This is a genomic window from Nocardioides sp. Soil796 (assembly GCF_001429525.1).
Lineage (GTDB): Bacteria > Actinomycetota > Actinomycetes > Propionibacteriales > Nocardioidaceae > Nocardioides.
The window spans coordinates 401,549-459,219 of record NZ_LMSQ01000019.1; the positions used below are offsets into that span (position 1 = coordinate 401,549).

Consider the following 57,671-nt stretch of genomic DNA (forward strand, 5'->3'; position numbering starts at 1 on the left):
CCTGTTGCAGAAGCTCGTCGACCGCGCGCACGAGTTGATGGGCACCGACGTCACCTATCTCTCCGAGTACGACGCCGAGACCGACGAGCTCTTCGTGCGGGCGAACCGCGGCGCCGTGTCGGCCAACATGCGCGGCCTCCGTGTTCCCGCGGGAGTCGGCCTGGCCAGCAAGGTCGTGCAGACCCGCAGCCCCCAGTGGACCGACGAGTACGACGAGGGCGCGTTCCCCCGCGACTCGGAGGTGACCGCCGCGGTCCAGGCCGAGCACATGCGCTCGATCCTCGGCGTGCCCCTGATCTCCTCCGACCGGGTGTTGGGCGTCCTGTTCGCCGCCGACCGCTCCACCCACGGCTTCAGCACCGACCAGATCGCACTGTTGACCGCGTTCGCCAACCACGGTGCGGTGATCCTGCAGACGGCGCGGCTGCTCGAGGCCGAACGCACGGCCGCAGCGAAGGCCGCCACGGCCAGCGCCGAGGCCGAGCGTCGTGCGGCAGCCATGGAGGCGTCCGCCGCCTTCCACGAAGAGCTGACCCGGCTCGTGCTGGCGGGCGAAGGCTCGTCGGCGATCGTCGAGTCGCTGGCCCGCGCGCTGGGCCGGGAGGTCTCTGCCGCAGACCGCGACCTGGTGCGCGTCGCCGGCACCGGCCTCGACGCCTGGTGGGTCGACGACCAGCTGCGTCCCGAGATCGTCGCCGCGGTCGAGGAGAGCCGCAACACCGCGCACTGGGTCGGGCTCGACTCCCCCGACCTTCCCGACGGCGTGGTCGCCGCGATGGCCGGGTCCACGCTCCTCGGCGCACTCCTCGTGGGTGGCGGCGACGAGCTCGACGACGTGCAACGCCGCACCATCGAGCGCGCGGCCCAGATCCACGCCCTGGTCACGATGCAACGCGACGCGATGGCCGACGCCGAGGAGCGGGTCCGCGGCGAGTTCGTGGGCGACCTCGTGTCCGGGCGGGCCGACTGGACGGCGCTGCAGCAACGCGCCAAGCAGCGCGGCGTGGTGCTCGACGGCGACTGGTTGCCGGTCTACGTCGACGGCTGGGACCGGCAGCGCTGGCGCCTGACCCGCTCGCTGGCCGCGATGGACCCGCAGTGGCTGGTGGCCCAACACGGCACCGGGGTGCTGGCCCTCGTGCGCTCCGACGAGGATGCGCAGGAGCTGGCCGACCGGGTTGCCCGGCGACTGACCGGCACCGAGTCGCCGGGGCTGGTCGTGGCCGGCGACCCCGTGCCGATGCGCGAGATGCCGGCCGAGGTCGACACCGTGACCTCCCTGGCCGAGGTGCTCCCGGGCATCGGCGTCACGAAGGGCGCGGTCACCGCCAGGGCCTACGCGCCGTACCTCGTGCTCTTCGGCGGCGGCGCGCAGCGCGCCAGCGGGTTCATCACCGACCAGTTGCAGCCGCTCATCGCCTGGGACTCCACCCACGCATCGGCCCTGGTCGCCACCCTGGCGACGTACCTCGAGCAGCACGCCAGCGTGACCCGGGCGGCCGAGGCCCTCTTCGTGCACCCGAACACGGTCAAGCAGCGACTCGAGCGCATCGGCACCCTGCTCGGCGACGACTGGCGCACCCCGGAGCGCCAGTTCCGGCTCGGCATCGCACTGCGCCTCCATCAGCTCAAACGCTGATCGGCCACACGAACCGCCCCAAGTGTGTCCGATTCGGACATGTGCCTCACGATGGCGCCGGGCTTTCCTAGGAGGGTCGAAGAACTTGACCCCAACTTTCGAGGAGCAGCACGTGGCCACCAGCAGAATTTCCGGATTTCGCGACCTGACCGTCGACCAGCGCCGGGACGCGGTCGCCGAGGTCGCCGGCATCGACGTGACGGAGCTGGACGCGTTCGACGCCGCCGGGTTCTCGGTGGACGCTGCCTCCCACATGAGCGAGAACGTGATCGGCACCTTCTCGCTGCCGATCGGTGTCGCCGCGAACCTCACCGTCAACGGCCGCGACGTGCTCGTCCCGATGGTCACCGAGGAGGCCTCGGTGGTCGCCGCGGCCAGCAACGGCGCCCGGATGGCCCGCACCCTCGGCGGCTTCCACACCAGCAGCACCGGTCCGATCATGCAGGCCCAGATCCAGGTCGTCGACGTGGTCGACCCCTCGGCCGCGCGCCTTCGCATCCTCGAGGCACGCCACGAGCTGATGGAGCTGGCCGCCGAGCAGGACCCGAAGCTGGCCGAGGTCGGCGGCGGCGTGAAGGACCTGATCGTGCGCACCGTCGAGTCGGTCGACGAGACATACGTCGTCGCGCACCTCGTCGTCGACGTACGCGACGCGATGGGCGCCAACGCGGTGAACACGATGGCCGAGGCCGTCGCCGACCGCATCGCCGAGATCGCCCGCGGCCGGGTCGTGCTGCGCATCCTCACCAACAAGGCCGACCTGCGCCTGGCCCGGGCCCGCGCCGTGCTCGACGCCGAGTCGCTCGGTGGCGCGAAGGTCGTCGACGACATCGTGCACGCCTACCGGCTGGCCGCGGCCGACCCCTACCGCGCCGCCACCCACAACAAGGGCATCATGAACGGCATCTCCGCCGTCGTCCTCGCCACCGGCAACGACACCCGCGCCGTCGAGGCGGGCGCCCACTCCCACGCCGTCGGTCCCGACGGCCGCTACACCTCTCTGTCGACGTTCGAGAAGGACGCCGACGGCAACATCGTGGCCACCCTCGAGCTGCCGATGCCCGTCGGCCTGGTCGGCGGGGCCACCAAGACCCACGCCGGCGCCCGTGCCGCCGTCGCGATCACCGGTGTGCAGACCGCCGCCGACCTGGCCGAGCTGGTCACCGCCGTCGGCCTGGCCCAGAACATCGCCGCCCTCCGGGTGCTGGCCAGCGAGGGCGTCCAGCGCGGCCACATGTCGCTCCACGCGAAGAACATCGCGATCGCCGTCGGCGCCACCACGGACGAGATCGGCCCGCTCGTGGCCACGCTGATCGCCGAGAAGGCGTTCCGCCACGACCGTGCCGAGGCCGTGCTCGCCGAGATCCGGGGCGCCGGATGACCTCCACCGTCCATCTCGGACTGCCGATGGCGGTCCCGGACCCCGAGCTGCCGTCGGCGGTGCGCATCTACGAGGTGGGCCCGCGCGACGGACTGCAGGCCGAGAAGGTGCCGGTGCCCGTCGAGGTGAAGGCCGAGTTCGTACGCCGACTCGTCGGCGCCGGCCTGTCGACGGTCGAGCTGACCAGCTTCGTGTCACCCAAGCGCATCCCGCAGCTGGCCGACGCCCGCGAGCTCGCCGCCCTGACCGACTTCGACGCCGGCGTCCGCCACCCCGTGCTGGTGCCGAACGCGCGTGGGCTCGAGGACGCGCTGGCCGCCGGAGCCCGTGAGGTCGCGGTCTTCGCCAGCGTCACCGAGTCGTTCTCGAAGGCCAACCTCGGCGCTCCTCGCTCCGACGTGGCTGCCGCCCAGGCCCTCGTCACGAAGGACGCGCTGGCCGCCGGGGTCGACGTACGCGGCTATCTGTCGATGGTCTTCGGTGACCCCTGGGAGGGTCCGGTGCCCGTCGACGCCGTGGTCGAGGCCTCGGTCGCGATGATGGAGACCGGCGTCCACTCACTCTCGCTCGGTGACACCATCGGCGTCGCGACCCCCGGCCACGTGCGCGCCGTCGTACGTGCCCTGGTCGACGCCGGCATCGCCGTCGACCGGATCGCCCTGCACGCACACGACACCTACGGCCAGGCACTGGCCAACGTGTACGCCGCACTCACCGTGGGCGTCACCGAGTTCGACGCCTCGACCGGCGGAGTCGGCGGGTGCCCGTTCGCGCTCAGCGCCACCGGCAACCTGGCCACCGAAGACCTCGTGTGGATGCTGCGCGGACTCGGCATCGACACGGGCGTCGACCTCACCACACTGGTCGAGACCAGCACCTGGCTGGCCGACCACCTCGGCCGCCCCTCTCCGTCGCGAGTCGTCACCGCGCTCGCGCCCAGCATCACTGACCGATCGGAGCTCACCTGATGTCCCGTCTCATCGAGGTGTGGGGCGACACCGTCGACTCCCGCCACATGACCGGCGCTATCGCCCTCGGGATCGGCATCGCCACGCCCACGTTCCTGCTGGGTCGCCGGATCTTCGAGAGCACCGTCGACGACCAGACCCTGGCGCAGTCCTACGCCCTGTTGGTCGGCCTCGGCGCCTGCCTGGTCGCGGCCGTCATCTCGGCGCGCCTGTTCAAGCCGAAGCGGGTCGTCACCGAGGTCGAGGCGACCCTCGAGGGTCGCCGCGCGGCGCTCGACGCGATCGCGGCCGAGGGTGGCGAGTGGACCGACCCGGCCGAGCTCGCCCCCGAGGTGGTCGACGAGCTCCGCTCCCTGGGCCTGTACGACGTCCTCGTCGAGGCACACCGTGACCGCCAGGAAGAGGTGACGGCATGATCGAGGCATTCCTCTGGGCCCTCGGCATGGGCCTGATCGGCGCCATCGCGTTCGCCGCCATCGGCCTGGTCTCCGGCACCGACGAGACCGCCGTCGTGGCACCCCTGACCCTGCTGGTCGTGCTCCTCGGAGTGCCGGCGTCGGGCGTGTTCAGCTTCTTCCTCGCCGGCGTCGTGGCCAAGCACATCACCCATGCCATCCCGACCACCCTGCTGGGAATCCCGGGCGACACGATGGCGGTGCCGATGCTCGCCGACGCGCAACAGCTGCGCGACCTGGGCGTGCCGCACATCGCGCTGCGCAAGGCGATCTCGGGCGGCGTGGTCTCGGCGTTCATCGCGGTGCCGTTCGCGGTGCTCTTCGCGACGCTGCTCTCCCCCATCGCCGACGAGATCGGCGACGCCGCACCGTGGATCTTCGCCGGTGCCGCCCTGCTGATCGCGTTCACGTCGAAGGGCCGCTGGGCCGCGATGGCCGCACTGTTCCCGTTCGTGCTGCTCGTCGTCGGGCTGAACCTGTTCGTCACCCAGCAGCTCGGCCACGGGCTGAGCATCAGCTTCTTCCTCGGCATCGCCACCGGCCCGCTGATCGCGGACCTGTTCCTCGCGATGTCCCCGTCGGGCCGCAAGACCCTCGAGCGTTCCAAGCCGTCGGAGTTCGACCTCGCTCCCGACGTACGCACCTGGAAGGGCCGGATGCCCAACCCGCTGAAGGTCCTGGACCGCAAGCAGCTTGCCTACACCTCGGGTGCCGCGGTCGTCTCGAGTGCGACGTTCGTCTTCTCGCCGGTCGCGATGACCGTGATGATGGGCGAGCTCGCCGGGTCGCGGATCAAGAACGGCTACCACCGGCTCACCACGATGATGTCGGTGCGCAACGGCACCACCGAGTCGACGTACATCGCTGAGACGTTGATCCCGCTGATCGCCCTCGGCCTGCCGTTGTCGCCGATGGCGGCCGGACCCGCGGCGCCGCTGTTCAACGCGCCGCCGGTCTACTCGGTCAACGCCGAGACCGGTGACACGCACAACCTGCACGACCTGCTCTCCACGTGGGAGTTCCTGGTCTTCGGGCTGCTCGCCGTGGCGATCGCCGCGCTGGTCGCCTACCCGTTCGCGATGACCAACGCCCACCGTGCGGCGTCCTGGGTGATGCGCAACGTCTCGCACGAGGCGATCATCGGCGCCTTCGCCGGGCTGATCCTGGTCATCTGCCTCTACGAGGGCGGGCTGCTGGCCGTGCTGGTCACCGTGACCGTCGGTCTCATCGGCGGGTTGATGAACCGTCTGCTCGGGGTCCACTCCGGTGTGCAGTTCATGGGCTACTACGCCGCCGTGCTCACCGTTCCGGCGCTGATCGCGCTGTAGCTCCACGCAGCATTCACACCGGTCCGCAGTCACCTCGTGGCTGCGGACCGGTGCCGTTTGTCGGGCTCTTTGTTGTGCTGTGCAAGGTGTCGTGCCGATCGTGAGACGGGGCTGGCGATTCGCTCGCGCTTCGACCACTTCGCGATAACGTCACAAAAAGGCGACGATCGTTGCGCCCGTCATCTCGGGCGGGCGCCGACCTCGATCGTCGTACGGATTCTCCGCTTGGGAGGAGATGTCGAAATGGATTCACTCAAGGAAAGTTTCGAGGACGTCGACTGGGCAGGGCTGGCCGGAAAGGTCGCCGCAGCCATCGTCATCCTGGTGGTCACCTGGCTGATCGCGAAGCTGGTGCAGGCCGCGTTCGTGAAGGCCACCCAGAAGGTCACCGTGCTGCAGAAGGCGGGGTCCGACGGCGAGAGCATCGGCGCCTCGTTGGGCACGATCGGCTCGTTGCTGGTCTGGATGTTCGGCCTGATGGCCCTGTTGCAGCTGTTCGGACTGACCCAGACCCTGGCGCCGATCCAGAACCTGCTCAACGGCGTCACCGGCTTCATCCCGAACCTGATCGGTGCGGCACTGATCTTCGTCGTCGGCTCACTGTTGGCGAAGGTGGTGCGACAGCTCGTCGAGACCGCGCTGGGCGCGTTGCCCTTCGACAAGTGGCTCAACCGGGCGGGTGCCGACGAAGTCACCGGCAACACCTCGATCAGCAAGACGCTGGCCCTCGTGCTCTACGCACTGATCATGATCGTCGTCGCCATTGCTGCCTTGCAGGTCCTCGGCATCTCCTCGATCTCGGAGCCCGCTGAGCAGATGCTCAACACCATCTTCACCGCGATCCCGAACATCATCGCCGCGGCGCTGCTGCTCGGCATCGGTGTCGTGATCGCACGCTTCGCCGGCGACCTGCTCGAGGAGCTGCTCAACGGCTTCGGCGTCGACCGCTCGCTGCACGCGATGGAGGTGCTCCCCGCCGACAAGAGCGCGACCCCGGCGATCGCCAAGATCGCCCAGGTCGGCATCGTGCTCTTCTTCGCCGTGATGGCCGCGCAGCTGCTGGAGTTCCCGCAGGTGACCGAGTTCCTCAGCGCGATCCTCGAGCTGGGTGGGCGCGTGATCTTCGGTGCCGCCGTGATCGCGGTCGGCGTACTCATCGCCAACCAGCTCGCCAGGCTGGCCACCGGCAGTGGTGGCACCATCATCAAGGGCGCCACGATCGTGCTGTTCGCGGCCATGGGCCTGAAGTTCATGGGCATCGCCGACTCGATCATCGAGCTGGGCTTCGGTGCCGTGGTCATCGGCGGCGCCCTGGCCGCAGCCCTGGCCTTCGGGCTCGGTGGCCGTGAGGCGGCCGCCCAGCAGCTGGCCAGGCTGCAGCAGTCGGCGGCGAACTCGTCGACCGGCGGCCCGGCTGGTGGCCCGGCCGGCGGCTCGACTGGCGGGACGCATTCGGGCGACCCGCTCGGAGGTCCGACCGTCTGACCTCTCGCACGACACCACGACAGGGCCGCCGGCATCTCGCCGGCGGCCCTGCCGTGGTTTCAGGCCTGCGTCCTCATGAACGCCGTACGCCGTTTGCCCAAGCTGGCCTGGGATGCGCTGCTTCTCGAAGTCGCGGTCTATCGCTCACTCGGTCGATGGATCATGCGCCGACCCGCCGTACCGGCGGGAGCGAACTCCCCGGCATCATCAAGACGCTCCACCTGGATGGTGACCTGCTGCTCCTCGGGGTGAGCAGCCGCACCAACGTGGAGCTCGTGCTCCGCGCGCCGACCGTTCTCAGCACGTCGCAGGGCGAGATGACGGCCGCTCGGGTCGGGCTCTGGGTGGACGAACCGCGTGACGTCGCGCAGCTGTTGGGTCAGCGGCTGCCCACCTGAGCCCGACGCGCGATCAGTCCTGCGGCTTGAGGCGGTAGTTCAGGAACACGTTGCCCAGGCTCGACGTACCGGAGTCGACCAGCTCGAGACGGGTGAGCGGCGTGGAGTCGTCGAAGAGCCGGCGGCCTTCGCCGGTGACCGCGGGGTGCATGGTCAGGGTGAGTACGTCGATCGCCCCGCCGAGGAACATCGAGCGCACGGTCTCGACTCCTCCGACGACGGAGATGTCGCCGCCCTCGCCCTCCTTGAGCTTCTTGACGTAGTCGACCGGGTCGCCGGAGATGCGCGTCGAGTTCCAGTCGAGGTCATCGCCCAGCGTCGAGCTGATCACGTGCTTGGGGATCGGGTTGATGAAGTTGCCGAACTCGTCGCCGTCGCCCGGACCCTGCCAGTAGTCGCGCCACTCCTCCCAGAGCTTGCGGCCGATCACGATCTCCTTGACCGGAGCCAGGGCCGCGCCCATGCGCTCGCCCTCCTCCTGGCCGAAGGCGTCGAACTGGAACAGGTTGGGCGACTCGACCACACCGTTGACCGAGTAGAAGAGGTGAGCACTGACGTTGCGAGACATCGCTGGGGCCTTCCGTAGTTGGTGGATGCCGGAGAAGACCAGTCTGTACGCCGAAACTCATCGCCAGTGCTTGACGATCAGCGGCCAGCGATGCCCGACGGCGTCACGTCACCGCCGAGGCCCCGGCCGTCCAGCTCACCGATACCGACGGAGAGCTCATAACCAGACTTCCACAGAACACGACCGAGCCCTCTGCCCCCTGGGTTGGAGCACGTCGGCCGTGGCGCTCTCGCCTTCGGCTCCGCGTTCGTAGTTCTCGGCCGTGCGTCGGTGGCGCGCAGCCTTCTCATACTGCCGGCGTGCTTCGTCACGCGCCGGGCTCCCCAGCCATCACACCCCCACAGTGTGCTTCTCCCAGGAGGCTACAACTGCATCGTCGAACCTAGGCCCGAACGCGGAAATCAACGGGTTGACTCGGCCGGTGATCCACCCTGAACGGCTCCGCAGCGACTCGAACTGGCACAGCCATGCCCTGATGCAAGTCAGGATTTACACCAGGTCGCAAGCAGCGGGCTAGGGGTTTGAGTCCCCAAGCTCGACCCACTGAAACCGCATGCCAGCCTGCGGATTCTCACGTTCTCCGCGCTGACTCCCTGCTGCTCGATCCGCTCCCGCGCCTGACTGGTGGGGGAACGGTGTCCAGAGATCCAATCAGCAATTTCGCAAAACGAGGGTCATTCTGCCGGTCCTCTGACTAAGGTCGTTGCTTGTGACGGACTTGACATCCTGGCTTCCGGACAGCGCGCTCGTCGCCGAGGTCGATGATCAGTTCCGTCGGGCGATCGAGTCTTATCGGATTCATCCTGACCTGATCGCCGAACATGCGAACCTGGAAGAATCGATCCGTACCGGCGGGTACGCCAACCGCACTCTCCTCGAACTCGTGCAGAACGCAGCAGACGCCCTGGCTGGACCTACCGATGGCGACTCGCTCGGACGGGTCGAGATCGTCCTCGATACCGACAGCTCGACGCTGTATTGCGCAAATGGTGGCCGCCCCTTCTCGAAAAGCGGCTTGACGGCGATCACGATGGCGCATCTGAGTGGGAAGCGCGGTGACGAGATCGGCCGCTTCGGCCTCGGTTTCAAGTCGGTCCTGGCAGTAAGCGACGCGCCCCAGGTATTGAGTCGATCGGTGGCTTTCCAGTTCAACTCTGAGGCCGCGCGGGCCGAGCTGGCCGAAGTAGGCCCGGCAGTGAAGCGGTACCCGATTCTGCGGACCGCGACTGTTGTAGACGCTGCCGATGAACTGCGTTGTGACCCGATCCTGACCGAACTTGGCGCTTGGGCGACCACAATCGTGAAGCTCCCCGACGCTCGAAATCTAGATCGACTTCACGAGGAGATCGAAGCATTCGCCTCCGAGTTCCTGCTGTTCGTGAGCGCAGTCCGCGAGGTCCGGTTGCGGATCGTCGGAAATCATCCGTACGAGACGATTCACTTGTCCAGGGACCTCGGCAACGGGCACCTGAAGATCGAACGCCCGGACGGAGACGGCGACGAGTGGATCGTCCAGGACCGGATGCATCGTCCGTCGCTGGAGGCGCGACACCAGGTTGGCGAGGCAGTTTCCCGCGAACAGGTCAAGGTCACCGTGGCTGTTCCCACCAAGCAGTCGCGCCAACGAATCGGCGAGTTCTGGTCGTACTTCCCTTTGCAGGACAAGACGTCCGCGTCGGCTCTTTTCAATGCGCCGTGGAGCGTCAATGACGATCGGACGACCCTGCTCAAGAACGACTACAACAGGGAGATCCTGCGGACGGTCTCCGACATGTTCGTCGACCTTCTCCCCAGGGTGCGATCCCAGGACGATCCGGCCGCCCATCTCGACTACATGCCTGCGCGTGGACGCGAGACCTTGAGTTTCGGCGACGAGCTCCTCACCGGGCATCTGCCGCTGGTGGCATCTAAGGTCGCCTTCATTCCCGACGCCCACGGCACCTTGCGCCACGCGACCGAGCTGAAGCCGTTGGACTTCGAGGTCTCGTTCGATGCGGCTCCCGCGATCCATCGCGCTTGGATCGAGTCCCCAAACACTCGGGACGATGTCCCCTCGTGGCGCTGCTACGCCACGCCGACTCGCGTTCGTCGTCTGCGCGATCTATTCGTGGCTGGCGTGGCGGGAGATACGCTCGAGTCCACGAACAGGGACACGAGCCGCGCCCTGGAGGCGATGCCGAAACGAGGTCTCCTGAGCTGGCTCAAGGAGTGGGCCGATGGGACGGATCCCGTTTCGTCTGCGCACGCGTTCAAGGTGGTTTGTACGCATCCGAAGCTTGATGGGATTGCCCGGGCCAAGGTGATCCCCACGTCGGATGGGCTTCGCTCATTGAGCGACCACGCCGTCGTCTTCGTAAAGCGGGAGAGCGACATCGAGGTCGAAGGCGGCGTCTTCGTCGAGCCAGCGTTCCTCAGCCAGCCTGACGTCGAGCGGCTGCTCCGTCAGGCCGGATTCCGCGACCTCGACCCCGAGGCCATCCTGAACGCCCGGCTTGCCCAACTGGGCTCACCGCCGAGCTCCGCCGACCTCACTAAGCTTTGGGATGCAGTGCTCGAAGTCCCCGTCCGGACGGCTGTGAAGACCCTGGCGTCCCAGCGGTCGAAAGTACAGGTTCCGACGGTGGACGGCTTCTGGTCGGCGCCTGATGGAGTGTTCGACCTCGACGTCCAACTCGGTCCTGAGTACGCCAACCGCACGTTGGATCGCCAGCGCTGCATGCCCGCCGTCGCCCACCAACTCGGTGTGATCCAGGGACCGGTGAAACAGTTCGCGGTCGAGGATGAGCTTGCGTTTGAGGAATACCGCGACTCGGTTCTGACGACACTCAACGCCGTTCGCGGTCCTGGCGAGCGATCGACCGAGCGGATCGAATTCACGCCCGGCATCGGTCCGGGACCGATGTCTGTCCTAGGAATGCTTCGCGACGCTGGGGCGAGCGAGTCGGTCCGCGTGGAGTGGACGAACGATCTTCTGGTCCACGGGGACGCCGACTGGGTCGGCGAGGACCTGGATACAGGTCGCACGTTCTCCGTTGTTTCGCCAGCGCGCTGGGCCGTCGAAAGCGCGGGGCTCGTCAGGACCACCCGCGGCAGCCGTCAGCCTTCAGCCGCGGTGAGTGCGTCGATGGTCAAGTATGAGGCATTCCTCCCTCTCTTCCGCGGACCGGCTCAGGTTGCCGACGCGCTCCGGCTTCCAAGCGATCTGGCGAACGTGCCGGCCGCCGTCCTTCGCGAAGCAGTAGAAGGCGACATCTTCCCCACCACGCTCACAGACGCAACTCTGGTGGAGTTCCTGCTCGAGGCGTGTCCGCTTGCCTATCCCGCCGGAGCCAAGCCCCCACGGATCCCGGCACGAATACGGCGCGTCGTGGAGTCACGGGCTCCCAGCGCCGTGTACTTGGCAACAACGGATGAGCAGCAGGCTTACTTGGCGACGAGGGATCGTCCTCATATCCACGTTGACGAGGATGCGGCCGAGAAGCTCGTAGCGCTGGTCGGCTGCCGGCGTTTCGAGGAAAGTTTCACGTTCTCGATGCGAATCGAGGGTCAGCAGGACCCGCAGCCCCTGTTGGATCTCTTCACTGGTCTGCGTGGCTGGCCCAGTAGCATCGAACTCTCGAACGTGACGCTGTCGAGAGCATCCTCAATCGAAAAATGGGTGACCACGGAGGACGGCGTCGAGCCGCAATCGTTGGATCACTACAGAGACGGCGTTTTCCTGGTCATCGGCGCTGACGTCGATGATCGCGGCGCTCTTCGGCTTGCCAGCGAGGTATTTGACCTCGGCATCACTAACGCGGAAATCGATCGAATCCTCAAGGTCGGTCTCGAGCACCACTTGGAGTTGATCAGGCAGGAGGCGCTCGCAGCAGACACCGACACCGAGCGCCTCGAGGTCTACTTCGGAGACGACGACTTGCGGGAGAAGCTGCCGAAAGGCCTCTGGCAAGGTCTGGAGGCTCAGGGTCTGGTGTCAGCACGTACTTCCGTGGCTGAGCTTTGCCTGTCGGTCTATGGCAAGGACACGGTGCGAGAGCTCGCCGATCTCTTCAGGCGTGACGGATTTCCAGACGTGCCTGACCGGTGGGCTGGGCTGCCCGCAACTATCACGTGGCTTCGAAGAATGGGCTTCGGCGCCGAATTCGCCGGACAGCGCGGCCGCCGCCAGATGGCCGAATTCGTCGTGCCAGGGGCGACAATTCTCCCCGCACTACACGACTATCAATCCCGGATAAGCGAAGACTTGCGGAGCGTTCTGCGCGATGTCGGCGATGGCGGGCGCCGCGCGAAGGCGATGGTCGAACTCCCGACGGGTGCGGGGAAGACGCGGGTTGCGTCGCAGACCGTCCTGCAGCTATTCATCGACGGGGAACTTGCCGGGCCGGTGCTGTGGATCGCCCAGTCCCAAGAGCTGTGCGAGCAGGCGGTGCAGACCTTCAGTTTCGTGTGGCGCGGGCTTTGCACCGACCAACGGGTGGATTTGCCGCTGACGATCGGCCGGCTCTGGGAAGGCAACGACGTCCATCAGCCGGACACGGATCTGAGCGTCATCGTCGCCACGGATGCCCAGCTCGACGTCGTCCTCGGCGGTGCAGAGTTCGAATGGCTGAGTCGCGCCTCTGCCGTGTTCGTGGACGAAGGACACGTTGCTGGCAACTCCGCGCGTTACACGCGGATCTTGAGCTGGCTCGGCGTCGACGGTCGTAGCTGGGACAGGCCGCTGGTCGGACTCTCGGCAACGCCCTTCAAGGGCACGTCGAAGCAGGCGACCGATCAATTGGCCGCTCGCTTCGGGCGCCGCAAGCTCAATGCATTCGAGGAGAATGCCTATCAGGAGCTCGTGTCGCGGGGCGTGCTCGCACGCGTCAAGCACAAAATCCTCGAAGGCGCGAAGGTTCGCCTGACGGACGCAGAGGCTAGTGACGCAAAGCGGCTGAACCGCATCAGTGGCACAGTTCTGGACCGCGTGGCTGCAGACCACGAACGCATGGCCATCTTGGTCCAAAGCATTATGGATCTGGAACCAGAGCCTGGACGATCTGTTCTCGTTTTCACCCCGACCGTGCTGTCGGCACAGGTGCTCGCGGCGACTCTCCGGTTCCGCGGCGTTGAGGCTGCCTCGGTCAGCGGCCAGACCGGTCGACAGGAGCGACGGGACGTGATCGATCGCTTCAAGAATGAGGGGATCCAGGTCCTAGCGAACTGCGAGCTCCTTACCCAGGGATTCGATGCCCCCGGTGTCACCGCGCTCTACATCGCCCGGCCGACCTTCAGCCCGAACGCATACATCCAGATGGCCGGGCGTGGGCTGCGTGGCCCAAAGAACGGCGGGAAGGACGAGTGCCTGATCGTCGACATGGCCGACAACTTCGGCAGCTCGGACATCAACAACCTTCTCGGTTTCCGTGAGTACGAAGAGCTCTGGCAGGAGCAGCAAACGTGATTTTGGTCCCCGACCTGCACGACATTGAACACACGACGCAAAGCGACGCGGAACGGCGGGTAGCACGACTTCTTCAGGCGATGCCGAGTTCCGAGGCGGTCGCCTTCCACTCGGTGAAGCTCCGATCGCACCAGTACAAGCAGATGGCCGAGGCAGACTTCGTTGTGCTGTGGAAAGGCGTCCTCGTCGTCGTCGAGGTGAAGGGCGGGGGAGTCAAGAAGTTCGAAGGGGTCTGGTACTCAATCGACCGGAATCGCGATAGCCACCGGCTGTCCACGTCACCAATGGAACAAGCACGGTCTGCGATGTTCGCGCTCAAGGACATACTCCGAGAGGACCGAGTCGGTTGGTTCGCCGCCGAAGCGATTGTCATCACGCCGGACACGGAGGCGCCGCCCTCCGCTACCGAGTGGAAGCGAACGCACTGGCTAGCCAAGGAGTCGATGTCTGCAGTGGCTCTCGAGAAGGCACTGGACTTTGTCGTCGCGGCCTCGCCAGCTGCCCCGCACGGCTCCCGGCGTGCTCGCGCGGAGGAGCTTCGCAACCGCCTCTTCGGCGAGTTCACCCGCCTTCCGGTCGTCGACGCACAGCGAGGCGCAATAATCGATGAGCAGAACGTGGCCACGGCCGATCAAGCCCGGGTTCTGGCCGGACTGGCGAGAAACGAGCGTCTTGTCGTTCTCGGTGGTGCGGGAACCGGGAAGTCGGTTGTGTTGGCTGAGGCAGCGAAGCAGGAGGCGGACGCCGGGCGTTCCGTTCTAATCACATTCCGGTCTCGCGGTCTGCTCGACTTCTTCACACCTCGTGTCGTCGGACGTGGAATCGATGTCGTCCCGTTCGACGACCTTGACGCAAGTCGCGTGTACGACGTACTGCTGGTCGACGAGGCGCAGGATCTGATGTCCGCAGACGCGATGGACCTCATCGACCGAGTCGTGGTGGGGGCGCGATCCGGCGGCCGCTGGCGGATGTTCCTGGACCCGAACAACCAGGCTCATGTCCACGGCGTCTACGATCCGGACGTCTTCGAACTCGTTGGTTCCGACGCCATGGAGTACGACCTGACCCTGAACGTGCGGAATACACGCGCGATAGTTCACATGGTGCAGGAGTACTTGGGCTCCGACGTCGGCGATCCTGGGATCGTGAACGGGGAACGCATCCAGTGGCACTGGACAGAAGACGATGACACCGTAACCGCCGCCCTTTCTCTCGCGGCCTCGCTCAAGACGAGCGGCGTGCGCGCATCGGATGTATGGGTAATCCCCGTGACGGCTGCAGCAGGTTCGGACTGCCTAGTCGATGGGATTCGAGTCCTGAGCCCACGAGTGGCGAAGGGGCTCGAATCGGAGAACGTGATCGTCTGCGCGCTCCCGAACGAATTCGACGACCAAGCATTGTCTGCGTTTTACGTGTCCGTCACTCGTCCGCGTGTCGCCCTGCATGTTGTGGCCAGCGCAGGCGACAAGAAGAGATTGCAGTCCCTGGCGCGCGACAAGGAGGGACGCTGATGGCACTGACTACGCCGCAATCCATTGCACTGAACCACCTCAAGAGGGCATACGTCGGCCCCGAGCAGGGGGAGTCCGAGGTGCTTCTCAACCGCCCGTCACTGCAATACGCCGTGGGCATGTTGTTTCCTTCGGAGGACGGCAACGCTTCAGCTAGACCCGCCGACACGGACCCTGAAGAGTTCGTTGACGCCGACGTCGAGGACGGTGACGTCGAGGAGGACGGCGCGGCCCCGCCTCTCGCAGAGGATTGGCGCCCATCGTCGGTTGCACTGTCATTCGTGACAGCGGAGGACTCATTCCTTTGTGACTTCTCGGCTGCGAACTACGCGCTGATCGACGATGACGGTCCCCTGCGCTGGGCGCGCCAGCCTCAAGAGTTCCCGGGTCTCGTCCTGGAGCGCGGGGTGGCGACGCATCGGCAGCTCACCATCGGTGACCTGCCGGTCGAGGTCGGCTCAAGATGGAGAAGGTTCGGCAACGGATGGCTCGTCACGGTCCACGTCCGCTTGATGTCGAAGTCCAGCGGCAACGACAGGGACGACATTTCGTTGATGCTGTTCCAGGTCGATCTGTCGGTCCGCCCGCGACAGTCGGGGGCGCTCCTCGAGTACGACACGTCACGGACAATCGATGTGAACGCCGAATCGCGGGAACTGAGACTGCGGTACCGCCAGTCGAAGGTCTTTGGGGTGGGACACGGAATGGCCGCCGGCTGGGATCTCGATGAGGACGGCACCTGCGCTCGAGTCTTTCTCGACCCGGTTCCGCACTTCGTGGTGCCCTCGATCGAACAAGCGGTTGGCAAGGAGCTCAACCTCACCGAGGCCGCGAGTCGGTCGATGGACCTCGCCTACCTCTCAGCGGTGGACACGAATCGAGACGTGGTCACGGCCGCCCTGGGCGACTTTGTTGATGCGTTCGCCGCGTGGGCCAGCATGCAGGCGGGGAAGGCTGAGGCACTTGGCGACGACGCGCGTGAGATCACCCAGAGGTCGGCAGTCGCCGCCGCGCGGATGCGCGCCGGAGTTGCCGTACTCTCCGACGAATCCAACGGGGAGATCCGGACCGCGTTTGCGCTCAGCATGGCGGCGATGCGGATGCAGATGCGCCAGGCAGCCCTGGGTCGAGGCGAGACCGACCCGGCGCCGGCGTGGCGACCGTTCCAGTTGGGCTTCCTGCTCGTGTCGCTCGCATCCACGGTGGACGACGCACATCCGGACCGAGAATTGGTCGATCTTATCTGGTTTCCGACGGGTGGGGGAAAGACGGAGGCCTACCTCGCGCTTGCCGCTGTCGTCATCTTCCTTCGTCGTCTCTCCCATGGGCCCGAGGGTGCCGGTACCGCCGTGATCACGCGGTACACGCTTCGTCTGCTCACCGCTCAGCAGTTCCAGCGCGCTGCCTCTCTGATCTGCGCGATGGAGCTCCTACGGAAGCAGGATCCGCGGGCGCGAGGCATGGCCCGCTTCACCATTGGCCTGTGGGTGGGAAACGACGCGACTCCCGGCACTCGAGCGGCGGCGAAGCACGCTCTCGAACGCTTGCACAAGGCAAGGAATCCCAAGGAGGCGAACGAGTTCCAGGTCACCGACTGTCCGTGGTGTTTGAGCGAGCTCGTCCCCGACGAGAAGGACGACAGTCGACGTACGTATGGCGCGAGGCTATCTGGGAACGACGTGGTGTTCCGGTGTGTCAGTCCGGATTGCGAGTTCAGCTTAAGAGACCTGCCGATGGCCGTTGTCGACGAGGTGCTGTACGACGATCCGCCGACGTTCCTTCTGGCAACGGTCGACAAGTTCGCCCGCCTGCAGTTCAACGAACGTGCCGGACGGCTGCTTGGAATCGGTACCGTATTTCGACAGCCTTCGCTCATCATTCAGGACGAACTGCATCTACTGTCAGGACCACTCGGGACGACCGTCGCGGTCTTCGATGCGGTCATCGAACTTCTGCTGAGCCGCTCGGGATCCCACCCGAAGATCGTCGCATCCACGGCCACCATCCGGGCGGCGGCCGAGCAGGTCCAAGGCTTGTACGGCCGATCCGTCGCGCTCTATCCGCCCGCGGGACTTGATGGGGACACGACCTTCTTCGCACGCCCGGTACAAAGTGGCGAGGGGCGGCTCTACATCGGCCTGATGCCGCAAAGTGTTTCCCAGGCAACTGCCATGATTGCCGCCACGTCACCATTGCTCGAGGTTCCGAGGGCGATTTTCGGAGCCGATGGCGTTGGTGGTCGGCTCGATCCGTACTGGACGTTGGTCCTTTATCACAACAGCCTCCGAGAGCTCGGACGGTCGGGAGCCCTACTCCTCGACGACATCAACGGGCGTCTCGAGACCCGGGCTGAGAGGCTCGGGACTGAGTTGCGCCGGGTTCGCGCGGCTTCCGTCCTCGAACTCACGAGCAGGCGCGGGCCGGAGGAGCTCCCGAACGACCTACGTCGCCTGGGCGTGAGTGCGGACCGATCGGACGAGGCCGTCGACGCCGTTCTGTCATCGAACATGCTGTCGGTCGGCATCGATGTCCAGCGCTTGGCGCTCATGCTCATGGTCGGCCAACCGAAGACGACCGCTGAATACATCCAGGCGACGAGCCGTGTTGGTCGTGGCTCCGTGAACGGGATCGTCGTGACCCTGTTCAGGTCGAATCGGGCTAGAGACCGCTCGCACTTCGAAACATTCCGCGGCTACCACGACGCGCTCTACCGAGGCGTCGAACCGACCAGCGTGACCCCGTGGTCCCTTTCGTCCCGCGATCGCTCGCTGGCCGGTGCTTTGGTTGCTCTAGTTAGGCAATCATTTGCAACGATGGCAGGTGATGCCGACGCCGGTCGCTTCGACCTTTCGGACGGCACATTCCTGGCCCGGCTCGAGCCGGTCATCGACGGGTTCCTGAAAACCGTCGCCCGCGCCGATGGCCGGGAGCGCGATGATGCGGCCGAACATGCGTGGGAGTTGCTCCGTGAGTGGGACCATCTCGCGGCTTCCGCACGCTCGGAAGGCGATTCTCTTCGCTACGAGCGCCGGCAGGGCGCCGAGACCGCTCTCCTGAAGCGGTTCGGCCAGCCGGGCGTGGGCTGGATGGTGGGGGACTCGATGCGATCCGTTGAGCCAAATGTTGCTGTCGAGGTGCAGGAGCCGCTGCGGGAGGTGGAGCGTGCAGAAGATCAGGCATGACCTTCGGCTGTCAGAGACCGTGTCACCGTTCGGCGTCGGCTCGATTGTTGACGTTCGCGGGGAATCTTTGATTGCCCCGGACACATCATGGTGGGACCGACGTACGGCCGCCGAAATCCATTGCGACCGACTCGTTGCTCAGCTCGGGGGCGGCGTGCTTCGCCAAGCACCCACTCACGCAGGACGTACCGGAAACGACACCGCGAGCTTGCTGTACTGGCGATTTCCGGCGTGGAGGTTCTGCGAGCGATGCGGCAAACTGTCGCAGTTGACGAGGATTGACAAGGGTAAGTTCCGGAACTTATGTGACTGCGGCGGCGCGGTAGTGCCGATGCGGTATGTCGCCATCTGCCAGACCGGCAGCCATGTACAGGACGTCCCGTGGTTCAAGTGGGCTCACCGCGGACACGACCAGGGTGTGACCGACGAGGTCCGGTACTGCCGCGCGTACAAGGAGTTGCGGTTCGAACGCTCGAGCAAGCACGGCGAGGGGCTCGCATCACTGCGAGTAGTGTGTGGCAAGTGCAAGCGGTCGCGGTCGATGGTCGACCTCGTCACCAAGGATGCACTGCTGCGCGACGGTATCCTCTGCAACGGGCGTCAGCCTTGGGAGAGCGACGACGTTGTGCTTCAGCCGTGCGAGTCACACTTGGTCGCGGTTCAACGCGGAGCAACCGGCAACTACATCGCCGAGAGGGTGTCGGCCCTGGACATCCCCGAGGAGCGATCGCGCTCCGAGGAGCTCGTCGAGCAGGTTCGGGCACACGACCTGTACCAGCGGCTCGTCGATGACAACGGCGGCCCGAGGTCTGAACAAATCGCAAGTTGGATTGCTGACGAACTGGAGATGGAGACCGAAGGGGTACTTCGGATCGCAGTGGCCGCGGACACGGACCCTGAGACGCCAATGCTCGATCTAAAGGACGGTGAGTGGGCGGCGTTCAACAAGAAGATCTCTGCGGGTCGCGACCGGGCAGTTGGTGACTTCGTCGTCGACGGATGGACCCCGGACTCTTTCACCCACGGACCGGACGAACTCCGTGCCGCGTTCACTGGCATCGGTCAAGTTCGACGAGTGAGGGAGGTTCGCGCGCTCAGGGGCTTCCGTCGGCATACTCCGCAGGCGGACTTCATCCGCGCGGACCTCGATCGGGACCCGCGGCATCGACCCGTCTACCCGGCGCTTGAGTTGTTCGGGGAAGGCGTCTTCCTGCAGTTCGACGAGACTCGACTGGCGAACTGGGAATCCCAGCCAGCAGTTGTGGCGCGCGCGAAGATCTTGATCGATCGTCGTGCTGAGTCGGACTGGGCGCACCGCCTCGATATGCCCGAACCGAGGTTCATCGCACTGCACACCCTCGCTCATCTGATGATCCGTCGGCTGGCGTTCGCGAGCGGCTACTCGTCAGCGTCACTTCAGGAGCGGATCTACGCCAACTCCGATCGGAACGACAAGACTGCGGGCGTTCTTATCTACACCGCTGCGGGCGACGCACAGGGGACCCTCGGAGGTCTTGTCCGACTGGGCGAACCGCGCCACTTGTTTCCGTTGCTGGTTACAGCCCTCGACGACGCCGACGTGTGCTCGAACGACCCCGTCTGCATCGAGAGTGACCGCCAGGGCTCCTCCCAATTGAACCTATCGGCGTGCCACGGCTGCGCGCTCGTCAGCGAGACGTCATGCGAGTCCGGGAATCGCCTGCTGGACCGGCAGCTCGTTCTCGGCGGCAGCGAGGTCCCTGGGCTGCTCGAGGATGTGCTGCCCGTTGTTCGCGGGCTGACAGTATGAACGTGCTGGCGTTGGCGTGCCGGCGCGGGCGTACCCTCCTCGGACCCCTAGGATCGTAGAATGACCGCCGCGATCTCCGTCCTTGATCTATTCGCCGGTGCGGGCGGTCTCACGGCGGGACTGCACTCAGCCTCGGACCGTTTCCGAACCGTGCGCGCCGTTGAGTGGGACAAGGCGGCTGCGGCCTCGTACGAGGCGACCTTCGGCAAGGGCCACGTGTACGCAGGCGACATCAAGACCTGGCTCTCAGAGGAGAATGTGCCGTCGGTGGACGTCATCGTCGGAGGTCCGCCCTGCCAGGGTTTCTCGAGTCTCGGCAAGCAGAACGTTCAGGACGACCGCAACTCTCTCTGGGTCGAATACGCGCACACCATCAGTCGTGCCCAGCCGAAGTACTTCGTGGTCGAGAACGTCGCCGAGTTCAAGAAGTCGCCACAGTACGGCCTTTTTCAACAAGCGACGTCCACGGGCGGCCTCATTGGGGACTACGCCTTCGAAGCCGCCGTCTTGAATGCGGCGGACTACGGAGCGCCGCAAGCTCGCAAGCGGACCGTGATCATCGGCTACCACCGAGACCTTGGGTTTCCCGGAATGCCAGCACCCACCCACTCGGCATCGCCTACTGAGGATGGCCGCAAGCCGCACGTCACGGTTGCGCAGGCTCTGAAGCACGTCCCACGTCGACCCGACCGCGACGGACTTTTTGATACCCGCCGTACGCGGTTCGATGGGGTTGAGTACGCAGGGGCTTTTCGAGTTCGCGACCTTCACTGGAGCAGGAACTACACGCAACTCTCCCTCAAGCGGTTTGCGGTGATTCCGCCGGGCGGAAATCGGCGCGATCTCGAGCCCTTCCCGGACCTTATGACGCCATGCTGGACGCGGCACAAGTCGGGTTCCGGTGACGTGATGGGGCGGCTCCATTGGAATCGGCCCTCCGTGACGATCAGGACTGAGTTTTTCAAGCCGGAGAAGGGTCGATACCTGCACCCAGAAGAGAGTCGCGCCATCACGCATTACGAGGCCGCCCTTCTCCAGGGGTTTGGCAAGGACCACCGATTCGTCGGTTCTCGGACGGACGTTGCGCGCCAGATCGGAAACGCAGTCCCAATCCCACTCGGCGCGGCCGTTGGGCGATTGCTCGCCTCTGTCATTTGACAGATCGACCGGCTAACTACCCGTGCTCTGATACCCCCGCAGCCGGCCGACCAAGTCGGCGAACATGGCACTCGACGTTTCGTGCTCCCAGTACCGGACCACAATCCACCCCGCTGCCGCGAGCATCTGGGTCGTCTCCTGGTCGCGCTGCCGGTTGCCGGCGATCTTCGCCGTCCAGAAGTCCGGTCTTGTCTTTGGAACGGTGAAGTGCTGCGGGCACCCGTGCCAGAAGCATCCGTCGACGAACACGGCGATCCGTTGACGCGTGAACGCAATGTCAATCGTCCGGCGACTTGATCCCGGGACCTTGAAGTTCACGCGGTAGCGGTACCCAGCCGCATACAGCGCCTGCCGAAGCGCGAGTTCGGGCAGCGTGTCGCGGCGACGCTGGGACTCCATCCGGCGCCGGACACTTGGATCAACGTCTCCGCCCATGTCCGCGAAGATACCGCGCGGCCTCCCGTAAGCTCGGCTCGTGAATGACACCAGGGTCGACCTTGAATGGTCCGACCCCGCGCGCCTAGTCGATACTCCGCGCCACGTCTTCGTTCACGACGAGCTGCGCTACGCGAAAGGCGCCAACCAACGAGACATCGAGGTCGACGGGTTTATCAACTACCACTGGCTGACGAGCCCGGAGGACTATGGTCGTCCGAAGGTCATGCTGGAAGCGGGCATCAACGCGCCCGCCGACGTGCACGGTCCCGATGGCGCCCGTCGTCCGCTCATTGCCGTGCGCTCCAGCCCGTGGAAGGCTGGCCATGAGACAAATCCCTGGCATGATGAGTTTGACCTCGATCACGGCCATGTTCGTTACTTCGGCGACCACAAGCCGTCAACTCTCGGACTGCCGGGCGCGACTAAGGGAAATCGCCTCCTGCTTGAAGCCGCACGCTTGCACGCAGGGACCACCCGACAGGAGCGGCTACTTGCGCCGCCGCTGCTCCTATTCCGCTCAACCACGGTTCACCGCGATGGCCGGGCGCTGGTCAAGGGCCATGTCGAGTTCTGTGGTGCTGCGATCATCGAGCGTCTTGAGCACGTAGTGCAGCGGGACCCCGAGACCGGGAACAGCTTCCCTAACATCGCGCTCGACCTGGCAGTCGTCGATGGCCGGGAGATCGACGGCATCGACATGAGGTGGATCGACGATCGGCGGGACCCATCGCTCGACGCAGAGTTGGCCATCCGTCATGCGCCGGACCAATGGCGCCGTTGGGTGAAGGATGGGCGTAGCGCGATCTCTGGGGTTCGGCGGCGGGTATTGGCAAGCGCCGTCAAGACGCCGAAGGAGCAGCAGCCCCTCCCAGGAAGCGTCGACGCCGCGGTGCTCTCAACGCTCTACAACTTCTATGATGGGCGCAAACACGCGTTCGAGCTGCTCGCTTCACAGGTCGCCGGAGAGGTCCTCCGCGAGTCAGGTGCCCGATACAAGGAGGGTTGGCTCTCCAGGTCATCAGGAGACGGAGGAGTCGACTTCATCGGCCGGATTGACATGGGATCGCTGGCTGCCAGCACGCCAGTCGTCGTACTCGGTCAGGCAAAGTGCATCCAACCCTCATCGACCGTGTCGCCAGAGCAGGTTGCACGTGTTGTCGCCCGTCTTCGCCGCGGCTGGATCGGTGTCTACGTGACCACCGGCTCGTTCTCCAAGCAGGCGCAGATCGAGATCATCGACGATCAGTATCCCGTCGTGCTGGTGGCCGGAGGCACCCTGGCGGCAACAGTTCGCAGAATGGCACAAGCGAACTACGGCGGTGACCTCAATGCTCTGCTGCAGGCCACCATCGAGCAGTACGCCGACGCGATCGCGTACCGGCGGCCGGAGGAAGTCATCTCGATGTGATGGCGCTGCGCCGCACCCATCGAGCGGCTTCTGAAGGAGAATCACGGATGGCCTTGTCCCAATCTGCCTGTGGGAGTTGCTGAGGCGTTCCGCACCGGCGATGGCGTCGACATGATCCGAGAGTCGGTCGGCACCGTGCTCCAGGAGCTCGCCGATTTCGACGCCACCGGGGTGATCGACGCGAAACGCCACGAGCGCACCGCAGACCGCATCAATGACAGAAAACGGCACCCGACCGAGCTGCTGCGACCAAGGCTGGCGACATCGAGCTGCGCATCCCGAAACCCCGCAAGGGTCGTTCTTCCCGTCCATCCTCGAGCCCCGGCGACGCATCGACCAGGGGCTGTACGCGGTGATGATTGGGCCTACCTCCACTCACGTGTCCACCAGGAGTGTCGAGAACCTGGTCGCGGCGATGGGCGCCGACTCCGGGATCAGCACGTCCGAGGTCTCCCGGATCTGCGAAGGCCTCGATGAGTCCGTCGGCGCGTTCCGATGAGTCCGAGCGCCCGATCACACGCCGTTCCCCTACGTCTACCTGGACGCGAGCGATTCGACTATATGTTGAGGGCGGCCGCGACTGCGGCACGCACTCCGACAGGGACATTGGAGCGCGGGCGGTAGCTCGACAACGGCGTGATGCCGTGCTCCTGGATCACGTGCGAGATGTTGGCCAGCATCCTCTCCAGCTGATCACCAGTGCGGCCCGTCTTCACCTCGATGTCGGCAAGCACCTGACGCTGACGGATCGGCTGACCCGAGTGCTCGGCGCGGAGCATCGCAACGTACCCCTCGACGACGGCGAGGATCTCGTCATCGCTCCACGTGCGACGTGCAGGAGCCGGAGCCGGAGCCGGCGTACCAGCGGGCAGCGTCCAGTCGCCCGACTCCTCGACGGAGAGCCGACCGTCGGCGAGCATCTCCGCAGCAGTGGAGCGCAGGTCGAGCTGCCAGGTGAACAGCAGATCACCGGCCGAGCGCAGGTCCTGCTCGTGGCGAGCCCAGACGAGCTTGGCCACCGCCAGCGGAGATGCGCTGCGCCCGGAAACACCGAGAGCCTCCACGATCCAGGAGCCCAGCAGCGCGTCAGAAGTCACCGGCCCAGCCTGCCATGACCCGAGCGCCGCCCAACTCAGAAGCCTGCAACTCAGAAGCCGGGCTCCGTCGAGCACTCGGATGCGTGCGGGTCGGGGACTCCGGCCCAGTCGCGGGGGTCGAGGTCGGTGGGGTCGTAGTCGGGATCGAGCCAGGGCCAACCACTGTTCTGGCTGGTCNGCGTTGTGGAGGCGGATCACTGGGGGCATCGGGTGGCCCCGGGGCGTCCGGGGGCCGCGTGTGCAGGCATCCGTCGAAGTCGCCATGTACGTCATCGGGTCGAGTCACCTCACTCGTGCCGGTGGAGTCGCGCAGGTAGCGGTGCCCATGCGGTGAGGTCCACAACCACGTGCCGGCCTCAACAGCGTGATAGGCCCACCCGGTATGAGTCTTGAGGCGATGGTGACGCCGACACAACGGCGCCAGATTGCAGGAGCAGGTGCGCCCACCGGCCCCGTGCGCCACGACGTGGTCGCAGTCGCACGCCCGTGCCGGGCGGGTGCAGAACGGAAACACACAGCACCCGTTGACTCCCGCGACCTGGGCCTTGAGCCGCTCGGGCACCTCGTAGGAACCCACCATCTCGTGATCAGCCAGGTCGACGACCGGGCGCACCGTCACCCGGGTGTCGGCGCGGGCGGCCCACTCGGCGACCATCGCCGCCGCCACCGGCTGATCGCCCCGCTCGAACCGACCGACCGGGCCGATCCCGTGCACCGCATCAGCGGAGAGGTGCATCACGATGGTCATCTGCTTGCGCCGCGGCCTCGGCGCCTCCTCACCCTCCAACAAGGCCAGTGCCCGGGCCGGGTCGGCGAGGATGCCGACCGCCAGCGCCCGGCGTACGTCGAGCGGCTCCTCGCAGCCGCCGTCGGCGAGGGCTTGGGCGAGGGCGGTGACGGTGTCGTTGAAGTCGTAGGCGTCCTTGAGGTCCGCCGAGATCAGGATCGAGGCGACCCCACCGGCCGAGACGCCCTCCAGGAGCCGGACCTGGCGCTGGTCCAGGGCCGCGGCCCGCTGCTTCTCCCGCTCCAACGGGTAGAGCTTCAACNACGCCTCGTCGAGCAGCTTCTCCAGCTTGATGAAGCCGACCTTGTGCGCGATCGGGTGCACGTGCTCGTCGACGAACACGGCGACGTCGTCGGGGTGACCGATCGTGGTGGCAGCGACCCGACGGGCCCGCCAGGCGGTGACCTCGCCGGCCAGCAGCCGCGCCCAGGTGCGCTCGCAGCGGTGCCGCAGCTCCAGGGCCTCGTGGATCATCCGCTCACCGGCCGCGGTCGACAAGCCGAGGGCGGCAGCGAACTCGGCGACCGCGGCCCAGTGCACCAGGGGCAGGCAATCGGCCGCCTCGTCACCGAACGCCGCCTCGGCCAGGTCGTCGGTGGGGTGCGTGTCGGCCCACTGCACCGCACGCAGCAGCAGCACCCGCTCCGCGTCATCGGCCAGACCTCGCGCCCGCACCGCGTCGGCCAGCACCGCACCAGCACCCCCGTCGCCGGGCAACGCCTGCGAGAGCGCGCCCGACCCGTGGCCGGCGGTGGCCGGGAACGGGGTGTCGAAGGTGGTGGTCATGGCAGCAATTGTTCCCGAGATCGCCACCGAATGACAGGGGTGCAACTCAATCTGTGGAGAACTATTTCCGCAGGTCAGACCCATAATTGCCGTCCCACAGGGTGCTGTGGAGAACCCACTCCCAGCACCCCCTCAGGTCACACCAGACCCAGGTTCTCCACACTCGATCCACAGCCTCCGACGCGCACGTCGACCCGTCAAATGCCCCGGCCGGGCTATGGAGTCCGGAACCGTGTCGGCGTAGGTTGCGAAGCGAGCCTTGTGCCCACAACCGCACGTCCGACCGCACGTCCAATCGCCCTCTCGGGGAGCCCTCAGCAGGGACTGCCGAGAGATGAGCCACCTCAGATCGAGCACCCCTCGCATCAGCGGCGAGATCCTGACGCTGACCTTGGTCGCCTGCGCCGCGGCCGCATGGTGGCTGACGTCGATGCTCTCGGCCGACATGTCCGCTGACATGAGCAGCGACATGAGCGGCGAGATGGGCGACACCAAGACCGTCATGGCCCTCGGCCCGTTCCTGGTCGCGTGGACGTTGATGATGGCGGCGATGATGCTGCCGGCGGTCACCCCGGTGGTTCGGCTCTACCAGCGGGCAGCCGCCGCGGGAAAGGTCGCGCCGACCGGATGGTTCGTCACTGCCTACCTCATCGTGTGGGCACTCACGGGGCTGCCGGCGTACCTGCTGTGGCGGGAGCTGGCGATGCCTCTCCAGGACGGCGAGGAGTGGGCGCTCCGGCTGGCCGGCGCCACCTTGCTGTTCGCCGGCGCCTACCAGCTCACTCCGTTGAAGCGGGCCTGCCTGCGGCACTGTCGCTCCCCGATGTCCTACTTCATGCGACTTCGCGGATCGCTCGAGCGACCCGTCGGGGCATTCCGCGCCGGATTGCTGCACGCGGGCTACTGCTGCGGGTGCTGTGTCGCCCTGATGCTCGTGCTCGTCGCGACGGCTGCCATGAACCCGTGGTGGGCCGTGTTGATCGCCGTCGGCGTCTTCGTCGAACGCAACCTTCGATGGGGAGCCACGTTCGCCACCTGGCTCGGGGTGGCCCTGCTGGGCCTGGGAACAGTCGTCGTGCTGAGCCCGACCCTGCTGTCCGATCTGATCTGAAGAAGAAGGAAGGCACACCATGACAACCACCGAAGCAGGGCCCACGACGCGCTGGAACCTGTCTGGCGTCGGCTACGAATACTGCAACTGCAACCCCGGCTGCACCTGCAACTTCAGCGGCTTCCCGTCGTCCTCCGACGGCAGCTGCAAGGCGCTCGTCGCCAACGTCATCCGCGAGGGCCGGTGTGGGGACGTCGACCTCGCCGGGGTCTCCGCGGTCGCGATCATCGACTGGCCGCACGCCATCCACGACGGCAACGGACGCGCGGTCTTCGTGGTGGCACCCGAGACGACCGACGACCAGATCGGGGCCCTGAGCCAGATCTACACCGGTGCACTCGGCGGTATGCCGTGGGAGATCCTCGGGACGACGTACGACGTGGTCGGGCTGGTCAAGTCTCAGATCAACATCACCGAGGCCGGCATCGACTCCGCCGTGGAGATAGAGGGGGTCGGTCGCGCCGAGGGACGGTCGATGCGGAACCCGGTGACCGACGAGCCGCACGAGGCCCACATCACCCTGCCCGACGGCTTCATCTGGACCGACGGCAACTGCGGAGTCGGCTCTTTCAACGCCTCTGCCGAGGGCGTCTCCCTCGACTTCTCCGACACCAACTGGATCCACTACGACTTCAGCTGGAGCAACTGACGCACCGGTCACCAGCTCGCCCGTCACGCCACGGTCACTGTGATGGGCGACCTTCCCGTGCGCGCCCACATCCAGGCCGACGGGCGAGCGCTTCTGGCTGGACCGGGGGCCGGACGACGACCAAATGGGGGAAATCCTGACCTCTCTCCGCGAAACTCTTGACAGTTGTCAAGAGAATGAGGAGCGTGTGACCTGAGCCACACCACCCCTCTCGCGAAGGAGCAACAGATGAGCGTGTTCGACCTGACCGGGCGCACAGCCCTGGTGACCGGAGGTGCCCAGGGACTCGGCGAGGGCATGGCGCAGGCGCTCGCCGCAGCGGGCGCGAAGGTGATGATCGGCGACCTCCAGGAAGAGTCCGGCCAGGCGGTGGCCAAGGCACTCGGCGACGGGCACGGCTTCGTCCGGCTCGACGTGACCGACGAAGCGAGCTGGGAGGCGGCGGTCGCGGAGACCGTCTCGACGCTCGGCGGGCTCGACATCCTGGTCAACAACGCGGGCATCGAGATCACCAGCCTGATCACCGAGCTCGACCCCGACGCCGTACGCCGCATGCTCGAGGTCAACGTGCTCGGCACAGCCCTCGGCCTCAAGCACGGGCTGCGCACCATGCGCCCCGGCGGCGCGGCCGGCAACGGCGGCAGCATCATCAACATCTCGTCCGTCGCGGCGACCATCGCCTTCCCGGGCATCTCGGTCTACTCCGCGACGAAGTCCGCGGTCGACCGGCTCACCCGGGTGGCCGCCATGGAGGCCGGCAAGCTCGGCGCCGGCGTACGCGTCAACTGCATCTACCCCGGCCTCGTGCCCACCGCGATGGGCGCCGGACTGGCCAACGACGTCGCAGCGCTGGGCCTCTTCGGCTCGCCGGAAGAAGCAGTGGGCGCGGTCATCGAGCTCACTCCCGCCGGCCGGCTCGGCGAGGTCGGCGACATGGCCGACGCCGTCGTCTTCCTCGCCTCCGACGCTGCCCGCTTCGTCACCGGGGCCGGCCTGCCGGTCGACGGCGGCATGGGCATGTGACTGCGCCCATCACCCACTGCCCTCTCACCCAGCTCCCTCCCCCTCCCGAAAGCACGTCCCGAAAGGCATCCCCATGACTGACAAGCCCGTCATCGTCTACGGCGCATCCGGCTACACCGGCCGACTCGTCTGCGAGTACCTCCGCGAGTACAACGTCCCCTTCATCGCCGCCGGCCGCAGCCAGGACAAGCTCGAGTCGTCGATGGGCAGCAACGTCGCCGGCATCGAGACCGCCGACTACGAGGTGCAGACCGTCGACCACGACGTCGAGTCGCTGACCAAGCTCTTCCAAGGCGCGCAGGTCGTGCTCAACACGGTCGGCCCGTTCAGCGTCCACGGCCCCGAGGTGGTCGAGGCCAGCCTGGCTGCCGGCGTCCACTACACCGACACCACAGGCGAGCAGGACTGGCTGATCACCTGCGAAGAGCAGTACGGCGCCGACTTCGCCGCGGCCGGTCTCCTGCTCTCCCCCGGCCTCGCGCAGATGTACACCACCGGCGAGATCGCCGCCCAGCTCTGCCTCGAGACGCCCGGGCTCGACACGCTCGACATCGCGGTCTTCTGGGGCGGCAGCCCGACGATCGCCTCGACCCGCACGATCCTGGTCAACGCCGCCACGTCCGCGGCGCACTACCTCGAGCAGAACCAGTACGTCGCCTTCGATCCCGGCCAGGGCCTCGTGCCGCTCGTCGTACCGGGCCAGCACGAGCTCGCCCTCTCCCTGCCCTGGGGCGGTACGTCGCACCCGGTGTGGTTCAAGCGCGACCCGCGGGTGGCCAACGTGAAGGCGCAGGGCGGCGTCTTCAACGCGGCGCTGATGAACGGCGTACCCCAGATCGTCGCGGCCGCCCTCGAGGCCACCAAGGACATGAACGACGCCGACCGCGACGCCGCGCTGACCGCGACCGCCGCCCAGGTGATGAACGAGATGCCGCCGCGCGAGAACCCGCGGGTCAACAAGTCCCTCGACTCCGTGCACGCCTCCGGGCCGTTGGGTCGCGCGCACTGCGTGATCCACGGCAACAGCAACTACAAGCAGACCGGGCTGCTGCAGGCGTACGCCGCGTACTCGTTGCTGCAGACCCCGCCGAAGCAGGTCGGGTTCGCCTCGGGCTGCCAGGCGTTCGGCCACCGCGAGCTGCTCGGCGTCCTCCGCTCCTTCGGCCTGGTCGCGGAGCCACAGCTGACGGTCCTGCGCTGATGCGACTGGTCGACTACCTCGACAAGGGCGCCTCGCTCGGGCGGGAACGTCCGTGCCTGACCACCGACGGCGAGTCCTTGTCGTACGCCGAGGTGCAGGGGTTGTCCGACCGGGTGGCCTCGGCGTTGTCGGCGTACGGCGTCGAGCCCGGCGACAAGGTGGCGATCCTGTCGGCCAACGACCCGGTCGCGTTCACCTGCGTCTTCGGGATCAGCCGGGCCGGAGCGGTGTGGTGCCCGATCAACCCGCGCAACGAGGCCGCGGAGAACCGGGAGCTGCTCGAGCTCTTCGACTGCGTCGCCCTGGTCTTCCAGGAGTCGTTCGCGCCACTGGTCGAGGCGATCCGGCACGACCTGCCACAGCTGAAGACCCTGGTCTGCCTCGACGGCGAGGTCCCGGGAGCCCTGTCCTGGCAGGCATTCCTGGATGCCGCCACGAGCGAACCCACCAGACCCGCCGGTGCCGACGACCTCGCGATGATCGTCGGCACCGGCGGCACCACCGGCCGCCCCAAGGGCGTGATGCTGACCGACCACAACCTCGAGACGATGACGGCACTCACGCTGATGGGCTACCCGTTCACCGGCCGACCGGTCTACCTCGCGCTGGCCCCGTTGACCCACGCCGCGGGGGTGCTCACCTTCCCGGTCCTGGCCAGCGGCGGCGAGGTGGTGATCATGCGCGCCCCCGACGTCGGCGGCTTCCTGTCCCTGGTCGAGCGGCACAGGGTGACCCACACCTTCCTGCCACCGACGCTGATCTACATGGTGCTCGCCCACCCCGACCTCGACACGACGGACCTCTCGTCACTCGAGTGCTTCTGGTACGGCGCGGCGCCGATGTCCGCGACTCGACTCGAGGAGGCGCTGACCCGCATCGGACCGGTGATGGCGCAGTTGTTCGGACAGACCGAGGCGCCGATGATGATCGCGATGATGCCGCCGGCCGACCACTTCAGACCCGACGGATCGGTGGCGACCGAGCGACTCTCCGCCGCGGGACGCCCGGCCCCGCTGGTCACCGTGGCGATCCTCGACGACTCCGGCCGCCAGCTCCGGCAGGGCGAGTCCGGCGAGATCTGCGTGCGCGGCTCGCTGGTGATGGCCGGCTACTACAAGAACCCGGACGCGACGGCCGAGGCGTCGGCGCACGGCTGGCACCACACCGGCGACATCGGCTTCGTCGACGACGAGGGCTTCCTGCACATCGTCGACCGCGCGAAGGACATGATCATCACCGGCGGGTTCAACGTCTACTCCACCGAGGTCGAGCAGGCCGTCCTCGCACACCCCGACGTACAGGACTGCGGCGTGATCGGCCTGCCCGACGACAAGTGGGGCGAGCGGGTCGTCGCGGTCGTGCAACCCCAGCCCGGGCACACGGTCGACCCGGCCGAGCTGACCGCGTTCGTGAAGGAGCGGATCGGCAGCGTGAAGGCGCCCAAGCAGGTCGAGGTCTGGCCCGACCTGCCCCGGTCGAAGGTCGGCAAGGTGCTGAAGACCGAGATCAAGTCGACCCTCAACCCCTGACGCGAACCGCCGGCCGAACCGGCTCGGCTCAGCCGATCGGCTGGGCCATCGCACGGACGTCGTACGCCTGTGAGATCACGCGACCGGTGACCTCGTCGGAGAGCTCGACCTCCCAGCGCTCGGCGAACTGGTCGACGCCCTCGATCATCTGCACGGTGCCGGAGAGGAGCACGGTGCCGGGGCGGTGCAGGCCGCGGTCGCGGAGCACCTCGAGCCAGTAGTCCGGCGTGAGCAGGTCGCCGAGCGTTCCGTCCTGGATCAGGCGTCGGTCGTCACCCTCACCGACCCAGCCACGCAGACGCACGTCGTCGAGGTGGTCGGCCACGTCGGCAAGGCGCCACGCCTGGTTGCCGAGGACGTCCGGGCCGGCGTTCTTGCTCCACGCGACGCCGTGCACCTCGAGATCACGGTCGGTGTGGTCGCAGGCGACGGTGAGCAGCACGTCGTCGTCGGTGATCACCAGCGCCCACTCGGCTTCACCGGAGGTCCTGGCGTGCTGGACGTCGACCTCGCTCGCCTGCCGGGCGAGGTACGGGGAGACCGGGTAGAGCGTCGGCGTCGTCGACGGAGCCGGCACACCCAGCTCGGCGAGCTCGTCGATGTGGGCCTGCACCTTGCCCTGGTCACGCCCGGCGTACCCGGCATTGAGCAGCTGGCTGATCGTCACCTGGACGGGATCGCGGTCGGCGACCTCAAAGGTCAGAGTGGTCATGGGGGCCTCCGGTGAGTTGGAAAAAGTTGGACTCAAGGGGTTGCGTATATGAAATGTATACAGGAAGTATGTGAGGCAGACAACACAGGAGGCTCTTCCCATGAACGACTCACCGACGACATTCCGCGCCGGAGACCTCGAGGTCGACCGGCGCTCCCTGGCCAAGGCGTACGCCGCCAGCCTGGCCGGGACGTCCCTGGAGTGGTACGACTTCGCGGTCTACTCGGCCGCAGCCGCACTGGTCTTCCCCCAGCTCTTCTTCCCGAACAACGACCCCCTGACCGGCGCCCTGCTGTCGTTCTCGACGTACGCCGTCGGCTACGTCTCGCGACCGATCGGCGGCATCGTCTTCGGCCGGCTCGGCGACAAGATCGGCCGCAAGAAGGTCCTGGTCATCACGCTGGTGCTGATCGGTGTCGCCACGTTCCTGATCGGCCTGCTGCCGACGTACACCAGCATCGGCGTGGCCGCGCCGACAATCCTCGTGCTGCTGCGCTTCGCCCAGGGCGTCGGCGTCGGCGGCGAGTGGGGCGGAGCTGTCCTCCTGTCCAGCGAGTTCGGCACCCCCGAGAAGCGGGGGCTCTGGGCCTCGGCGGCGCAGATCGGTCCCCCGGCCGGCAACCTGATGGCCACCGGCATGCTCTTCCTGCTCACCGCGATGCTCACCGAGGACCAGTTCCTGTCCTGGGGTTGGCGGGTGGCCTTCCTGATGTCGGCGGCGCTGGTCGCCTTCGGCCTGTGGATCCGCCTGAAGCTCGAGGACACCCCCATCTTCAAGGCGCTCTCCGAGAAGGAGGACCGCCCGACCGCACCTGTGAAGGAGGTCTTCACGACCGAGCTGCGGCCGCTGATCTCCGCGATCATGTCGCGCCTGGCGCCCGACATCCTCTACGCCCTGATGACGGTCTTCACGATCACCTACGGCACCACCCAGCTCGACCTCTCCAAGGGGCAGGTGCTCACCGCGGTCCTGGTCGCCTCGGGCTTCCAGCTCTTCCTGATCCCCTTCGCCGGCGCGCTCTCCGACCGCTACAACCGGCGCCTGGTCTACGGCATCGCCGCCGCCCTCGCCTCACTGTGGCCGGTGCTGTTCTTCCTCTTCATCGAGAACGGCTCCCCCGCCGCCCTGATCGCCTGCGTGGTGGTCGGACTGGGCATCCACTCGTTCATGTACGGCCCGCAGGCCGCGTTCGTGATCGAGCAGTTCTCGCCGCGCCTTCGCTACACGGGTTCGTCGCTGGCCTACACGATCGCCGGTGTCTTCGGCGGCGCACTCGCGCCGTTGGCCTTCACCTGGCTGCTCGACGTCTCCGGTGGCTGGCAGGCCCCCGCGGCGTACGTCGCCGTGGCTGGCGTCCTCACGATCATCGGCCTGCTCCTGGGCCGCAACCCCGACTTCGCCGAGGACGAGGCACTGCTCGCCGAGCCGACCCCGGCCCCGTCGCCAGCGCCGGTGTGACGGAGGTCAGGCCGAGAGCAGTGCAGCCAGGGTCTTCTCGAGATGGGCGTTGATGGCCTTGTGCGCAGCGGCAGCCTTACCGCTGCGCACGGCCTTCACGATCGCGTCGTGCTCGGTGCAGACCGAGCTGCGGCGTTCGCGCTCGGCGTCGAGGGCCGCGACTCCGACGCGCACCTGGCGTTCACGCAGTCCGTCGTACGTCCGGGAGAGCAGGGAGCTGCCGGCCGCGTCGACCAGGACCTGGTGGAACTTGCGGTCGAGGTCGATGAACTCGCGGCCGGTGCTGCCGGCGTCGGCTACGAGAGCGCGTTGCTCGTCGAGAACCGCCTGCATCACCTCGGCGGTCTCGGCCCCCGACTTGAGGGTGTCGGCCGCATGGCGCTCGATCACCCCACGCAGCTGCATCAGCTCGCGGATCTCCCGCGACGACAGGGGCGGGACGTAGCCGCCCTTCTGCGGCACCAGCTGGAGCAGCCCCTCGGACGACAGGATCAGCAGCGCCTCGCGGACCGGCGTGCGGGAGACCCCGACCTCAGTCGCGATCGCCTGCTCGTTGATGAACTGACCTTCGACGGTCGGGTCACTCAGCACCACGGTGCGCAGGTAGTCGAGGGCGCGTTCGCGGCCGGATCGTCGTTCTTCCCCAGTAGTCACGAACACAATGTATACAACAGGCGTGCAGAGTCACGCCGGAAACGGGATCTGTCATGAGAGTCGCCCTTGCCCAGGTCAGCAGCAGCGCGGACCTCGAGGCCAACCTCGCACTCATCGCCCGGACGTCAGCGCAGGCAGCACGTCAGGGAGCCGAGCTGGTCGTCTTCCCCGAGGCGATGATGCGCTCGTTCGGCAACCCGCTGCATCCGGTCGCGGAGGGCCTCGACGGGCCGTGGGCGGCGCGGGTGCGGGAGATCGCTGCAGAGCACGGCGTCACCGTGGTCGCCGGCATGTTCACGCCCGCCGACGGCGAACGGGTCCGCAACACGTTGCTGGTCACTGGGCCCGACGTCGAGGCGTCGTACGACAAGGTCCACCTTTTCGACGCCTTCGGCTTCGCCGAGTCCGACTCCGTCGCACCCGGCTCCTCCCCCGTCGTCGTCAAGATCGCGGGAGCGACGATCGGGCTGGCCACCTGCTACGACGTACGGTTCCCGGGCCTGTTCACCGAGCTGGCCCGCCAGGGTGCGCAGGCAGTCGTGATCTGCGCGTCCTGGGGAGCCGGTGACGGCAAGGTCGAGCAGTGGCAGCTGCTCACCAGCGCGCGGGCGCTGGACTCGACGAGCTTCGTGGTGGCCGTCGACCAGGCGCTGCCGGCCGACGCCGACCCGGGCTCCACCGCGCCGACCGGGGTCGGGCACAGTGCGGTCGTCTCACCTTGGGGCACGGTCGTCGACGAGCTCGGTGCGGAGCCGGGGCTGCTCGTGGTGGACCTCGACCTCGCCGAGGTGGACCGCGCCCGGGCTGCGATTCCGGTGCTGGCCAACGCCCGCTGGTAGCCACTCGGGCCCGGGCGATCGAGGGGTCGTGTCGACAACTACGGCAGTTCGTCGTACGACGACCGCTGCTCACGCTCCGTCGAGCCGCAACGGGCCCGAACTGCCGTAGTTGTCGACGGTCTTCGCCGGCGCGGGCCGCACACGACGCCAGCTGCGTCGCGCAAGCCCGTAGCGCACCAGTCGCAGCGACGGCCGACGCCACACCCCCCAGGGTGGACGCCGGCCGTCGACCGGGTGCGGGATCAGCGAACGATCACCGCGCGGATCACCTCCTGGTCGATGCCGTTGCCGGCGTCGTCCGTGGCGGTGATGCGGAAGGACGCGAAGTCGGCCTTTTTCGGCACGTTCAGCGTCCCGGTCCAGGAACCGCCCGAGCCCTTCAGCTTGACGGGCGACCAGGTCGCTCCGTCGTCGTAGGACACCTTCAACGTGGCCGCGTCGACCTTGCCGGCGCCCTCGACGTCGTCGAGGTGGAACGCCTCGATGCCGATTGCGCGACGACCCGACTTCACCGCGCCCTGCAGGTCGGTGTCGAGCAGGTAGTCGGCCTGCACCAGCGGCAGGTACGTCCAGCCTTCGGTGTCACCGGTGCGGGCCCGGAAGTCCCAGGCCGTGGTGGTGCGAGTGGAGGTCGTCCACGTCTCACCCGAGCGGGCGGTCTCCATCTCGAACCGGTAGTCGGCCCAGTCCGCAGTGGTGGGCACCGTGGTCTGGATCGCCTGGAACGGGCTGGTGTCGACTTCCTCGCCGTTCTGCAACAGCGTGGTCTGCACCGTCGAGTCGTCGTCCATGCTCCCGGTGTAGCCCTGGCTCCCGCTGCTCGTCGTCGGCACGTTCACCGCGAAGAAGTCACCGGAGCGTCGCGGGTGCCAGTAGCCCTCGCCGACCCGCGGCCGGGCCACCGGGTCGAACCAGGACGCCGTGACCCGTGCGCCCGGCCGGTAGCTGAGCCGGTTGCCGCGCAGGCCCCAACCGGCCGGGTGCTGGGCGGAGGTGTACCACTCGGTGCCCTTCTCCGTGGAGACGTAGTCGACACGGGTGGTGCCCAGGTGGACCGGCTCGCCCACCTGCAGGCAGGGCGGCCAGTTCCACGAACGGCAGTCCGCCCGGGAGTCGAACGCGAGGGTGCCCTTCGGGCCGACGAACCTGTTCGTCACCGTGGCGAGGTCGCTCAGGGCGGGTGCGTAGGACAGGTCCTCGGGGATCGCACCGCCGTACGCCTTGACCAGGTCGTAGAGGTACGGCGGAGCCTCGGTGCCGGTCACGTCGATCCGCACCTTGCGGCCACGGTCGAGTGCCGCGATGAGCGGCCGGCCCTCGGCGGCGGTCAGGGTGACCACCGGCAGGTCCGTGCCGCCGGCCCACTCCCAGACCTCGCCGGGCCGGTCGTTGACCAGCACCAGCATCCGGGCGCCGGCATCCTGCGCGGCCTGCGCACGGGTGGCCGGGTCGACCGTGTCGTCACGGGTGACCAGGACGGCCTTGCCGCGCGCGTCGATGCCGGCATAGTCGGCGGGGGTTCCGCTGCCGACGTGCACCGCGGAGAGCTTGGCCGTGCCGTCCCAACGCTTCGCGGTCGGATGCACGAGCGGGTGCAGGGGCGCGCCGTCCACCGTCATCGACAGCAGCGGGGCGGTCTTGCGCCAGCGGGTGAGGAACTCGTACTCCCCGCCGGCGACCTGGCCGGTGGGTGCGGCGTACACGTCGTCGACGTTGCCGGGCACGTCGTACTGGTTGACGAACGAGGCGTACTGGCCACCGATCCCGGAGTCGTGGAAGTAGCCCGGACGCCGGTAGGTGTCGACGCTCTCCTTCGGGGTGCGCGCGGTGAGGGGGTTTGCGTCACGTGCGTCGAGGGTGAGCTGGGTGTCGCCCCCGATGACCAGGTGCGGGTTGCCGACCAGCGCCACACCCTCGTCACCGTCCACCGGCAGCCAGCTGGTGACGGTGTAGACGCCGGGCAGGAGCCGCTGTGACGCGACCGTGCCGGTGGCCGGGTCGATGGCGAGCGTGCTGACGAACTGGTCGCCGTAGCGGTAGAGCGTGACGTATCCGCCGGCCGGATCTCCCGAGCGGTCGACCGCGTTCACGTCGAGGTTGTAGCGCTCTTCCTCCTTGACCAGGCCGACCGCGGTCTGGGCCACCTGCTCACCGGCGAGGCTCGCGGTGACCGTTCCGGAGTAGTTCTTGCCGCCGGCACCGAGGTTCGGCGTTGCCGTCACGGTCACCTCTGCGGTGCCCTTGGCGGGCACGGTGACCTGCGCGGCGGAGAGAGTGACCAGGGCCTCGGGCGCCGCGGCCAGGTCCTGGTCCGTGACGTGTGCGGCGAGGTCGAGTGTGACCTCCGTGTCCCCGAGGTTGGTGTAGGTGATCGTGCGGGTGGCCGGGGCGTCGTCGCCGTGTGGCCAGGCGTAGTAGCCGAGCTCGCGCGTGGCGGTGGCGACGATGTCGCCGAAGACCGCGGCCGGCACGTCGAGTCGACCGCCGCCGACCTGGTACGCCGTCTCGCCCTCGAGCGGCTTCGCGGTGCTGACCAGCGCGTCCTTGAGCTGGGCAGCAGTCCAGTCGGGGTGCTCCTGGACGAGCAGTGCTGCGGCACCGGCGACGTGCGGGGTCGCCATCGACGTGCCGCTGATCGACTTGTAGGAGCCGCTGCCGGGGGACTTCGAGGCACGGGCGGCGAGGATGTCGACGCCGGGTGCGACGATCTCGGGCTTGACGACGGCGTCGCCCAGGCGCGGGCCCATGTCCTGGAAGTAGGCGCGCTCGTCCTGGTTGTCGACGGCGCCGACGGTCAGTGCGGACTCGGCCGCGCCGGGCGAACCGATGCCGCTGACCCGTCCGTAGTTGCCGGCCGCGATCACGAACAGGGCGCCGGTGCTCTCGCTGAGCTCGTCGACGGCCAGGGCCATCGGGTCGGTGCCGTCGCTGGGCTCGGTGCTGCCCAGGCTCATGCTGACGACGTCGGCGTTGGCCGCGCCCCACTCCATCCCCTCGATGATCCAGGAGGCGGCGCCGGAGCCCGAGTCACTGAGCACCTTGCCGACCGCGAGGTCGGCCTCGGGCGCCACGCCCTTCTCCGTGCCGCCGGCCGCAGCTCCGGTGCCGGCGACGGTCGACGCCACATGGGTCCCGTGACCATTGACGTCCTCGACGGTCTCGCCGGGGACGAAGCTCCTGGTCGTGGCGATCTGGCCGGCGAAGTCGGGGTGCGTCTCGTCGATGCCCGTGTCGAGCACCGCGACGGTGACACCCTCGCCCTTGCGTCCCTGGGCCCAGGCCTCGGGGGCTCCGATCTGCTCCACGCTCTGGACCAGGCTGGCCTCGACCTTCTCGTCGAGGTGGATCTTCGCGATGCCGGCGGCGAACTGGCCGGACCGCGCCTGCGAGGCGGTGACGCCGTCCCAGAACTTCTCGGCCTTCGACTTGCTGGCGGCCATGGCCGCGCCGTGGATGCTCTCCAGCGCAGGCCCGCGGTCGGCGTACTTCGGGGTGGTCGGCTGACTGCGCAGGCCGGCGCGGTACTGCACGATCAGCGGGATCTTCGTGACCGAGGCGTCGTCGTAGCCCTGCTCGATCAGGTCGGTCACGTTGAACAGGTCCGCGTCGAGCCGGCCGGAGGCGAGGAACGGCAGCGCCTCGTCGGGCACGACGTGCAGGTCCTTGCCGACCGACTGGATCTGGATGCCGCCGGTGTTGCCGGGTGCCCGCCGGACCGAGGCGGTGCCCGGTCCCTGGCCCGTGTCGGTGACGGTGACGACGTCGCCCGTGATCAACGTGACGACGTGGGAGCTGCCGGTGGCGGTGGCCGGTGCGCCAGGAGTCGGGGCTGGTTCGTCGGCGTACGACGGGGCCGTGGTCAGCAGTGCGGTGGCGACCACCGTGGCGGTGAGACCGCCGACTGCCGAGCGAGTGGATCTGGACATGGTGTGCCCTTCCGAGTGGGACTGTGGGGTAGGCATGAACATGCCACGGTGGAGTACCGTGCGCCATGGCGGAGAAGTGCCATGACACGTGCCCGCCAGCAGCTCCCCGGTTCCGCCCACTCCATCGGAGGCACGATGCTCGACGTGCTCGGACTCAACGCGATCGAAGAAGGCGCTTATCGCCGACTGGTGGAACTGCCGTCGGGGTCGGCTGAGGCGCTGGCCGCTGCCATGGGCACCGAGGTCGCGCCGCTGATCGAGGCGCTCGACTCCCTGGAGCACAAGGGCCTGGTCGCCCGGTCGACCTCCGCGCAGGGCCACTTCGTCGCGTCTCCCCCGGACCTGGCCATCGGGTCGCTGATCGTGCAGCGGCAGGAGGACATCCGGCGCGCGAAGCTCGAGCTCGGGGCGCTCACCGAGCAGTACCGCGGCAGCATCGCTGACCGCACCGACACCGACGTGATCGACGTCGTGCGCGGCGAGCAGGCGGTCGCCCAGCGGTTCGCCCAGCTGCAGCGGGGTGCCAGCGAGGAAGTGCTGGCGTTGGTGAAGTCGACCGTGGCCGTCGTGTCCGCGGAGGAGAACGTCGACGAGGAGGTGGCCCTGTCGCGAGGCGTGACGTATCGCGTGGTCGTGGAGCGGGTGGCCTTCGAGAAGCCCGGCTTCCTCGACCTCGTCGCCGAGTCCGCCCGGGCCGGCGAGCTCATCCGCGTCACCGACACCCTCCCCCTGCGCCTGGTCGTCGCGGATCGCCAGCTCGCGTTGCTGCCCCTCGCGCCGACAGCCACCAACAGTGGCGGTGGTGCCCTGCTGGTCCACCGCAGCGGACTGCTCGACGCGCTCCTGCACCTCTTCGACCTGGTCTGGGGCAGCGCGAACGAAGTGATGCCCACCGACGCCGGCATCGAGGAGCTCGCCTCGTCACGCATCGACGAGGTCGACGCGCGCATCCTCACCCTGCTGCTGGCCGGGCTGACCGACCAGGCGATCGGCGGGCAGCTGGGCATCTCGCTGCGCACCGTGCAACGACGCGTGCACCAGCTGATGGACCGGGCCCAGGTGGTGACCCGGTTCCAGCTCGGCCACGAGGCCTGCCGACGGGGCTGGGTGGGTGTGTGAGGCTCGTTGGGACCACGAGCCAGCAGACCGAGTGCACGTCGGAGCCGCGGGAATCCGCTGGCGATGACCTCGCACGCGTGTATACGTTGCCGCAATGACCTGGACCGCACCCGACGTCGAGCGCTCGGAGGACTACCCGGAGCGCCGCAACGAAACGGAACAGGTCCTGCTGCGGGACTGGCTCGACTGGCACCGCGCCACCCTGTTGCGCAAGTGCGCCGGGCTCGACGCCGTCCAACTGGCCACGCGGGCCGTGCCGCCGTCGAAGCTCTCGCTGCTGGGACTGGTGCGGCACATGAGCGACACCGAGCGCGGGTGGGTGAGGCAGACCTTCCGCGGTGAGCAGGTCCCCGACCTCTACTACCGACCCGAGAGACCTGACGCGGACTTCGCGGAGGCCGAGCCGGACGGGGCTGAGGACGACCTTTCGACCTACCGCGCCGAGTGCCGGGCCGTGGACGCCGCACTCGAGGGTGCGAGCCTGAACGACACCTTCCTCTTCCGGGATCGAGCCCACTCGGTGCGCTGGATGTGGCAGCACCTCGTCGAGGAGTACGCACGACACAACGGACACGCCGACCTGATCCGCGAAGCGATGGACGGCGACGTCGGCCTCTGAGCTCACTCGTCGAAGAGGGACCTGACGTCTTCGGCGTCGATGCCCTTGCCCATCGCGGCGTCCCCCTCGAAGACCGAGGCGAAGAGCGCGGCCTTGCGCTCCTTGAGCTCCATCACCTTCTCCTCGATGGTGCCCGTCGCGACCAGCCGGTAGACCATCACCGGCCGCTGTTGCCCGATGCGGTGTGCCCGGTCGACGGCCTGCGCCTCGCTGGCCGGGTTCCACCACGGGTCGAGGACGAAGACGTAGTCGGCCTCGGTCAGGGTGAGGCCGACGCCGCCGGCCTTGAGGCTGATCAGGAACGCGTCGGCGTCACCCTCCTTGAAGCCGTCGATCTCGGCGCGCCGGTCACGCGTCGCGCCGTCGAGGTAGCGGGTGGTGATGCCCTGCTCCTCGAGCCGGGCGCGGGCGCGCTTGAGGAACCCGGTGAACTGGCTGAACACCAGGGCGCGGTGGCCCTCGGCGGCGACCTCGACGAGGTGCTCGACCAGCGCATCGAGCTTGGCCGACCCGACCTCCTCGTGCTCGGGGTCGACCAGTGCGGCGTCGAGGCTGAGCTGGCGCAGCTTGGTCAGCGAGCTGAAGATCGCCACCCGGTTGCGGTCGAAGTCGTCGACCAGCCCGAGGATCGCCTGTCGTTCGCGCTGCAGGTGGGTGTCGTAGATGCGTTGGTGCCTGGCGCCGAGCGCCACCTCGAGCACCTGCTCCTGCTTGGCCGGCAGGTCGGCTGCGACGAGGTCCTTGGTGCGCCGCAGGATGAACGGGCGGATCCGGGTGCGGAACCGGTCGAGCGCCTGCTGGTCGCCGTCCTTCTCGACCGGCTTGACCACCAGGTCGGTGAACCGCCGCGGCCACGGGTAGAGGCCGGGCGCCACCACCGACAGCAGGGCCCACAGCTCCATCAACCTGTTCTCGAACGGGGTGCCGGTCACCGCGAGCCGGAACGGCACGTCGAGCTTGCGGACCGCTTGGTAGGTCTTGCCCTGGTGGTTCTTGATCGCCTGGGCCTCGTCGAGGACCAGGCCGCCCCACGGCAGGGCGGCGTACGCCTCGGCCTCGAGACGGAACAGCGTGTAGGAGGTGACCACCAGGTCGGCACCGGCCACCGCATCGGCCAGGGTGCAGCCGCGTCGTGCCGCCGAGGCGTCGATGATGCGTACGTCGAGACCGGGCGTGTGCGTGGCGGCTTCGTGGGCCCAGGCCGTCATCACGCTGGTGGGTGCGACGACGAGGAAGGGTGCGGCACCCGAGGCCCGCGCATGGCCGATCAGGGCGAGGGTCTGCAGTGTCTTGCCGAGGCCCATGTCGTCGGCGAGGATGCCGCCCAGCCCGGACTGCCACAGCTGCACGAGCCAGCGGAACCCGTCGCGCTGATAGCTGCGCAGCTCGCTCTTGAGCCCGATCGGCTCGACGTCGGGCAGTCCCTCGAGCCGGGTGAGCGCCTTCGCCGCGGCCACCCACTGCTCGGCCTGCGCGTCGACGATGCCGATCTCTGCCAGCTCGGCCCACAGGCCCAGGTCGTGACGGCCGACGCGGACGCCGTCGGACTCCTTGTCCTGGATCTCGGCGGCCGCGGCGACCAGCTTGGCCAGCCGCTCGAACTCGGGACGGTCGAGCGAGATGTGCAGCCCGGTGGGGAGGATCAGGCGCTCCTTGCCGGCAGTGAGCGCGGCCAGCACGAACGGCAGCGGGACCTGCTCGCCGTCGACCTGGATGACCACCTCGAGGTCGAGCCAGTCGGTGTGATCGGGGTCGGACTCGCTCCCCGGCTCGGGTTCGGTCAGCGCGAACTCGATCTCCGGCTCGCCGACGGCCTCGCGGTAGTCGGGTCGCGCTCCCACCTCGACGATCTCGACCTGGCCGCCCGTGCGCAGCGCCGGCAGCACTGCCTCGGCGAACATCAGCACCCACAGGTCGTCGAGCACCTGCCGGCCAGCCAGCGCGCCGTCGGGCCCGCGCAGCAGGTTTCCAGAAACCTCGTCGAGGATCAGGTCGTCGAGCACGCGGACCTCGGCACCCGGTCGGCGTACGGCGCGGGCCGGGTCGGGGCTGTCGAGGTCGAAGACCCACTCCTCGTCGTGGCGGCGGTAGACCCAGCTCCAGTGCACCGCCACCTCGGTCGCCGTACGCCAGTCGACGGTCAACCGCAGGCGCGGCGGCACCTCGTCGGGCAACGGGATCGAGCCGTCGGACGACGTGATCGGCAGGCTGTTGCGCAGCCGCGGGAGGTAGTCGCGCTCGAACGTTGCACGCTCCTTTGCCGGCACGTTGAGCAGGCCGCCGCGTTCGTGGAGGCGCTGCAATGCGTCGGGGATGCGCCGGGCCAGCGGCGCCAGCAGGAGTCGCTGCATCGGGACCTGGGCCGTGGAGTTCGGCTGGGTGGGCACAGTCAGGGCCAGGCCGTGCGGGTGTCGACCGATCAGGTGCACGGAGTCTCCGGTGACCAGCCGGTCGCCGTGCCAGACCCCGAGCGTCAGTCGGCTCCCCTGCTCGGCCCCAGTGAGGTCGCCAGTGACGTCGGCGGTCAGGTCGAGCGGTTCGTCGAGCAGCTCGACCGACGAGAGCCGGCCGTGCGGGATGAACGGCACGCCGACCTCGATGGCCCGACGGAGCAGGGCCCACAGCTGCGGGCCGACGTCGCGGAGGTGGGCGCTGTCGCCGGAGACCGGGCCGATGGCGGCGGCCAGGGAGCTGAGCACGGCCACCTGCTCAGGGTCGAACTCGTCGCGGAGGTGGGCGTAGTGCAGCTGCGGCCAGCCGATGCCGGTCTTGATGAACTTCGTGCGCGCGCCCTTGCGCAGCGGACGCAGGGTGACGGCCGGCGGGAGGTGCCCGGCGTACCGGCTCCGGGACGGTCGCGGCAGGTTGAACCGCAACGCCAGCCCGGGGCGGCGCGCGGGTTCGGGCGGTGTGTCCTCGAGGTCGTCGAGCAGGGCGTCGAGGTCGCGGCGCCAGGTCGGCGTCGAGGGCAACGGTGGGACCCGGGCCACGGACTCACGGACGGCGAGGAACAGGGCGACCGCATGCTTGCAGTTGACTCCCACGAAGCAGCTGCAGTCGGACGACACCCTCGGCGAGACGGCCGGTGGCGTGATGAGCACGGCGACGGAGTAGGGACTCGCCTCGTTGCCGGCGACCCGGCCGACGATCTCGATCATCTCGCCGATCTCGTTGACCTCGAAGTCGAGCACCATGCCCTGGGCGGCATAGCTGCGGCCGCGCGCGAGGGCGCCCAGGTCGAACACCCCGGACAGGGTCACGCCGGTGATCGCGTCCAACATCTGGTGCAACGTGTGTCTCCGCTTCCCGACCCCTCGAGTCCTTCGTGGCGCCAACGGTACGGCCCCGGACCCACGTCCGCACGGCCGTCCGCCGCGCCTGTGGATGACCGCTCAGGACGGCGCGGGTCGTCAGGCGAGCAGGGCGCTCGGCACGACTGTGTCGCCGTACGGCGACTGCGCGGTCCACGACTCGTCGCCCGCCACGTCGGCGACCTCGACGTATGCCCCGGCGCGAAGCTCCCACGCGGCCAGCAGCGGAGCGGCCGGCAGGTTCTTCTCCGTGAAGTCCTCGCGAGCGGCCACCAGCAGGTCGGGCTGCACGCCCGTGCTCTGGGTCAGCACGACGTCGAGCGGCGCCGTGAGCACTCGAAGGTGAGCCGGGCAGGCGGCACGCAGCACGGCGTACAGCTCGCCGCTGACGATCTGGTGGCGAACACTCGGCGCAGGCGTCACGAGCAGCGCTCGGTCGATGAGCTCGTCCACAGGGCCTTGTGCGCGGCACCCATCTGGAGTTTCGTGGGAGCCATGGCCGAGCGGCAGCCGCACAAGGACTCCCGACCGTTGGACCCGCCCACGCCCGACCGGATCCGCAACATCGTCCTGGTCGGGCCCTCCTCGGCGGGCAAGACCACCCTGCTGGAAGGGCTGCTGAAGGAAGCCGGTGCGATCACCCGGGTGGGCACGGTCGAGGACGGCACCACGGTCTCCGACTTCGAGGAGGGCGAGCACGAGCACGGACGTTCGATGTCGCTCGCCGTGGCGCCGGTGCTGTACGACGGCGCGAAGCTCAACTTCCTCGACACCCCCGGCTACGCCGATTTCGTGGGCGAGCTGCGCGCGGGACTGCGTGCCGCCGACAGTGCACTGTTCGTCGTCGCGGCGAACGAGCAGGTCGACCGCGGCACGGTGCAGCTGTGGCGCGAGTGCGACCGGGTCGGCATGCCCCGCGCCCTCGTGGTCACCAAGCTGGACCACGCCCGCGCCGACGTGGACGCCGTCGTACGCGCCGCGCAGGACGCCTTCGGTGACAAGGTCCTCCCGGTCCACCTCCAGAAGGGTGACCGGCTGGTCGGGCTCATCTCGGGCGACACGGACGACGACCGGGCCCAGCAGCTGCGCGGGGAGCTCATCGAGGGCGTGATCGAGGAGTCCGAGGACGAGTCGCTGATGGACCGCTACCTCGCCGGCGAGAAGATCGACGAGGACGTGCTGGTCGCCGACCTCGAGAAGGCAGTGGCCAGAGCCGCGCTCTTTCCGGTCATTCCGGTGGGCGCGACGACCGGCGTCGGCCTGCGCGAGCTGCTCGACCTGTGCGTGCGTGCCTTCCCCTCCCCCGCCGAGCACCCGGCCCGCGACGTGTTCACGCCGGCCGGCAAGAAGGCGGACGCCCTGACCTGTGACCCGTCGGCCCCACTGGTCGCCGAGGTGATCAAGACGACCAGTGATCCCTACCTGGGCCGGGTCAGCCTGATCCGGGTGTTCTCCGGATCGTTCGACGCCGACGCCGACGTGCACGTCTCCGGGCACTTCTCGTCGTTCTTCGGGTCTGCGACCAGCCACGCCGACCATGACGACGACGAGCGGATCGGAGGGCTGTCCTACCCGTTCGGCAAACAGCTGGTCACCGCCCGCAAGGTGGTGGCCGGCGACATCGCCGCGATCGGCCGGCTCACCAGCGCAGAGACCGGAGACACGCTGTCGTCCGTGGAACAGCCGCGGGTCCTCGAGCCCTGGCAGCTTCCCGAACCCCTGCTGCCGGTGGCGATCGAGGCAGCCACGAAGTCCGACGAGGACAAGCTTCCCGCGGCCCTGGCCCGGCTGGCCGCCGAGGACCCGTCGCTGAAGGTCGAGAACAACACCGAGACCCGGCAGCTGGTGCTGTGGGTGCTGGGCGAGGCGCACGCCGACGCGGCCCTCGACCGGCTGCAGAGGCGCTTCGGCGTCACCGTCGAGCAGCGTGACCTGGTCGTGCCGCTGCGTGAGGCGTTCACCGTCGCTGCCAAGGGTCACGGTCGCCACGTCAAGCAGTCCGGAGGCCACGGGCAGTACGCCATCTGCGACATCGAGGTGGAGCCGTTGCCGGAGCCTGTGGGCTTCGAGTTCGTCGACAAGGTCGTCGGGGGCGCCGTACCCCGGCAGTTCATCGGCAGCGTCGAGAAGGGCGTCCGGGCGCAGATGGAGCGCGGCGTACGCAACGGTTATCCGGTGGTGGGGCTGCGGGTGACGCTCACCGACGGGAAGTCGCACAGCGTCGACTCGTCCGACGCGGCGTTCCAGAGCGCCGGCGCGCTGGCCCTGCGTGAGGCCGCCGAGAACGGCCGGGTCGCCATGCTGGAGCCGTACGACGAGGTCTCGGTCTCGGTACCGGACGATTTCGTGGGCGCCGTGATGAGCGACCTGTCCGCACGTCACGGCCGGGTCCTGGGCACGGACAAGGTGGGCGACGACGGCACCCTGATCCGGGCACTGGTGCCGCAGCGCGAGCTGGCCCGCTACGCGATCGAGCTGCGGTCGACCACCCACGGCACCGGCAGCTTCACCCGCACCTTCGCGCACCACGAACCGATGGCCGAGGAGCACGCCCGCGACGTCACGCCCAGGACGTGAGGAGGCGCTACGCCGTGCAGGATGGAGGCATGAATGTGTACCTCGCCTGGACCTCGGAGGCTCCCGAGGACCTGGCCGGACCGTGGCACGAAGCGCGACCGATCGCTCCCGGTCTGCTGCTCCTGGAGAGCGCCGAGACGCTCTCGGTCGTCTATCACGCCCTGAAGTGGGCACTGCCCCAGGAGGCGTCGCTCATCGTGTCTCCTGTGCACCAGACGCCGAAGTCGCGCGGGATGGCACCCGGCACCACGTCGTGGTTGCGGAGCCGCACCACGTCAGGCGGCGACCGGGCGGAACGGTGAGTCAGCCGATCGCCTGAACCACTCCCCACCGACAACGCGAACGGGCCCGACACCCGGAGGTGTCGAGCCCGTTCAGTCGTTCAGCTGATCAGCTGCAGCCGGAGGTGCTTCCGCAGCCCTCGCACACGTGGCACGAGCCGGCGGGACGCATCTTGGTGCCGCAGGTGAAGCAGAGCGGGCTGTCGATCGCCGTACCGCTGATCTTCTCGAGGAGCTCGGCGGTGGTGTGGGCTCCCTGGGGGGCCTCGACCACGGTCGCCTCGATCGGGGTCTCGACAGGCTCGACCACCGAGGAGGTCTCAACCACCGTGGACTCCGACACGAGCTCGCCGGCGGAGCCGGTCTCCTCGGCCGGCTCGTAGGACCCGGTCTCGAGGTGACGCTGACGCTCGTCGGCGGAGTAGATGCCGAGCGCGGAGCGGTCCTCGAAGGACAGGTAGTCCAGGGCCAGGCGACGGAAGATGTAGTCCATGATCGACTGCGCCATCCGCACGTCGGGGTCGTCGGTCATGCCGGCCGGCTCGAAGCGCAGGTTGGTGAACTTCGAGACGTAGGTCTCGAGCGGGACGCCGTACTGCAGGCCGATCGACACGGCGATCGAGAACGCGTCCATCACGCCGGCCAGGGTCGAGCCCTGCTTGCCCAGCTTGAGGAAGACCTCGCCGAGCTCGCCGTCGTCGTGGGCACCCGAGGTCATGTAGCCCTCGGCACCGCCGACGGTGAACGACGTGGTGCGCGAGACCCGCGACTTCGGCAGGCGCTTGCGGGTCGGGGCGTAGACGACCTTCTCCACGACCTTCTCGACAACCTCGGTCGCGGCGTTGGAGTCCTTGCCCTTGTTCTCACCCTTGCCCTCGGACAGTGGCTGGCCGACCTTCGCGTTGTCGCGGTAGATCGCGGTCGCCTTGAGACCGAGCTTCCAGGACTGCAGGTAGACGTCCTCGACGTCCTCGATCGTGGCGCTCTCCGGGAGGTTCACGGTCTTCGAGATTGCGCCCGAAAGGAACGGCTGAGCGGCGGCCATCATGCGCACGTGGCCCATCGGCTTGAGTGACCGGGCACCCATCGCGCAGTCGAAGACCTCGTAGTGCTCCTGACGGAGACCGGGTGCGTCGATCACGTGACCGTGCTCGGCGATGTGAGCCACGATCGCCTCGATCTGCTCCGGCTGGTAGCCGAGCTTCTTCAGCGCCCGCGGGATCGTCTGGTTGACGATCTGCATCGAGCCGCCGCCGACGAGCTTCTTGAACTTGACCAGCGAGAAGTCGGGCTCGATGCCGGTGGTGTCGCAGTCCATCATGAAGCCGATGGTGCCGGTCGGTGCGAGCACCGAGGCCTGCGCGTTCCGGAAGCCGTTGGCCTCACCGGTGGCGAGCACGTCGGCCCACGCCTGGGTGGCCAGCTTGTGCACCGCGAGGTCCTCGGTGTGCAGGGTGCGCACCGCGTCGTTGGCGGCCTGGTGCTTGCGCATGACCCGCTTGTGCGCGTCGGAGTTGCGGGCGTAGCCGGCGTACGGGCCGACGATGCCGGCCAGCTCGGCCGAGCGCTTGTACGACGTGCCGGTCATCAGCGACGTGATCGCGGCAGCCATCGAGCGGCCACCGTCGGAGTCGTAGCCGAGACCCATCGCCATCAGCAGGGCACCGAGGTTGGCGTAGCCGATGCCGAGCTGGCGGTAGTTGCGGGTGGTCTCGCCGATCGGCTCCGTCGGGAAGTCGGCGAAGCAGATCGAGATGTCCATCGCGGTGATGATGAACTCGACGGCCTTCGCGAAGAGCTCACCGTCGAAGGTGTCGTCGTCGCGGAGGAACTTCAGCAGGTTCAGCGAGGCCAGGTTGCACGACGAGTTGTCGAGCGACATGTATTCCGAGCACGGGTTGGACGCGGTGATGCGGCCGGTCTCGGGGTTGGTGTGCCAGTCGTTGATCGTGTCGTCGTACTGGAGACCCGGGTCGGCGCAGGACCAGGCGGCCTCGGAGATCTTGCGGAACAGGCCACGGGCGTCGACGGTCTCGATGACCTCGCCGGTGCCGCGGGACTTCAGGCCGAACTCGGTGCCGTCCTCGACCGCGCGCATGAACTCGTCGGTGACGCGCACCGAGTTGTTGGCGTTCTGGTACTGGACGGAGGTGATGTCCTTGCCGCCGAGGTCCATGTCGAACCCGGCGTCACGAAGGGCACGGATCTTGTGCTCCTCGTTCATCTTGGTCTCGACGAACTCCTCGATGTCGGGGTGGTCGACGTCGAGCACGACCATCTTGGCCGCACGACGCGTGGCGCCGCCCGACTTGATGGTGCCGGCCGAGGCGTCGGCGCCGCGCATGAACGAGACCGGGCCGGACGCCGTACCGCCGGAGGAGAGGAGTTCCTTCGACGAACGGATGCGGGAGAGGTTGAGGCCGGCGCCGGAGCCGCCCTTGAAGATGAAGCCCTCTTCCTTGTACCAGTTGAGGATTGAGTCCATCGAGTCATCCACGGAGAGGATGAAGCAGGCGGAGACCTGCTGCGGGCTCGGCGTACCGACGTTGAACCAGACCGGGGAGTTGAACGAGAAGTACTGGTGCACCAGCAGCCAGGTCAGCTCGTGCTCGAAGAGCTCGGCGTCGGCCTCGGTCTCGAAGTAGCCGTGCTCCTGGCCGGCGTCGGTGTAGGTGTTCACGACACGGTCGATGAGCTGCTTGAGGCTCCACTCACGCGCGTCGGTGCCGACGGCGCCGCGGAAGTACTTGGTGGTGACGATCGTGGAGGCGTTGACGCTCCAGAAGTCGGGGTATTCGACACCGCGCTGCTCGAAGACCGTCTCGCCGGTCTTCCAGTTCGTCTGTACGACGTCGCGCCGCTCCCAGTTGAGCTCGTCGTAGGGGTGCACGCCCTCGGTGCTGAAGACCCGCTCGATCTTCAGCCCCTTGCTGCCGTTCCCCGTAGCGTCAGTCTGCTTCTTTGCAGTTCCGCCGCTGACCGTCTCCGTCATGTCTCCTCTTTCCCGAACTCCGGCTGGTGTCTTCTGATGGTGCTGATGGTGCAGATGTGACTGGTGTTTCCGAAGTCTGCGCTTCTCGTGAAGGTGCGCCCGGCACGCAGCTTCCCCACTACGTGCCGGGCGGTTCTTGGTCAGCCCGTGGGCTGGGGCTCCGACGCGGAGGCTGGACGCTCCGCGCGAAGCATGGCGATCTCGGCCTCGAAGTCGTCGGCGGACTCGAAGGCCCGGTAGACGCTCGCGAACCGCAGGTAGGCCACCTCGTCGAGCTCGCGCAGCGGGCCCAGGATGGCGAGGCCGACCTCGTTGGCGGGCACTTCGGCCCACCCCTCGGTGCGGAGCGCGTCTTCGACCGCCTGGCCCAGACAGGCCAGCTGGTCCTCGGTGACCGGTCGACCCTTGCAGGCCTTGCGGGCACCACTGATCGCCTTGTCGCGGGTGAACGGCTCGGTCGCGCCACTGCGCTTGAGCACGGTCAACTGCATCTGCTCGACCGTGCTGAACCGCTTGTTGCACGACGGGCAGGTGCGGCGGCGGCGGATCGAGCCGCCGTCGTCGGCGACGCGGGAGTCGAGCACGCGGGTGTCGGTGCTGCGGCAGTACGGGCAGTGCATGTCTGGCAGCCTCCTTCACGCGTCATGATCGACTCGACGTTGTGGATGACGAGTCATTTCCTGTGGACAACTTGCGGTCACATGTGGGTTCAGCACCCGGCCCCTGTGGACTAGATGTGGAAAACCACAACGGTGTAACTACTAGATGTAGTGGTAACCGTACGTCGGTCACGGAACCGATGCAAGCCCCGCCCCTGATCAATTTCGACACCTCGGCATAACCGCAGGTCAGAGCCGAAACGGCGCCGCGACACGGCTGTCTGGACCACTCGAGTCACAGGCGTCACAGCTGGTGGAGGCCGGTCCGTCACTGCAGGAAATCACGCGGATTCCGCCGAATTCCCTTCAGCGTTGCCCTGACCTCCACTCCGCAGCACCGCTCCGACCGCACATCTGGGCCCACACGAGCTGGGAACACCGGTCCAGCCCCGCGACCACAGGATCCGCGCCAGTGCTGCCGCCAGTCGACACGGGGTCAGCACCTGACGCCATCGCGCGCGGACGGTGATCCGCTGATCCGTGAGCGCGTCGATGTCGCGGTCGAGATCGTTCCACCCGTCGTCGCTCCACTCGTGCCCGAGACGTCCGTCGAGCTCGACGAGCACGCCGTACTCCGGGTAGTCGACGTCGCGGAACACGACTCCCGACGTACGTCGCTCCCGGCCTTGACGTTTCGCCGTCGGCAGTCGGTGGCGACGCTCCACGTCGACCAGGTAGCGGTGCTCGAGCACGGACCATGCCCCAGTCGCAATGTCGGCCAGCAGGCGCCTCAGGAACTTCCGGTGCCTCAGCCTGGGCCGCCCCTCGAGGGCGTCGAGCAGACGCCCGGGCGTCGTACGGCGCGACTGGACCGAGTCCGAGAGGACAGCGACGGCGCCGGTCTCGTCGGGAGCGCGGGCGGCGACGTCAAGCACGGCGTGCTCCACCCTGACTCGCGGTGGGCTCTTTGCCATCAGCGCCGCATCCTCGAAGCCGACGATGCGGTGCAGCCTGATGCCGGGCTTCCGATCCGGGGAGCGGGTGGCGTCGACCGCGACCTCGATGGGCGGACCTTGTGGCCAGGGCTGGCCGCTCGAGCCGCCCGGGGCAGGCACGCCCGGCGCACCGGGCGGCACCTGCGCCAGGAACCGCGGCACCCTCAACCCGTGGGCGATCAACGCCGACTCCCCCGCCAACGCTGCCGGCCAGTGGTAGAGGACTGCGACCCATGCGCATTGCTCCCACGAGAGCGGACCGTTGTGGTTGACGTAGACACCGTCCAGCACACGGAACCAGTCCCGGCGCCGCACCATGCGAGTGAGGTCGTTGTCGGTGCCTCCGCGGGCGATCACCTGACGACGCGAGATCACCCCTGACTGCACCTGCACCAGGTGGCCCCACTCTGCAGCTTCCATCCGTCGAGCGTTCCCGGACCGACCGTGCCCGGCAACCGACTGTCGGGCTGCCTGTGGACAGAGCTCGACGCCGCACGTCGATCACTGCAGGAAATCACGCGGATCCCGCCGAATTCCCTTCAGCGACCGACGTGGTCCCGAGCACATCTGTCGCGAACCGGTCCCCTGCAGTTGGCACGCCTGTCAGAATGGCCCGCGTGGGTGCAGCAGGAAAGCGCGCGGGATCACGGCGGGGGCCAAAGAAACGGTCACTCCCGAACAAACGCGTGCTCCTGCTCAGCCTCGCGATCACGCTCTGCGTCGTCGCGTGGGGCTATCTGGTCTACGCCGCCATCGACTTCGGCTCCGAAGCGCGCGGTGGAGAGTCGCAGGCCTGGGCCTTCCTCGGACTGGCCTGCCTGGGCGCTGCGGCGTGCCTGTTCACCGGCATGATCCTGGTCGGGCGCCTGCTCCGTGCGGCCGGCATCGTCAGCGACCCGGCTCCGATCGCCGACGAACCGACCATCACGTCGTACGTCGACCTGCCGCCACGCATCTCTCCCGGCGGGCTGACCGACGAGGACACGGCGCAGCTGCCGACGATCCCGGCACCTCGCCACCAGGGCGGCAAGCGCGCCGCTCGCTGAGCAGGTGGTCGGCAGAGCAGCTGCCCGAGGACCAGCACCCGCCGCAGCGACAGAACTTAGTTAGGTTAACCTAACTTCATGGTCCCGCCGTCGTCCTCACCTTCCCCGACAACGGCCTGGGGCCTCCTGCTGCGCGGGCTCCGCCGCAACAAGGGCCGACTGGCCGCCGGGTTCGCCCTGCTCAGCCTGTGGCAGCTGTGCGAGACCCTGGTCCCGGTGATGATCGGCGTGATCATCGACCGCGCGGTGGCCACCTCGAGTGTCCGCGGCCTCGTCGTCACCGGCGCAGGCCTGATCGTGCTGTTCGCCGTGCTCAGCTACGCCTACCGCTTCGGCGCCCGCATCGCCTTCGCCGTGGTGCAACGGGAGATGCACGAGATCCGGGTCGAGATCGCGCGCCACGCACTCAACCCGCGCGGCGCCCGCAGCAAGCTGCTGCCCGGCGAGACCCTGTCGCTCGCCACCGCCGACGCCGAGATGGTCGGCTTCATGCTGCGCTCGGTCGGGTTCACGATCGCGGCGACCCTGTCGGTCATCGTGGCCGCCGTGCTGCTGTTCAGCATCGACCTGGTGCTCGGGCTGGTGGTCGTGATCGGCGTTCCCCTGGTCCTGGCGCTGACCCAGGTCGTCACGCCGGCGATCTCACGACGCACCGAGCACCAGCAGGAGACGATCGCCGAGGCGACCGGCGTGGCCACCGACCTGATCCGCGGCCTGCGCGTGCTCAAGGGCATCGGCGCCGAGTCCGTCGCCGGCTCGCGCTATCGCGCGCTCAGCCAGAAGGCGCGTACGGCGAGCATCGCCAGCACGTCGACGTACGGCCTGATGTCGGGCCTGACCGCCGGCCTGAGCGGACTCTTCCTCGCGGTGGTCGCCCTGGTCGCCGGGCACCGGGCGCTGTCGGGCGACATCACGATCGGTGAGCTCGTCGCCGTCGTCGGACTGACGCAGTACCTCGCCGAACCGCTCGGCATGCTCGGCGACATCAGCGCCCACACAGCACGCGCCCACGCGTCGGCACGGCGCATCGTTACATACCTGCAGACCCCACCGCTGGTCGCGGCCGGCGACGCGACCCCGTTGCCCGGCGGTGACCTGGTGCTGCGCGGGGTCCGTGGTGAGGGCCTGGACGGCCTCGACCTCGCGTCGCGCCCCGGCGAGATCCTCGGCCTGGCCGTGGAGGACCCGATCACAGCCGGCGAGCTCGTGCGCCTGTTGGCCGGTGACGTCACCGCGAAGGGCGGCGAGGTGTCGCTCGACGGTGTCACGCTCTCCGAGCTGGCCACCACCGCCCGGCGATCGCGGATGCTGGTCAGCCCGCACCACGTCGACCTCTTCGAGGGAACCCTGCGCAGCAACGTGGATCCGCTCGACCGCCTCGACGATGACTCCCTGGCGGCCCTGCTCGCGGCCTCGTCGGCGTCCGACGTCGTGGCACTCTCGCCCGAGGGCGTCGACCAGCCGGTCAGCGTCGACGGCAGCACGTGGTCGGGCGGGCAACGCCAACGTGTCGCGCTGGCGCGGGCCCTCGCCGTCGACGTACCGCTGCTGGTGCTGCACGACCCGACCACGGCGGTCGACGCGGTCACCGAACACCGCATCGCCGCAGGCATCCGCGAGGCCCGCGGCACCGACCGGCGTACGACGTGGCTGATCACCAGCAGCCCCGCACTCCTGGCCCAGGCCGACCGCGTGGTGCTCGTGCGCGAGGGCCGAGTCGTCGCCGAGGGAACCCACCACGACCTCGCCGGGAACCCGGCCTACGCGGAGCTGGTGCTGCGATGAGCCGCGACATCCTGCCCATTGCCGACCGTCGGGAGACCTCACGCCTCGCGTGGCAGCTCATGCGCCGCCACCCGGTCGCCCTGGCCCTGGCCACCGCCTCGTTCGCGATCGCCGGACTGGCCGCACTCGTCGCACCCTGGATGCTCGGCCAGATCGTCGACGCGGTCCGCGAGGGCGCCCCGGGATCCGACATCAACCGCTACGCGGTGATCATCGCCACCGCTGCCGTCCTGGGCGCGGTCGCCACGTGGGCATCGGTGTCGTTCCTGGCCCGCGCGGGCGAACCGGCGCTGGCCGAGCTGCGCGAAGAAGTGCTCGACAAGGCACTCGGCCTCGACTCAGCGCGGGTGGAGGCGGCCGGCACGGGCGACCTGCTCTCGCGCGTCGGTGACGACGCCCGGGCCGTGGCGAACTCGCTGACCGACATCATCCCGACCCTGGTCAACTCGCTGGTGCTGGTCGGCTTCACTGCGGTCGGCCTGTTCGCCCTCGACTGGCGACTGGGCCTCGCCGGCCTGGCGACCATCCCGTTCTACGTGATGGGGCTGCGGTGGTACCTCCCGCGTTCCGGCCCGTTCTACGCCCGCGAACGCGTCGCGCAGGGCGAGCGCGCCCAGGCGCTGGTCAGTGGGCTCCAGGGGGCGCCGACCCTGCGCGCCTACGCCCTGGAAGACGCGCACGTCGACGAGATCACCAAGCGCTCCGACGACGCGCGCGAGATCACCGTGACCGTGTTCGCGCTCCTGACCCGCTTCTTCGCCCGGTCGAACCGCGCCGAGCTGATCGGCCTGTGCCTGGTGCTCGGCACCGGCTTCTGGCTGGTCCGGGCCGACGAGGTCACCGTCGGCGCGGTGACCGCTGCCGCGCTCTACTTCCACCGGCTGTTCAACCCGATCGGCGCGCTGCTGTTCATCTTCGACGAGGTGCAGTCCACGGGCGCCTCGCTGGCCCGACTGGCCGGCGTCTCGCTGATGCAGCCACCGCCCACGGGCTCGGCCGTGCCACCCGCGTCGCCCGGCCCGCTCGAGCTGCTCGCGGTCTGCCACGAGTACGTCGAGGGCCGGCCGGTCCTCTCCGAGGTGACGCTGACCATCGCGCCGGGTGAACGGGTCGCGCTCGTCGGCGCCACCGGAGCCGGCAAGACCACCCTCGGTGCGATTGCCGCCGGCGTACTTCCCGCCGGGGCGGGCGCCGTCTCCCTCGCCGGCGTTCCGTACGACGACCTCGCGCCCGACGCCCTTCGTTCGAAGGTGTCGCTGATCAGCCAGGACGTCCACGTCTTCTCCGGCACCGTGCGCGAGGCGGTCACCCTGGTCGACGCGTCCGCGGGTGACGAGGCGGTGCGTTCGGCGCTGGCCGCCGTCTCCGCACTGGGCTGGGTCGACGCCATGCCCGACGGACTCGAAACGGTCGTCGGCGACGGCGGACACCCGCTCACCCCCGCGCAGGCCCAGCAGCTGGCGCTGGCCCGGATCGTGTTGGCCGACCCCTGGTTCGTCGTACTCGACGAGGCCACGGCTGAGGCCGGCTCCGCCGGGGCCCGTGACCTGGAGCGGGCCGCACTGGCGGTGACCGAGGGGCGCGGCGCGTTGGTCGTGGCGCACCGGCTCACCCAGTCGGAGTCCGCGGACCGGGTGTTGGTGCTGCACGAGGGCCGGGTCGTCGAATCCGGATCGCACCCGGAGCTGCTGGCCGCCGGGGGAAGGTACGCCGAGCTCTGGGCGGCCTGGTCCGGGGACTGAGTTCGCGGAATCCGCTCACCCGTGGGTGGCCGGTGACCTAGCCTTGTGCGGGCGCCGGGAGGGTGCCACCGAACCGCGAGGGGTCACCACATGTCTGTCCGCACGAGCGTTGCCCGCACCTGTGTCCTGGCCGTGGTGATCTCCGGCGTCGTCGGTGTCGTGGGGTCTGCGTCGGCTGCCGTGGTGCAGACGCCGTCCTCGAACCTCGCCAGCGGCGACTTCGACGACCTGCCCACCGAGGCCACCTGCACGGTGACCAGGACTGGCCAGGGTGCGGCGATCCCCGCTGCCCCTCTTCTCGGGACGAAGTCCGTGGACGCCACCGTCGGCGTGGTGGCCGACGTGCCCGGACGCGTCATCTCGGCAACACCGACCTTCGCGATCACCCACCCGGCCCCGACCAACCTCAAGGTCACCCTGAAGGCACCGAACGGCACGTCCGGCGCCGCCACCTCCGGCTCGCAGGTCTCCGGCCTCACGGGCGACGCCAACGGCACCTGGACCCTGACGATCACCAACACTCCCCCGATCCTGAAGTCCAGCCCGGCCGGCACGCTCGACTCGTGGTCGCTCAAGGTCGTGTACGACTGCGACTGGGACGACGACTCGAGGGCCAACTCGAAGGACAACTGTCCCGAGAAGGCCAACTACGACCAGGCGAACGTCGACCGCGACGCCCTCGGCGACGAGTGCGACCCCGACATCGACGGCGACGGCGTGGCCAACGGCGACGACAACTGCCCCAGCAACGCCAACGCCACCCAGCGCGACATGAACCACAACGGCATGGGCGACTCGTGCGACCCCGACGCCGACTCCGACGGCTACGAGAAGGGCGACGCCTGCCCATTGGCCGCCGCCTACAACGACACCGGCTGCCCGCCGTTGGCCCGCACCGGGACGATCGCCTACGGCGTCCGCGTGAAGCAGTTCAAGGGAGTGCTGCGCTCGCCGGTCAACGCCTGCGTCTCGCGCAAGGTGGTCGAGCTCCGGCGCGTGATGGGGCCGGGTCGTTCGGCGCGAGTGGGCCTGGCCCGCACGTCCACCCGAGGCGTCTGGACGCTGCCCCGCGCCAGGCGCAAGCCCGGCAAGTTCTACGCGCTGATCAAGCCGACATTCCTCACCCAGGGACTGTGCCGGCAGGCCCAGTCGAAGGTGATCCGGGTCCGCTGACGGGTTCCCTGACCCGCCCCGCGACACGTCGAACATTTGTTCGGCCGCTCTCTTGATTCGTTCGAACACATGCTCTACCGTCGTACATGTGTTCGATCGAACGTCTGATCGATCCTCCGCTCCGGAAGTCCGTTGTCGGTGGTCGTCTGTAGACATTCGTCTGACACAGACCACCCCCTTCCCCCGGAGGTCCCGATGAGCACGATGACCCTGAGCCCCACCATCCAGACGCCTGTGCGTCCCGCCCAGCGAGGCGCTCGCAGCCAGGTCCGCCTCACGCAGCGCGGCCGACTGGTGGTCTTCGTCGCGGCGATGCTCTTCGTGCTCGCCGCCGCGGTCTTCCTCGGCACCTCGTCGATGGCCACCAACCACGCCGGCGTCGACCAGCCGACCCGCGCGGTGACGGTCCAGCCCGGCGACACGCTCTGGGCGATCGCCGCCGACGTGGCCGACGACGGCGAGGTGCGCGACATGGTGCACACCATCAAGCAGCTCAACGCGCTCGACT

40 protein-coding genes and 3 pseudogenes (2 of these 43 running past the window's edge) are annotated in these 57,671 nt (G+C 68.1%); 30 read left to right on the forward strand and 13 right to left on the reverse strand.

Going from position 1 to position 57,671, the window contains the following annotated elements:
• The 7 genes from ASH02_RS19130 to ASH02_RS19160 all read left to right on the forward strand — a co-directional run.
• A protein-coding gene (locus ASH02_RS19130; RefSeq protein ID WP_057295294.1) for a helix-turn-helix domain-containing protein crosses the window boundary here: on the forward strand, positions 1-1,639 show its 3' portion. 221 nt of this gene lie to the left of the window's left edge; 1,639 of the gene's 1,860 nt are visible here — the last part of the coding sequence; its start codon lies off the left edge, out of view; its stop codon occupies positions 1,637-1,639.
• 112 nt (positions 1,640-1,751) lie between these two features.
• On the forward strand, positions 1,752-3,020 hold the full coding sequence (locus ASH02_RS19135) for a hydroxymethylglutaryl-CoA reductase, degradative (RefSeq protein ID WP_057295295.1): 1,269 nt from the start codon (positions 1,752-1,754) through the stop codon (positions 3,018-3,020).
• Complete coding sequence (locus ASH02_RS19140; RefSeq protein WP_057295296.1) at positions 3,017-3,988, forward strand: hydroxymethylglutaryl-CoA lyase; 972 nt, start codon at positions 3,017-3,019, stop codon at positions 3,986-3,988. The genes ASH02_RS19135 and ASH02_RS19140 overlap by 4 nt, the downstream gene beginning before the upstream one ends.
• Positions 3,988-4,404: a hypothetical protein gene (locus ASH02_RS19145; RefSeq protein WP_057295297.1), complete on the forward strand. Its 417-nt coding sequence runs from the start codon at positions 3,988-3,990 to the stop codon at positions 4,402-4,404. Before ASH02_RS19140 ends, ASH02_RS19145 begins: the two co-directional genes overlap by 1 nt.
• Complete coding sequence (locus tag ASH02_RS19150; protein WP_057295298.1) at positions 4,401-5,771, forward strand: tripartite tricarboxylate transporter permease; 1,371 nt, start codon at positions 4,401-4,403, stop codon at positions 5,769-5,771. The genes ASH02_RS19145 and ASH02_RS19150 overlap by 4 nt, the downstream gene beginning before the upstream one ends.
• 243 nt (positions 5,772-6,014) lie before the next feature.
• Positions 6,015-7,256, forward strand: a complete 1,242-nt coding sequence (locus ASH02_RS19155; protein WP_082620954.1) for a mechanosensitive ion channel — start codon at positions 6,015-6,017, stop codon at positions 7,254-7,256.
• Between the two features lie 155 nt (positions 7,257-7,411).
• On the forward strand, positions 7,412-7,654 hold the full coding sequence (locus tag ASH02_RS19160) for a hypothetical protein (protein WP_057295299.1): 243 nt from the start codon (positions 7,412-7,414) through the stop codon (positions 7,652-7,654).
• Between the two features lie 13 nt (positions 7,655-7,667).
• Here the strand turns inward: ASH02_RS19160 and ASH02_RS19165 are convergent, their stop codons facing one another.
• Positions 7,668-8,222 carry a dihydrofolate reductase family protein gene (locus ASH02_RS19165; RefSeq protein WP_057295300.1) on the reverse strand — a complete coding sequence of 185 codons (555 nt, stop codon included), beginning with the start codon at positions 8,220-8,222 and terminating at the stop codon, positions 7,668-7,670.
• A gap of 709 nt (positions 8,223-8,931) precedes the next feature.
• Between ASH02_RS19165 and ASH02_RS19170 the strand changes: the two genes are divergently transcribed.
• The 5 genes from ASH02_RS19170 to ASH02_RS19190 are packed head-to-tail and all read left to right on the forward strand — an operon-like array spanning position 8,932 to position 21,305.
• Positions 8,932-13,665, forward strand: a complete 4,734-nt coding sequence (locus tag ASH02_RS19170) for a sacsin N-terminal ATP-binding-like domain-containing protein (protein ID WP_200959200.1) — start codon at positions 8,932-8,934, stop codon at positions 13,663-13,665.
• Positions 13,662-15,176 carry an NERD domain-containing protein gene (locus ASH02_RS19175; protein ID WP_057295301.1) on the forward strand — a complete coding sequence of 505 codons (1,515 nt, stop codon included), beginning with the start codon at positions 13,662-13,664 and terminating at the stop codon, positions 15,174-15,176. The genes ASH02_RS19170 and ASH02_RS19175 overlap by 4 nt, the downstream gene beginning before the upstream one ends.
• Complete coding sequence (locus ASH02_RS19180) at positions 15,176-18,358, forward strand: helicase-related protein (RefSeq protein ID WP_057295302.1); 3,183 nt, start codon at positions 15,176-15,178, stop codon at positions 18,356-18,358. The genes ASH02_RS19175 and ASH02_RS19180 overlap by 1 nt, the downstream gene beginning before the upstream one ends.
• Positions 18,297-20,147: a DUF1998 domain-containing protein gene (drmB, locus tag ASH02_RS19185; RefSeq protein WP_235539084.1), complete on the forward strand. Its 1,851-nt coding sequence runs from the start codon at positions 18,297-18,299 to the stop codon at positions 20,145-20,147. Before ASH02_RS19180 ends, drmB begins: the two co-directional genes overlap by 62 nt.
• Positions 20,148-20,207: 60 nt before the next feature.
• Positions 20,208-21,305 (forward strand): DNA cytosine methyltransferase, encoded by a 1,098-nt coding sequence (locus ASH02_RS19190; RefSeq protein ID WP_057295304.1) that lies wholly within the window; start codon positions 20,208-20,210, stop codon positions 21,303-21,305.
• A gap of 12 nt (positions 21,306-21,317) precedes the next feature.
• On the opposite strand, the gene ASH02_RS19195 is transcribed toward ASH02_RS19190, so the two are convergent.
• A complete protein-coding gene (locus tag ASH02_RS19195) occupies positions 21,318-21,740 on the reverse strand; it encodes a very short patch repair endonuclease (RefSeq protein WP_200959204.1) in 423 nt (140 codons plus the stop codon).
• 40 nt (positions 21,741-21,780) lie between these two features.
• Between ASH02_RS19195 and ASH02_RS19200 the strand changes: the two genes are divergently transcribed.
• Together ASH02_RS19200 and ASH02_RS27125 are read left to right on the forward strand one after the other, a co-directional pair.
• Positions 21,781-23,151, forward strand: a complete 1,371-nt coding sequence (locus ASH02_RS19200; RefSeq protein ID WP_057295306.1) for a restriction endonuclease — start codon at positions 21,781-21,783, stop codon at positions 23,149-23,151.
• 47 nt (positions 23,152-23,198) lie between these two features.
• Positions 23,199-23,647, forward strand: a pseudogene (locus ASH02_RS27125) (transposase); the annotation flags it as partial.
• Positions 23,648-23,708: 61 nt separating this feature from the next.
• Here the strand turns inward: ASH02_RS27125 and ASH02_RS19205 are convergent.
• The 3 genes and pseudogenes from ASH02_RS19205 to ASH02_RS27600 all read right to left on the reverse strand — a co-directional run.
• Positions 23,709-24,248, reverse strand: a complete 540-nt coding sequence (locus ASH02_RS19205) for a hypothetical protein (RefSeq protein WP_156409810.1) — start codon at positions 24,246-24,248, stop codon at positions 23,709-23,711.
• A 178-nt stretch (positions 24,249-24,426) separates the two neighbouring features.
• Positions 24,427-25,297 (reverse strand): annotated as a pseudogene (locus ASH02_RS27595) (HNH endonuclease signature motif containing protein); the annotation flags it as partial.
• A gap of 1 nt (position 25,298) precedes the next feature.
• Positions 25,299-25,905: pseudogene (locus ASH02_RS27600) on the reverse strand (hypothetical protein); the annotation flags it as partial.
• 250 nt (positions 25,906-26,155) lie between these two features.
• Between ASH02_RS27600 and ASH02_RS19215 the strand changes: the two are divergent.
• From ASH02_RS19215 to ASH02_RS19235, 5 genes are all read left to right on the forward strand, one after another.
• The gene (locus ASH02_RS19215) at positions 26,156-26,932 is read left to right on the forward strand and encodes a DUF2182 domain-containing protein (protein WP_057295309.1); all 777 of its coding nucleotides are present in this window, start codon (positions 26,156-26,158) and stop codon (positions 26,930-26,932) included.
• Positions 26,933-26,951: 19 nt separating this feature from the next.
• On the forward strand, positions 26,952-27,581 hold the full coding sequence (locus ASH02_RS19220; protein ID WP_056681987.1) for a DUF1326 domain-containing protein: 630 nt from the start codon (positions 26,952-26,954) through the stop codon (positions 27,579-27,581).
• Positions 27,582-27,809: 228 nt separating this feature from the next.
• The gene (locus ASH02_RS19225; protein WP_057295310.1) at positions 27,810-28,604 is read left to right on the forward strand and encodes an SDR family NAD(P)-dependent oxidoreductase; all 795 of its coding nucleotides are present in this window, start codon (positions 27,810-27,812) and stop codon (positions 28,602-28,604) included.
• A gap of 73 nt (positions 28,605-28,677) precedes the next feature.
• Positions 28,678-29,805 (forward strand): DUF5938 domain-containing protein, encoded by a 1,128-nt coding sequence (locus tag ASH02_RS19230; protein ID WP_057295311.1) that lies wholly within the window; start codon positions 28,678-28,680, stop codon positions 29,803-29,805.
• A complete protein-coding gene (locus tag ASH02_RS19235; RefSeq protein WP_057295312.1) occupies positions 29,805-31,334 on the forward strand; it encodes an acyl-CoA synthetase in 1,530 nt (509 codons plus the stop codon). Before ASH02_RS19230 ends, ASH02_RS19235 begins: the two co-directional genes overlap by 1 nt.
• A gap of 28 nt (positions 31,335-31,362) precedes the next feature.
• Here the strand turns inward: ASH02_RS19235 and ASH02_RS19240 are convergent, their stop codons facing one another.
• A complete protein-coding gene (locus ASH02_RS19240; RefSeq protein ID WP_057295313.1) occupies positions 31,363-32,046 on the reverse strand; it encodes a DUF2848 domain-containing protein in 684 nt (227 codons plus the stop codon).
• Between the two features lie 100 nt (positions 32,047-32,146).
• Between ASH02_RS19240 and ASH02_RS19245 the strand changes: the two genes are divergently transcribed.
• Entirely contained in the window at positions 32,147-33,505 is a 1,359-nt protein-coding gene (locus ASH02_RS19245) for an MFS transporter (protein ID WP_057295314.1), read from the forward strand.
• A 6-nt stretch (positions 33,506-33,511) separates the two neighbouring features.
• On the opposite strand, the gene ASH02_RS19250 is transcribed toward ASH02_RS19245, so the two are convergent.
• On the reverse strand, positions 33,512-34,159 hold the full coding sequence (locus ASH02_RS19250; RefSeq protein ID WP_056684933.1) for a GntR family transcriptional regulator: 648 nt from the start codon (positions 34,157-34,159) through the stop codon (positions 33,512-33,514).
• 53 nt (positions 34,160-34,212) lie between these two features.
• Here ASH02_RS19250 and ASH02_RS19255 point away from each other — a divergent pair, with 53 nt between their 5' ends.
• Positions 34,213-34,998, forward strand: a complete 786-nt coding sequence (locus tag ASH02_RS19255; protein ID WP_057295315.1) for a carbon-nitrogen hydrolase family protein — start codon at positions 34,213-34,215, stop codon at positions 34,996-34,998.
• Positions 34,999-35,240: 242 nt separating this feature from the next.
• Here the strand turns inward: ASH02_RS19255 and ASH02_RS19260 are convergent, their stop codons facing one another.
• Positions 35,241-38,924 (reverse strand): S8 family serine peptidase, encoded by a 3,684-nt coding sequence (locus ASH02_RS19260; protein WP_057295316.1) that lies wholly within the window; start codon positions 38,922-38,924, stop codon positions 35,241-35,243.
• A gap of 81 nt (positions 38,925-39,005) precedes the next feature.
• On the opposite strand from ASH02_RS19260, the gene ASH02_RS19265 reads away from it, so the two are divergent.
• On the forward strand, positions 39,006-40,043 hold the full coding sequence (locus tag ASH02_RS19265; protein WP_056682011.1) for a helix-turn-helix domain-containing protein: 1,038 nt from the start codon (positions 39,006-39,008) through the stop codon (positions 40,041-40,043).
• Between the two features lie 94 nt (positions 40,044-40,137).
• Positions 40,138-40,662 (forward strand): DinB family protein, encoded by a 525-nt coding sequence (locus ASH02_RS19270; protein WP_057295317.1) that lies wholly within the window; start codon positions 40,138-40,140, stop codon positions 40,660-40,662.
• Between the two features lie 2 nt (positions 40,663-40,664).
• Here ASH02_RS19270 and ASH02_RS19275 read toward each other — a convergent pair whose 3' ends face one another.
• Together ASH02_RS19275 and ASH02_RS19280 are read right to left on the reverse strand one after the other, a co-directional pair.
• Entirely contained in the window at positions 40,665-43,943 is a 3,279-nt protein-coding gene (locus tag ASH02_RS19275; protein ID WP_057295318.1) for a DEAD/DEAH box helicase, read from the reverse strand.
• A 129-nt stretch (positions 43,944-44,072) separates the two neighbouring features.
• Positions 44,073-44,426, reverse strand: a complete 354-nt coding sequence (locus ASH02_RS19280; RefSeq protein WP_057295319.1) for a Uma2 family endonuclease — start codon at positions 44,424-44,426, stop codon at positions 44,073-44,075.
• A gap of 42 nt (positions 44,427-44,468) precedes the next feature.
• On the opposite strand from ASH02_RS19280, the gene ASH02_RS19285 reads away from it, so the two are divergent.
• Positions 44,469-46,550, forward strand: coding sequence for an elongation factor G-like protein EF-G2 (locus tag ASH02_RS19285; protein WP_057295320.1), 2,082 nt, complete (start codon positions 44,469-44,471; stop codon positions 46,548-46,550).
• Positions 46,551-46,579: 29 nt separating this feature from the next.
• Entirely contained in the window at positions 46,580-46,852 is a 273-nt protein-coding gene (locus tag ASH02_RS19290) for a hypothetical protein (protein ID WP_057295321.1), read from the forward strand.
• Positions 46,853-46,940: 88 nt separating this feature from the next.
• Here ASH02_RS19290 and ASH02_RS19295 read toward each other — a convergent pair whose 3' ends face one another.
• The 3 genes from ASH02_RS19295 to ASH02_RS19305 all read right to left on the reverse strand — a co-directional run bounded on the left by ASH02_RS19295 (position 46,941) and on the right by ASH02_RS19305 (position 51,837).
• On the reverse strand, positions 46,941-49,823 hold the full coding sequence (locus ASH02_RS19295; RefSeq protein ID WP_057295322.1) for a vitamin B12-dependent ribonucleotide reductase: 2,883 nt from the start codon (positions 49,821-49,823) through the stop codon (positions 46,941-46,943).
• A gap of 140 nt (positions 49,824-49,963) precedes the next feature.
• A complete protein-coding gene (nrdR, locus tag ASH02_RS19300) occupies positions 49,964-50,443 on the reverse strand; it encodes a transcriptional regulator NrdR (RefSeq protein ID WP_056682035.1) in 480 nt (159 codons plus the stop codon).
• 320 nt (positions 50,444-50,763) lie between these two features.
• Positions 50,764-51,837, reverse strand: a complete 1,074-nt coding sequence (locus tag ASH02_RS19305) for a hypothetical protein (RefSeq protein ID WP_057295323.1) — start codon at positions 51,835-51,837, stop codon at positions 50,764-50,766.
• Between the two features lie 266 nt (positions 51,838-52,103).
• On the opposite strand from ASH02_RS19305, the gene ASH02_RS19310 reads away from it, so the two are divergent.
• The 5 genes from ASH02_RS19310 to ASH02_RS19330 all read left to right on the forward strand — a co-directional run.
• A complete protein-coding gene (locus ASH02_RS19310; protein ID WP_056891930.1) occupies positions 52,104-52,463 on the forward strand; it encodes a hypothetical protein in 360 nt (119 codons plus the stop codon).
• Between the two features lie 78 nt (positions 52,464-52,541).
• Positions 52,542-54,248, forward strand: a complete 1,707-nt coding sequence (locus ASH02_RS19315; protein ID WP_057295324.1) for an ABC transporter ATP-binding protein — start codon at positions 52,542-52,544, stop codon at positions 54,246-54,248.
• Positions 54,245-55,990: an ABC transporter ATP-binding protein gene (locus tag ASH02_RS19320; protein ID WP_057295325.1), complete on the forward strand. Its 1,746-nt coding sequence runs from the start codon at positions 54,245-54,247 to the stop codon at positions 55,988-55,990. Before ASH02_RS19315 ends, ASH02_RS19320 begins: the two co-directional genes overlap by 4 nt.
• Positions 55,991-56,080: 90 nt before the next feature.
• Positions 56,081-57,163, forward strand: a complete 1,083-nt coding sequence (locus tag ASH02_RS19325) for a thrombospondin type 3 repeat-containing protein (protein ID WP_082620957.1) — start codon at positions 56,081-56,083, stop codon at positions 57,161-57,163.
• 195 nt (positions 57,164-57,358) lie between these two features.
• Positions 57,359-57,671, forward strand: partial view of a LysM peptidoglycan-binding domain-containing protein gene (locus ASH02_RS19330; protein ID WP_057295327.1) — the 5' portion only. 47 nt of this gene lie beyond the right edge of the window; 313 of the gene's 360 nt are visible here — the first part of the coding sequence; the start codon lies at positions 57,359-57,361; its stop codon lies beyond the right edge, outside the window.

What these genes read in the sequence shown, in the direction of transcription:
- ASH02_RS19160 (WP_057295299.1), top strand. Translation starts at nt 7,412, where the DNA reads ATGGATCATGCGCCGACCCGCCGTACCGGCGGGAGCGAACTCCCCGGC.
- ASH02_RS19150 (WP_057295298.1), top strand. Translation starts at nt 4,401, where the DNA reads ATGATCGAGGCATTCCTCTGGGCCCTCGGCATGGGCCTGATCGGCGCC.
- ASH02_RS19235 (WP_057295312.1), top strand. Translation starts at nt 29,805, where the DNA reads ATGCGACTGGTCGACTACCTCGACAAGGGCGCCTCGCTCGGGCGGGAA.
- ASH02_RS19165 (WP_057295300.1), bottom strand. Translation starts at nt 8,222, where the DNA reads ATGTCTCGCAACGTCAGTGCTCACCTCTTCTACTCGGTCAACGGTGTG.
- ASH02_RS19325 (WP_082620957.1), top strand. Translation starts at nt 56,081, where the DNA reads ATGTCTGTCCGCACGAGCGTTGCCCGCACCTGTGTCCTGGCCGTGGTG.
- ASH02_RS19255 (WP_057295315.1), top strand. Translation starts at nt 34,213, where the DNA reads ATGAGAGTCGCCCTTGCCCAGGTCAGCAGCAGCGCGGACCTCGAGGCC.
- ASH02_RS19285 (WP_057295320.1), top strand. Translation starts at nt 44,469, where the DNA reads ATGGCCGAGCGGCAGCCGCACAAGGACTCCCGACCGTTGGACCCGCCC.
- ASH02_RS19220 (WP_056681987.1), top strand. Translation starts at nt 26,952, where the DNA reads ATGACAACCACCGAAGCAGGGCCCACGACGCGCTGGAACCTGTCTGGC.
- ASH02_RS19145 (WP_057295297.1), top strand. Translation starts at nt 3,988, where the DNA reads ATGTCCCGTCTCATCGAGGTGTGGGGCGACACCGTCGACTCCCGCCAC.
- ASH02_RS19260 (WP_057295316.1), bottom strand. Translation starts at nt 38,924, where the DNA reads ATGTCCAGATCCACTCGCTCGGCAGTCGGCGGTCTCACCGCCACGGTG.
- ASH02_RS19215 (WP_057295309.1), top strand. Translation starts at nt 26,156, where the DNA reads ATGAGCCACCTCAGATCGAGCACCCCTCGCATCAGCGGCGAGATCCTG.
- ASH02_RS19275 (WP_057295318.1), bottom strand. Translation starts at nt 43,943, where the DNA reads ATGTTGGACGCGATCACCGGCGTGACCCTGTCCGGGGTGTTCGACCTG.
- ASH02_RS19295 (WP_057295322.1), bottom strand. Translation starts at nt 49,823, where the DNA reads ATGACGGAGACGGTCAGCGGCGGAACTGCAAAGAAGCAGACTGACGCT.
- nrdR (WP_056682035.1), bottom strand. Translation starts at nt 50,443, where the DNA reads ATGCACTGCCCGTACTGCCGCAGCACCGACACCCGCGTGCTCGACTCC.
- ASH02_RS19320 (WP_057295325.1), top strand. Translation starts at nt 54,245, where the DNA reads ATGAGCCGCGACATCCTGCCCATTGCCGACCGTCGGGAGACCTCACGC.
- ASH02_RS19290 (WP_057295321.1), top strand. Translation starts at nt 46,580, where the DNA reads ATGAATGTGTACCTCGCCTGGACCTCGGAGGCTCCCGAGGACCTGGCC.
- ASH02_RS19180 (WP_057295302.1), top strand. Translation starts at nt 15,176, where the DNA reads ATGGCACTGACTACGCCGCAATCCATTGCACTGAACCACCTCAAGAGG.
- ASH02_RS19225 (WP_057295310.1), top strand. Translation starts at nt 27,810, where the DNA reads ATGAGCGTGTTCGACCTGACCGGGCGCACAGCCCTGGTGACCGGAGGT.
- ASH02_RS19315 (WP_057295324.1), top strand. Translation starts at nt 52,542, where the DNA reads ATGGTCCCGCCGTCGTCCTCACCTTCCCCGACAACGGCCTGGGGCCTC.
- ASH02_RS19195 (WP_200959204.1), bottom strand. Translation starts at nt 21,740, where the DNA reads ATGGGCGGAGACGTTGATCCAAGTGTCCGGCGCCGGATGGAGTCCCAG.
- ASH02_RS19190 (WP_057295304.1), top strand. Translation starts at nt 20,208, where the DNA reads ATGACCGCCGCGATCTCCGTCCTTGATCTATTCGCCGGTGCGGGCGGT.
- ASH02_RS19245 (WP_057295314.1), top strand. Translation starts at nt 32,147, where the DNA reads ATGAACGACTCACCGACGACATTCCGCGCCGGAGACCTCGAGGTCGAC.
- ASH02_RS19140 (WP_057295296.1), top strand. Translation starts at nt 3,017, where the DNA reads ATGACCTCCACCGTCCATCTCGGACTGCCGATGGCGGTCCCGGACCCC.
- ASH02_RS19265 (WP_056682011.1), top strand. Translation starts at nt 39,006, where the DNA reads ATGACACGTGCCCGCCAGCAGCTCCCCGGTTCCGCCCACTCCATCGGA.
- ASH02_RS19155 (WP_082620954.1), top strand. Translation starts at nt 6,015, where the DNA reads ATGGATTCACTCAAGGAAAGTTTCGAGGACGTCGACTGGGCAGGGCTG.
- ASH02_RS19230 (WP_057295311.1), top strand. Translation starts at nt 28,678, where the DNA reads ATGACTGACAAGCCCGTCATCGTCTACGGCGCATCCGGCTACACCGGC.
- ASH02_RS19305 (WP_057295323.1), bottom strand. Translation starts at nt 51,837, where the DNA reads ATGGAAGCTGCAGAGTGGGGCCACCTGGTGCAGGTGCAGTCAGGGGTG.
- ASH02_RS19270 (WP_057295317.1), top strand. Translation starts at nt 40,138, where the DNA reads ATGACCTGGACCGCACCCGACGTCGAGCGCTCGGAGGACTACCCGGAG.
- ASH02_RS19240 (WP_057295313.1), bottom strand. Translation starts at nt 32,046, where the DNA reads ATGACCACTCTGACCTTTGAGGTCGCCGACCGCGATCCCGTCCAGGTG.
- drmB (WP_235539084.1), top strand. Translation starts at nt 18,297, where the DNA reads ATGTTGCTGTCGAGGTGCAGGAGCCGCTGCGGGAGGTGGAGCGTGCAG.